The sequence below is a fragment of the Vreelandella neptunia genome (assembly GCF_034479615.1).
GTDB lineage: Bacteria > Pseudomonadota > Gammaproteobacteria > Pseudomonadales > Halomonadaceae > Vreelandella > Vreelandella neptunia.
Window position 1 is genome coordinate 4,013,972 of sequence record NZ_CP140255.1, and the last position, 57,671, is coordinate 4,071,642.

The window sequence follows — 57,671 nt, forward strand, 5'->3', positions numbered from 1 at the left end:
TTTCCCCGCCACCACCGGTCCGTGGTTGGCCAGCAGCACCGCGCTATGCTTGCCCGCTAACCCCCGCACTGTATCGCCCAGTTTGGGGTCGCCGGGAATGTGATACGGCACCAGCGGCAGCTTGCCGACCCTCATGACATAGTAGGCGGTAAGCGGTGGTATACAGTCACAGGGATTCACATCGGGTAGGCAAGAGACCGCCACCGAGTGAGTGGAGTGCAGATGCACAATCGCACCGGATTGCGGGCGCTCCTCGTACATCGCCATATGCAAAAAATGCTCTTTGGTAGGCTTATCGCCACTCAGCAGTTGGCCGTTGTTATCCAGATGAGAAATCCGCGCAGGATCCAGCCGCCCCAAGCAGGCGTTGGTGGGCGTCATCAGCCAGCCGCCATCATCTAGCCGCACGCTGATATTGCCGCTGGAGCCCATGGTCAGGCCGCGGTCAAACAGCGACTTGCCCAGGGTGCTGATCTGCTCCCGCAAACTGTTTTGGGGATAGCGATGCAAGTGAATGCTCATACCAGCACCTCAAACGCCCAGGTAAAGAAATCGACGCCGCCGAAGTTGCCGGACTTCAGCGCCAACGACAGCGGTGCTTCGCGACCCGCCATTGGGGTTTGCGTCCAGGGCACGCCGGGGTCGATCTGCTCACCAATGCGTAGAGTGGTAATGCCCAACGCCGAGACCACCGCGCCTGACGTTTCGCCCCCGGCGACCAGCAACCGGCCAACGCCTTCATCTACTAGGTTGACAGCCAACTGGCTCAGCGCCTCTTCCACTAACGCACCCGCATGCGCAACGCCAAGGGCTTTCTGGGCGGCGTTAACCTTTTCAGTATCCGCCGAGGCGTAGAGCAGTACCGGCGCCTCTTGAGATAAGCGCTTGCGGGCAAAGGCCAGCGCCTGCTCCTGCTGTTTTCCTCCTTCGGCCAACGCCAAGGGATCCAGGGCAAAGCCACCATCAGGGTACTTGGCTAGAAAGTCCGCTACTTGTGCCAGCGTGGCCCGGGAGCAACTGCCAGATAGCACCAGCGCACCGCCCGAGGCAGGCGATAAGCGCCCCGGCTCACTGATCGTGTCTAGCCAGCCTTGGGCACGGTACTGGGCGGGCAACGCCTGCCCCAGACCAGAACCGCCGGTAACCAAGGGCATCGCAACCGTAGCTTCGGCAAGTACATCTAGATCCTGCTCATCCAGGGAATCACAGATCACATGGCGGACGCCCTGCTCTGCCAACGCCGATAACTGAGCACGCGTTGCATCAGCGCCTTGCGCCAACACCGTGCGGTTGACTAAGCCCACCGGGTGCGGCGTTTGGCGTGCGAGTACTCGCATGAGATCCGCGTCCTGCATGGGGTTCAGTGGGTGGTGCTGCATACCGCTGTCGTTGAGCAGGCGGTCGCCCACAAACAGATGGCCCTGGTAGACCGTACGGCCGTTAATCGGGAAGGCGGGCACCATCACCGTTTGATGCGCTCCTAGCGCTTCCAGCAGTGCATCCGCCACCGGGCCGATATTGCCCTGGTCGGTGGAGTCAAAGGTGGAGCAGTACTTGAAGAACAGCTGCCGGGCGCCCTGCTGGCGAAGCCACTCAAGGGCAGCGAGTGAGTCCGCCACGGCTTCGTCTACCGGGCAGGAACGTGATTTCAGCGCTACAACCACTGCATCGATACCAGTGAGATCGACCTCTTGCTGGGGCACGCCAATCACCTGTAGGCAGCGCATACCGCCGCGCACCAGGTTATTGGCAAGGTCTGTCGCGCCAGTGAAATCATCGGCAATGGCGCCCAGCACGATGTTCGCTCCCATCCCCATTTTATTCGGCTCCCTGGGCGTCGTTAGCGGCTTCTGGCAACGCGATGCCCGATAGCCGCTGATAAACCTTGATCACCGCCGAATCATCTTCGCGACCAAAACCTGCACCGCTGGCAGCGGTAAACTGCTGCAGTGCACTTGAAGCAACGGGCGTTGCCAACGCCAGCTCGCGGCCGGTTTGATGCACAATGTTGAGATCTTTGACGAAGATATCCACCGCCGAAAGCGGCGTGTAGTCACCACTCAGGATATGCGGCACGCGGTTTTCGAACATCCAGGAGTTGCCCGCCGAGTGGGTAATGACGTCATATATCACTTCGGGGTCGAGCCCCATACGAATGCCCAGCGCCATGGCTTCAGCGGCGGTGGCAATATGCACACCTGCCAGCAGTTGATTGACCAGTTTCATACTTGAGCCAACGCCAGGGGCATCACCAAGTCGATAAACCTTGGCAGCCATGGCGTTTAGCACCGCTTCGGCGTAGATAAATGCCTCCGTTGCCCCGGATGCCATTACCGATAGTTCACCGCTTTTGGCTTTAGCAGCACCGCCGCTAATCGGCGCATCCAGCAGCATCAAGCCCTGTGCCACCACACGCTCACCAAGCTGTTTGGCCTGACTGGGCGCCACCGTGGCGCACTGTATGATCAGACTGCCTGGGGCCAAGTGGCTTACCACCCCCTGTTCACCGAACAGCACTTGCTCAACCTGCACCCCGTTAACGACAACCACCAACACGATATGGCAGTGAGCAAGCTCAGCAGGAGTGGCTACGCTTTGCCCCCCTGCTGCCACGAAGGCATCGCGTGCCCCAACGGAAATATCACACCCGGTCACGTTAAATCCCTGTTTGAGCAAAGCGGTGGCCGTACCCATACCCATGGCGCCCAGGCCAATAAGACCTACTTGAAGTGATTGCTTATCGTGTTGACTCACCAGCCGACACCTCGCGGTTGTTGTGCATTGCTGTTGTGTGTCTTGCTATCGTCGCGGTGCTTTTCTCTTGCTTTGCTTTTCCTTCGATCATCGCTACCAGGAAAATGGTAGCGCTATCATGATAGCGCTACCATTCGTTTTAGATTATTGTTGCCATTACGACAAGCTTAAAATCAGGGACGTGCGACCAATGTCTAAAGACTCTCCCAACGCTGCCTCTCCCAGCCCTACCAGGCAGCGCCGAAGCTCCGATCAGGTCACGCTCAGCCAAGTGGCGCAAGCAGCAGGGGTATCACCGATTACCGCATCGCGAGCACTGAACTCCCCTGATAAGGTCAGCGATAGCGCACGCCTGAGTGTTCTACAAGCCGTAGAGAAACTGGGCTACGTACCCAACTTGGTAGCCGGTAGTCTGGCCTCTTCCCGCTCGCGGCTGATTGCGGTGATTGTGCCATCACTGATCAATAGCGTGTTTGTGGAAGTCATCAAGGGGCTGCAGGAGACGCTGGAAGCCCAGGGCTATCAGATACTGCTGGGTAACACCGACTATGATCTAGACCGTGAGTATCAGTTGGTGCGCACTTTTCTGGGCTGGTCATGCTCTGCACTGGTCACCGCTGGGCTGCGCCATAACAAGGCGTGTCATACGCTGCTGGCGAACTGGGATCACCCCATTATGGAGGTGATGGAGCTGGGCAAAGGCATGGATCTTAACGTGGGGCTAGATCACGTAGCGGCAGGCCGCTGTATGGCCGGCCATCTAATCGACAAAGGGTACCGCCATATTGTTTATGTGGGTGCACGGCTGTCGCAGGATTATCGCGCCAGCATGCGTTTTGATGGACATAAAGCGGTGCTAAAGGAGAAAGGGATCGACGCCCCACTACTGGAACTAGACACCCTGGGCAGCCTGCAAGCGGGCGCTGAAGGGCTGGCCCAGGTGCTCTCGCAATACCCTCATACCCAAGCCATTCACTTTGCCAACGACGACCTTGCGGCAGGTGCCCTGCTGGCTGCTCAACGTCAAGGGCTAAACGTGCCAGGGGATATCGCCATTGCCGGGTTTAACGGCCTGCCACTTGGTCAACACGTAACCCCTCAGCTCACGACCATTCTTTCGCCCAGAGAAGAAATGGGCCGCCTAGCCGCCAAAGAACTTATTCGGCGGCTAAGCGGCAAAAACGTCTACCGCCGCCAGCACGATGTTGGCTTTACGCTTCAAGCCGGTGGGAGTACTTAGGCCGCCTCAGCGCTCATATCGATGGCGGTTGACCAAGAACCTCCAAGCCTGTGCCCAGTTCGTTTTCAATCGCCTGACCAATGGATAAAAGCTTCGCGTCCTGCCACGGTCCGGCGAGCACTTGCAGGCCAACCGGCATACCCACAGCGTCTTTGCCAACCGGGAGCGTTAAGGCACACAGGCCTAGGAAATTAGCGATCACCGTGTTGCGCAGGGCATGCATGTTGGCTTTGGGATAGGCGCCTTCTGGCTCGAGGCTTTCGATAGTGGGCGGGGTAATCGCTACCGTGGGAGTCAGGACTGCATCTACATCGTCCATGCGAGCGGCAGCAGAGGTGGCAAGCGAATCAAGCACTGTACGGCGACGTACGTACTCCCAAGCGGGCATATCATCAGCTGCTTTGACTCGGGCGGCAACGTTGGGATCGAGAGAATCAATCATCTCAGGTAGTTCGGTTTTGAGAAACGCTGCCAATTCCGGCGCAGCCACACCGCCCAGTTTGAAGAGTTCATATGCGTCGTTGATACCGGGCAGTTCCAACGTCACTATTCGCGCTCCGGCGGCTTCCAGCTGTTTAATGGCCGCTCGAACGGTTTCGGCAATGCCCGGGCTGCAGTCGTCCCAGAAAAACGTTTCTGGCACGCCGAAGGTCAGATCCGCAAGGGAGGGCGTCGCCGGGACTCGGTTATCTTTACCACCAATGCCGGGATCCAGCGCATCAAATGCGAAGGCAATATCATCCACCCGTCGCGCCAGTAACCCTGGGGTATCCAGCGTGCTTGAGAGCGGTACAATCTGCTCAGTCGACCAGCGCCCAACGGTGGTTTTCAATCCTGCTACGCCGGTCATCGAGGCAGGTATGCGCACTGAACCGGCAGTGTCGGTGCCCAACGCTAGGCTCGCCGTGCCACCCACTAACGAAACACCCGCGCCTGAGCTGGAGCCTCCAGGCGTGCGGTGCTGATGAACATCCCATGGATTGCGCGGCGCGCCCCAGTGGGCATTGGTGCCCAAGCCCCCAAAGGCAAACTCAACGGAGTGGGTTTTGCCCATCACGGAGGGCAGCTGTTTCAATAGCGCGCCCACCACTGGGCCGGGACGCTCCCAGCGCTTTTGCAGGCGTTGGGAAGAGCCCGCATAAGTCGGCAGACCGGTCACGGCGAAGATATCCTTGATAGATACCGCCATGCCCATTAGCGCCCCCGCATCACCACCCTGGGCAAGCACCGCATCGGCAGCGTTTGCCATTGACAGTGCCTGCTCACCGTTCCAGGTAAGGTAGGCGTGGTCGTGTTTGCCGCGTTGTTGGTACGCCGCTATGGATGCCTTTGCAAGTTCAGTTGCGGTGAGCGTACCTGCGCGCAGGCGTGCGCGCTGCTCACGTAGGGGTAGAAAAATGGGTGAATCCTGCATGCTTTATGTACCTCCAGAGGTGCTCTGTGCACCTCAAAACTGCTTCATTTCAAAGCGCTAGCTTACTTATTAACGGTTCCACCTTTAATAAATCAGCGAGGGCAACCAAGTACTTAGCCATGGGACGTAGGTGATGATGATCAGCGCTAACAGCATCAAGCCAATCAGCGGCAAACAGGCCTTGAACACTTCCTGCAGCGACATCTTGGAGATCGCCATGGCGACGAACAGATTTAACCCTACCGGCGGCGTAATCATCCCCACCGAGAAGTTAATCAGCGTGATCACCCCAAAATGCACCGGATCCACGCCTACCTGGGCTGCAATCGGCTGCAGCAACGGCGAGAGCACAATGATGGCGGAGGCGCTATCGAGGAAGAAGCCAGCAACGATCATCACGACATTAAACAGTGCCATGACCTGAAACGGATCGTCTGTCCACGACAGCACCTCGCCTGCCAACTGGCTAGGCGTACCGGTAATGGCGAGCAGCCAAGAGAAGGCAGAGGCACCCGCAGTAATCAGCAGCAGCGTCGCGGAAATCAACCCAGAGCTTCTTAACGTTCCTGCTAGCTCCTTAAGGTTGATAGTGCGATACACCACCATGCCGACAAACAAACCATATACACAGGCCACCGCTGCTGATTCAGTCGGGGTGAATACGCCACTGTAGATTCCCCCAAGCAGAATTACCGGCAGCCCAAGGCCCCAGGCAGCATCTTTAAAGGCCACTAAAATTTGCCGCAGCGAAGGAAAAGGGGCGCGTTCATAGCCTTTGATGCTGCTAAAGACAATGCAGTAGGCGATGAGAATAGAGGCAATCACAATGGCGGGCAGCAGACCCGCTGCGAATAGCCGCCCCACCGAAGTACCGGTCACTGAGCCGTAGATAATCAATGCAATGCTCGGCGGCACAATAGGCCCCAAAGTACCGGCGGTGGCAATCAACCCAATCGCAAAGCGTTTATCGTAGCCAGCCGCGACAAGTGCCGGGAACATGATTGAGCCAATCGCCACCACCGTGGCCGGGCTCGAACCGGAAATGGCCCCAAAGAAGAGACATGACAGCACCGTGGCCGCTGCCAAGCCCCCTGGCACCCACCCTACCAACGCCTTGGCAAGATTTATCAACCGGTCGGAAAGCCCGCCAATCCGCATCAGCTCCGCCGCCAGAATAAAGAACGGAATCGCCATCAGCGAGAAGTTGTTCATGCCGGTAAACATGCGCATTGGCACGATGACCGGATTGGTGGAGCCAAAGAATTCGATAGCCAGAAATACTGCCAAGGCCAAGGAAGCAAAGATGGGCAGCCCAAGCAGAAGCACGGCAAAAAAGATCGGTAATAAGGCAGTAATCATGGTCGCTCTCCAGGGTTAAATGAGCTTATCCGAACCGGCTACAAGCTCTTCGGAGAGTCCTACCGGCGGCTTTTTCCAGACTTCATTGATGACCCATAGATAGCGCAGAATCAGCAGCACTCCGGAAACGCCAATCGGCAGATAGAACCATGCCATCGGCAGGCGAAGTGCAGCGGTTAACTGCCCGCGACCCAGCGTGCTGAAATAGAGCACAAAGCCGTAATAGGTCATGAAACCAGCGAACACGATACCGATCAGTGCTGCGATCATGTGCAGCCAGCGGTTCACAGCAGGCGAGGCAATGGCATTCAGCACATCCACCGAAATATGCGTGCCATGGCGCACACCCATACTGGCGCCTACAAAACTCATACAGATAATGGAGTAAATAACGACTTCTTCAGCCCAAAATAGCGAACCGCTAAAGCCGTAGCGATACACGACTTGGATGGTAGTGAGGATGGTCGCAATCGACATGAAAACGACCATCGCCACACTTTCCAAGCGATCAAGACATTTGTTGAGCGCTTCGAACATGAGATATCCACACCCTGAAAGGGGTAAGAAGAGAGGAACCAGGCCTTAGTAGACCCGTTGGATCAATACTCGATACCCACAGCGTCATATACTTTATGCAGCAACTCCGTGGTGACGATATCTTCATACTCTTCGTGCACCGGCATGCTGGCTTCAATAAAGGCGTCGCGCTGCTCTGGGGTGAGTTCATTGATCGCAATGTCGTCTTTGATCTCTTCCATGATGGTCTCTTCGTCCTGCAGCGTTAGCGCACGGGACGTGTCTCGACCGTTGTCGAAGGCTTCCAGCATGACCGCTTGCAGATCTTCCGGCAGCGAGTCCCAGGAGTCCTGGTTCATTACCGCCGCATAGGCGTGGTAAGCGTGATTGGTCAGCGAGAGATAATCCTGCACCTCATGGAAACGCATGGTATAGATGTTGGCCAGTGGGTTTTCCTGCCCCGACACCACGCCTTGCTGCAAGCCATTGTAAACCTCGGTGAAGGCCATTGCAGTGGCGTTAGCGCCCAGGTTTTCATAGGTGGAGATGATGATAGGCGCCTGCATGGTGCGCATGCGGATACTATCCATATCCTCGGGGGTTTCGATCGGGCGATCATTGTTGGTGATATGGCGGAAACCCGCTCCCCAGAAGTTGACGCCGTACATGTTATGGCCATTCAGGGTATCGAGGATTTCGCGGCCCACTTCACCATCCAGGGTTTCCACCATGGTGTCGTAATCGGCAATCAAGAACGGCAGATCCAAAATCTGCATGCGCGGCTCAAAGTTGCCCAGGGTAGCCGTTGGTGGGATACCGATATCGACCAGGCCCATCTGAATCTGCTCAATGATTTCAACGTCGCCACCCACCTGAGCGGCGGGAAGTACGTTAATCTCGATACGACCGTCGGACTTCTCCTCTACCTCCTCTTTAAAGCGCAGCGCCGCCTGACCGTTCGGCGTCTCTTCAATCAACACGTGGGCGAAGCTGAAGGTATAGTCGGCCGCATGGAGTTGAGCCGTACTGAGAGAAGCAACGGCAATAGCAGCGGCGAGAGTGGCTTTTGTCAGCGTTAGTTTCATGTCCAGCACCTTATTTAGTTATGGTGATTTGCTTTTTAGTTTCCTGTTACTGCAGTTGAGCAAGGTTAAAAGGCCGCTCACGCCATCAAGCGTTCCATCGCATCCCCCAGCGCTTCGCGTGGGGTACTACTCAGCAGCAAGGCAAGTGCAAGCCTTGCCTTACGTGCGCTGATATCGTTGAGCGCGATCACCCCAGCCGACATTAAATCGGCCAGGCTGCCGCTAAACTCATAACTGGTGTTCACCGGCCCTTGAGCGCAACTACTCACGACCGCTACAGGGACACCTGCGCTAACCAATGCTCGTATTTCGTTCATCCAGCCAGGTGGCACGTGGCCCCGGCCTAAGCCATTGATCACCACCCCCTTCGCGCCACTCTCTACGCAGGCTTTCAACAGCGTGGGCGAAGCATCCAGATAGGCGGGCAGTAGGTCGACACGCGGCAGCGGGGTATCCCACCCTTCAATGGGGGGCGCTATCGCCGTTCCCGTGTGATAAAGCTTGAGCCGTTGCCCGTCGATATACCCCAGCGCACCAGCGCCGGGGGCGTCAAATCCATGCAACTGGAAACTGCTCACCTTGCGGGCATAGCGCGCAGCAAACAGCGACTCGTTGAACACCACGACACAGCCAAGCTGACTCAGTTGGGGGCTGGCCGCCGCCACGATGGCATCACAGATATTTTTAAAGGCGTCGGTACCTAACTGGTGAGGCGCCCGCTGGGAACCGGTGATCACACAAGGTTTATCCGCTGGCAGCGTGAGCGATAGAAAGTAAGCGGTCTCTTCCAAGGTATCGGTACCGTGGGTGATCACCAGACCGTCCACATCGGCTCGCGACAATGCTCTCCGCCCCTGGCAATGGAGTTCATCAAGATCGGCGAGAGTGACGGCATTACTGGGTTTCTGCAGGATCGACATCACCTCTAACGTGACGTCGACGCCCTGCGGCAGCGCCACCTTCTCCAGTAGCTGCTCGCCGCTTAATGCCCCTGACTGGCTGCGCCCTGAATCACTGGGCTTGCTGGCAATAGTGCCGCCCGTGGTCAATACCACGATGTGCTTTTTGGTCATTCAGGTTCTCATCTTTTATGCTTTTTGCCACATACAACAGACATCAGATGTCTGATTTCAGACTAGACTAAAGAACAAACTATTAGCAAGGCAGTCGCATAAAACAATGGAAGATAAGAATATGTCTTTTAAATATATGCAATCGGCTGCCTTAAGCCGCTAGGCTTAGAGCATTGATAAAATGCAGGAAACACCGATGAGCCACGCGAGGCCCTCATGAGTTTTAAACGCCAGCCCGAGATTAGCTCGACCCGTACAACCTCTTTTGGAGATTCGATGGATCGCAGTTCAGTTGCGCTGCAACTGCTAGAGCGTATTAAAAGCGCTCTTATACGAGGCGATCTCAAGCCAGGGGATTACCTGCCCTCGGAAACAGAGCTCACTCACACCCTGGGCATTGGTAAATCCAGCGTGCGTGAAGCCATCAAGATGCTGCAAGCGATAGGGATCGTTGAGGTCAAACGGGGTCAAGGCACCATGATCCGCCGCGAACCAGGCACGCCGCTCGTCGACCCGATGGCGTTCGGGATGATCCTGGCGCGAGGCATGACGCGGGATGTACTGGAGTTTCGCCGTATGTTCGAACCGGCTTACACGCTTCAAGCAATGAACGGGGCAACGGCAGAGGATCATCAACGTATTCAGCAGAGTATCGACGCCATGGAAGAAGCGATCCGCGCGGGTGCTCAAACCTCCAAGCACGATATTGCCTTCCATCGCGCCATTCTGCACAGCACCCATAACCCCATGACCATCCGCGTCGGCGAAACCTTGCTGCAACTGATCGAAGCCGCACTGGAAACCTCCATGCGCTCACTACCGGAAACCGCCTTGAAGGATCATAAAGCTATCTATGCTGCCTTCAAAGCAGGCGATACCGCCGGTATTCATGCAGCGATAGCCGTTAGCAGCGAAAGCTGGGAAACCAACCTAACATATGAAAGTGACAGTGAATTAAGTGCAGCACCCCGCTAGGACTCTCTTTGTAACCAAGCATCAAAAAAGACCATAAAGGCGCGCGCTTTAGCGGTTATGTGCCGTCCTGGCGGATAGACTGCATAGACGCCGCCTTCCGGCAGTGTCCACTCTTCAAGTACACGCACTAAGCGTCCAGCAGCGATCTCTGGAGCAGCGGTCATATCCGGCATTACTGAAAGACCGCCGCCAGCGACCATTAGCGCGACTAAACTCGCCGTTGAGTTGGCTGCCAACCCCGCGCTCATTTGCACCTCATGCCGCTCATCGCGCCGCTGGAAAGCCCAGGTTAACGGCGCCTTTAACGGCGTAAAAGCGATCCATGCATGATCTTCCAGCGCCTTGGGGTGTGTGGGCGTACCGTGACGTTCCAGGTAATCAGGAGCAGTCACCACGTGCTGTTGAAAAGTGCCTATACGACGGGCGCGTAGCATGGAGTCTTTTAGCCAGCCTAAACGAAATGCCAAGTCGATACCCTCCTGCACCATATCGCTTATCTGGTCGCCGCTGCGAAGCTCTATATGCAGCTCAGGGTGCAAGCGACTAAACGCCACCACCGCGTTGCTCAACACCCCGGCGGTGTAATCTTCGGGGGCCGTGATACGCAACTCGCCGTGCAGCTGTTGAGTGTTACTCACGGCACTGGCAAGCGCCCCCTGTAGATCTATCAACAGCGGCTGACACTGATGGTAGAGCGCTTCTCCGGCCTGGGTGAGCTGAACCCGCCGTGTGGTGCGGAAAAAAAGCGTAACGCCCAGGCGCGTTTCCAACTGGCGAATTTGCAGGCTTACGCGGGTTTTCGTACAGCCTAGCCGCTCCGCTGCCTTGGTAAAACTGCCAGCTTCCACCAGCGCGACAAAGATCGGCAAACCGTTTAAATCGAACTCGTTGGTGGTGGTCATTTATCGCCCCACTGTTATGAAATCAATAACAGTAAATTACGTTAATCGCTATTTTTCAAATCAATAAAGCGTCCGACAATGCAGCGACTACCCACTTAAGGAGTACTGCTATGAAGATTGCACTGATTGGCGCTAGCGGATTTATTGGTTCCACCCTATTAACTGAGGCGCTCTCCCGCGGCCATCACGTGACGGCGTTAGTGACTCGGCCCGAGCGGGTAGCGCCGCAGGAAAATGTCGTTAGCATTAAAAGCGATGTGTTAAACACCGATGCACTGGCCGAGCAGCTACGCGGTGCCGAGGCCGTTATCAGCGCCTTTAGTGGCCACGCCCAAGAGGATGTTTACGGCTATTACCTCAAAGGCTTTCACTCGATTTTGTCAGCCACTCAAAAAGCTTCGGTACCTAGGCTACTGATAGTGGGTGGCGCGGCAACACTCGAGGTAGCGCCGGGTAAGCTGCTGTTAGATGCACCTGGTTTTCCAGCAGAGTACCGGGCCACGGCGGAAGGGGCGCAAGCTGCCCTTGAAACACTGCGCACCCAAACGGCTCAAGCATGGACGTTTCTCTCCCCCGCTGCTGAGATTTTCTCCGGTGAACGCACGGGCAACTTCCGGCTGGGCGGCGATACGCTACTGACCGATAGCGAAGGCAGCAGCCGTATTTCCGTGCAGGATTACGCCATCGCCATGATCGATGAGTTGGAAAACCCACGACACAGCAATCAGCGTTTCTGCGTTGCGTATTGAGCAAGTTCCCAGAACCTCTCACCAGCGATAGGTGAGAGGTTACCTCCCTCTCCTGTTATAGCTTTGCTTGTCCTGCCTTACCTTGCCTCTACTTCTACCCAAAGTTAGGCATCTATATTGATTAAAACTAATCAAAGCAAAAAAATCGGCCAGAGTAGCAATCTCCAGCCCCTTTTCGGCATTACCTGTGCCACCGCTAGAGAACTGAACCAACCCTTCAGTGTATCGGCCGCTCTTGTGCATGAAGCCGCCATCGGCAGAGCAGCAGAGTCAAGAGCATGAATGGGCACAGTTTTTTTGATGCTGGACATCTTCTGAAAAACCGTATTGACTATTTTCGTGAAGCCCTGTGCTCGGGTGGTGATGTTATTAAAGACCCCGTTATCTGAGCATCAGGATTTCTTTAAAACTGTCCGAATCATTGAGATATATTTTTTGCAGCTCGGGGAAAGGTCGTCACCCAGCATGGCTTACATCACATTTTCCACCTCAAACTATCCTGAAGCAGAGCGCCTTGAGGCCTCCCAGGATATCTACGCGGCCATGGCCAACATCGAAGTCTCGTTGCCCCGTGGCAACGCTCCCGAGATCGAGACCCGCATTCGTCTGCTGCCCGGCATCTCCATTGCGCTGATCAAAACATCCCCCCTTAACGTCAAACGCCGCTCACGGCAGATTCAAGACGGCAACGATGACATCGCCCTACTGTTGAATCCAGCCGGGCGATCCCCCTGGCGCTCTGAGTTAGGGGGCGTTGGCGAGGTAGAGTGTCCTCCCGGCGCTGGCTGTTTTGGCTTCAATGACCGCCCTGGCACCATCGAGTTTCGAGGCAGCCAGACCTATATGCTAAATGTCTGCTTCTCGCGCTCGCTGCTCGGACCGCTGGTTGGCGATATCGAGCGCACCAGTCAATCACCCCGGCTTGCGCCGGAGACCTTCGCCCATTTGGCGCAGTGTGCGATCGAGCTGGTTCGGGCACCAGGGCCGGAAGATCACGACGTTCTTGCCGACACCAACCGACTGCTGGATCTCGCCGCGCTCTCGGTAGGAGCACCCCGCGACATCGCCATCACCGCCCGGCATCGCGGTCTCAAGCAGTCCAGGCTGCGTGCCATCAAGGCCGATCTACGTATCAGCGCCTGGCAGGGCGACACCTCCCTTGGCTGGCTGGCAAAACGGCACGGCGTATCGCCTGGCTATATTCGCGCCATGTTCGAGCAAGAGGGCCTCAGTTTTACCGACTATGTACTAGATCTTCGTCTAGAGCGGGTATTTCACTGTTTGCGAAGCCCCACCTACACCCACAAGAAGGTGGCCGATATCGTCTATGACGCTGGCTTCAATAACCTATCGTGGTTCTACCGCGCCTTTAAGCGCCGCTTTGATCTAACGCCCGGAGAAGTACGCGAACTCGCCTCCTCACCTATCGAAACCCCCGCCTAACCACTACGTGCGACTCGGTGTTGTGGCGCTGAGTGGAAGCCGCTGCCAAAACGCATTGCTAATCTCCCCCCTTTCTAATAATGCAAAGCGTCATTAGGGACGGGGAAACATCGTGAAAAAACTGACCGCCATATCCAGCCTGCAGGCCCTTGGCCTGATGTCCTGCTTTATAGCAATGCCGCTGCAGGCCGCCGAAACCGTAGGCGGCGCACTGCGCGACCTGGAAACTCGACCACTAAGCCTGCCACCCGAGCCGCCCACGGATACCCCAACGTTGACGTCTCCTGACGTAACGGAACAGGACACAGGCGGCCAAACCGTCGATATTCAGGGCTTTCGCTTCACCGGCAACTCAGCGTTCAGTGATGAGCAACTGGCTGCCGTACTGGAGAACCTTCATAGCCAGCCTCTCACCCTCGGCCAGCTTCAGCAGGCGGCCGACCGCATCACGGCCTGGTATCGGCAGCATGACTGGCTACTCGCCCGCGCCCTCCTGCCGCCGCAGGAAATCGATGACGGCTATTTGACGATTCAAATCGTCGAAGGCAGATACGACCGCGTTCAACTGAACAACCAAAGCCACCTGCCGGATCGCCTGCTACGGAATGCCACTCGCGGCCTGAACGCGGGAGACGGCGTGCGCGCAGGCGCACTGGAAAACGCGCTGATGAGCCTCGATGCGCTGCCCGCCAGCCAGGTCAACTCACGGCTTTCGCGTGGCAATGCGGTCGGTACCACGGCGCTGGATATCGATGTCGGCAACCAGCCCCCCCTCAGCGGTTATTTGGCGCTCGACAATTATGGCAATACCTACAACGGCGAATATCGCCTGAGCGGCGGTCTCGAGGTAGCCAACCCCCTAGGGCTAGGTGACCGCCTGCAACTGCAAGCGCTGGTCTCCGATGGCGACCAGCGCTTTTTGAACACCCAGTACGAGCTACCGGTCGGTCCGTGGAACACCCGAGTGGGTGCGAGCTTATCCTGGCTCGACTACGAGCTGGGCAAAGAGTTCGACACCCTCAATGCAGAGGGCAACGCTAAAAGCGGAAGCCTGTATGCCAGCCAAAACTGGTGGCAGCAACGCCGTTGGGGCGTGTCAAGCCGCATCGAATGGCGCTACCGCGATCTAGAAGACGAGCAGCTCGGCATAACCAGCGAGAAAACCTTGCGCAGCGTTACCCTTGATCTCGTCAACGGCTACTGGCGTGATGACCTGCTGGGCGGCAGTGCCAACAGCTATCGCTTGAGCTGGACCCACGGCGAGCTGTCGATGGACAGCCCCTACGCCGCCGCAGCCGACTTTTACGGCACCGAAGGCCATTACCACAAGATCAACCTGGCCTTGCTGCGTCAGCAACGCCTCAGCCAGCGCTTCACCCTGAACATGAACCTGCGCGGCCAGCTCGCCGACGACAACCTGGATTCGGTCGAGAAAATCAGCCTGGGCGGCGCCTACGGCATCCGCGCCTTCCCGCAGGGCGAAGCCTCGGGTGACGAGGGCTGGCTGGCCAGTGCCGAACTGCGCTACGCCGTGAACCCACGATGGCAGCTCGGCGCCTTCCTCGAAGCAGGCGGCATTACCTATAACAAAGACCCGCTAGCCACCGGTGACCGCCATCGTCATCTCCAAGGCGCCGGGGTATCCGCCTACTGGCAACCCCATCACCAATGGCAAATCAGTGCCACCGCCGCCACCTCGATAGATGGCGAAGAGGCCATCAGCGACGAGCCGGAAGACGTTTATCTATGGGGGCAAGTGCAATGGATGTTCTAAACCGAGACGACAAACGAACGAAAGGCCCTAGGCAGTCAGCCGCAAAGGTACGTCATATGTCCCCTTCAGCCCCCACCTTCACCCGCACCGCCCTGGCCATCGCCATCAGCCTGGCCTCTGCCCACCTGCAGGCCGCCGACCTGCCCACCGGCGGTAACATCGTCGGCGGTTCCGGCAGCATCCGCCAGGAGGGCAACAGCCTGGACGTTCAGCAGAACAGCGACAGGCTAATCACCCACTGGGACAGCTTTGATATTGGTGCGGGCAACACCGTCAATTTCCACCAGCCGGGCAGCGACTCGGTGGCGTTGAACCGGGTGATCGGTGAAGACGCCTCGGCGATCTACGGCAACCTCAATGCCAACGGCCAGGTGTTTCTGGTCAACCCCAACGGCGTTTTGTTTGGCGAGGGTGCAGCGGTCAATGTGGGGTCGCTGGTGGCCTCGACCCTGAGCCTCAGCGATGAAGACTTCAATAACGGCCATTACCAGTTCAGCGGTGACGGCAACAATGCTGCGGTTGTAAACCACGGCACCCTCAATGCCGACGGCGGCGCGGTCGCGCTGCTGGGCGGGCAAGTCAGTAACCACGGCATCATTCAGGCCAATCAGGGCACCGTAGCACTGGCCGCAGGTGACCAGATCACCCTGGACTTTGCCGGTGACGGCCTGCTCAACGTGACCGTGGATGAAGGCACCATCGACGCGCTGGTGGAGAACCACCAACTGGTTCGCGCCAACGGCGGTCAGGTGGTGATGACCGCCAACGCTACCGATGCCCTGCTGCAAACCGTGGTCAACAACACCGGCATCGTGGAAGCACAAACCCTGGACAACCAGAGCGGCACCATTGTGCTCAAGGGTGGCTTTAACGGCGGTACGGTCAACGTCGCCGGTACACTGGATGCCTCAGCGCCGGACAGCGGCGACGGCGGCTTTATCGACACCTCTGGTGCCCACGTCAAAATCGCTGGCGGCACCCAGGTCACTACCAACGCCAACAACGGCACCACCGGCGAATGGCTGATCGACCCGACCGATTTCACCATCAGCGCGGGCAGTGCGGTCGAAACCGACAGCGGCATTGGTGCCGATACGCTCTCTGGCAACTTGGCGAACAACAGCATCACCCTGCAAACAGTGGCCAGCGGTAGCGAAGCGGGCGACATCAACGTCCAAGCCGCTGTTACCTGGAACGCCGATACCACGCTGACGCTGGATGCCCATAACGACATCAACATCAACGCGGCCATCACCGCTCAAGGGGCAAATGGCAAAGTCGCCTTGCAATACGGCCAAGCCACTACCGATGGCGGCACGGCGGACTACCACATCAACGCCCCCATCAATCTGCAAAGCGGCAACAACTTCAGCACCCAAAAAGGCTCGACCGGCAGTGTGATCAGCTACACCGTGGTCAACGATGCTGCGGCGCTGCAAGCCATGAACAGCGACTTGACCGCCAACTATGCTGTGGGCAGCAACATTGACCTGGGCAGTATCAGCAATTGGCAGCCGGTGGGAGAGAGTGATCGATTCACTGGCACCTTCAACGGCCTGGGCCACACCCTCAGCAACCTCACCATCGACCGCAGTGGTACGGATTTTGTTGGCTTGTTTGGCGCTACCGCCAGCGGCAGCGTGGTCCGCGATATTGGGCTGGTAGGTGGCAGCGTCTCCGGCCGTAACCATGTCGGCGGGCTGGCCGGCGTCAGCTCAGGTATCATCAGCAACGCCTATGCCACCGGCAGCGTTGAGGGCCGTGAAAGAGTCGGCGGGCTGGTCGGATTTAACCAATCGGGAACCATCGACGACGCCTATACCACCGGTAGCGTTAAGGGCAGTATTAATCAAGTCGGCGGGCTGGTCGGATTTAACCAATCGGGAACCATTAACAACGCCTATGCCTCCGGCAGCGTTGAGAGCTTAAGCAGAGTCGGCGGGCTGGTCGGATTTAACCAATCGGGAACCATCAACAACGCCTATACCACCGGTAGCGTTAAGGGCAGTATTAATCAAGTCGGCGGGCTGGTCGGATTTAACCAATCGGGAACCATTAACAACGCCTATGCTACCGGCAGCGTTGAAGGCCTTGACTACGTCGGCGGCCTGGTGGGGTACAGCCTTGGAACCATCAGCAACGTCTATGCCGCCGGCAGCGTTGAAGGCCGTGACTACGTCGGCGGGCTGGCTGGAAACAACTACGATGACACCATCACCAACAGCTACTGGAACACCGAGACCAGCGGCCAGGCCAGCGCAGTGGGTGCAGGAAGCTCCGCCGGCACCACCGGCCTCACCACCGCGCAGATGTTCGACGCCGCCAACTTCACCGGCTTTGACTTTGCCGGCACCTGGGCCAATGCCGACGATCAAACCACCCCCTACCTGCGCGCGCTGGCCGGCAACCGGGTGTTCAACAAAAACGACCTGCCCACCGGCACCCTCGACGCCACCAACCGCCCGGCGCTCTATACCGTGATCCAGAACGTCGAGCAGCTACAGGCCATGCGCAATGACGTCACGGCCAACTACCTGCTTGGCAACCACATCGACGCCGCCGATACCGCCAGTTGGAACGGTGGAGCGGGGTTTGTGCCCGTTGGGGACGGGACTTACGGTTACAGAGGCGTCTTCGACGGCCTTGGCTATAGCATCAACGGTCTGACCATCAACCGGCCCAATACAAATAACGTTGGCCTGTTTGGAGTGACACTCGGCGGTAGCCAGGTTCACAATATCGGCTTGATCAACGCCGCCATCACCGGCGGTGGCAATGTAGGCGGGCTTGTCGGCGACCTTAACGGGTCTATCAGGCAGAGCTATGTAACCGGCCGGGTCAGCGGAAGACAGTTTGTCGGTGGCTTGGTCGGCCAATCAACTGGTTCCATCAAACAGAGCTACAGTTCGGCTGATGTAACCGGTAGTGGTTCAGATATCGGCGGTCTGGTCGGATACGCCAGCGAATACGGCGCAATTGAAGAAAGCTACGCCACAGGACAAGTCGGCGGCACCGCGCTCCGGATTGGCGGTCTAATAGGTCAATTGCACGGTGATATTGTCAATACCTACTGGAACACCGAAACCAGCGGCCAAACCAGCGCTGTTGGCTCTAGTAGCAGAGGCACCTCTGGTATGACCGGCCTGACCACCGCACAAATGCTGCAAGCCGACAGCTTCACAGGCTGGGATATTGATGCGCAAGGCGGCACGGGCAAGGTCTGGCGTATCTACGAAGGTTATACCGCCCCGTTGCTGCGGCACTTTTTGACCGCCCTTGAAGTCACCGGCGACGACACCAGCGTCACCTATAACGGCACGGAACAGGGCGGCAGTTGGAGCGCCGCTGGCGCGTACGATGCTGATCGCATTTTCGGTCAACCCGTCGGCGGCAAAAATGCCGGTGCCTACGCCCTCGGTATGAACGGCCTGTACTCGGATCAACAGGGCTACGACCTAATCACCACCAGTGGCGGCACCCTGACCATCGACAAAGCCCAGGCCACCGTCACCGCCAACAGTGGTACTACCACCTACAACGGCACAGAGCAGAGCGTTAGTGGCTTTACCGTCGACGGTTTGGTTAACGGCGAAGATGCCAGTGTGCTGACTGGCGTGACCACTAGCGGCGGTAAAGGCACCAATGCGGGTAGCTATGTGCTCACGGTTGGCGGCGGTACCGCCGATAACTACGAGCTGACCTTTGTCGATGGCAAACTGACCATCAACAAGGCCCAGGCCACTGTCACCGCCAATAGCGGCACCACCACCTACAACGGCACAGAGCAAAGCATCAGCGGCTTTACCATCGAGGGTCTGGTTAATGGTGAAGATCAAAGCGTACTGACTGACGTCACCGTCAATGGTGGCGGACGCAACGCCGGCAGCTATACGCTGACCGCCAATGGCAGCGACGGCAATTACGAGCTGACTTTTGTCGACGGCACCCTGACCATCAATAAGGCCCAGGCCACTGTCACCGCCAATAGCGGCACCACCACCTACAACGGCACCGAGCAGAGTGTTGATGGCTTTACTGTTGATGGCTTGGTTAATGGTGAGGATCAAAGCGTATTGACTGGCGTGACCACCAGCGGCGGTAAAGGCACCAATGTGGGTAGCTACACCCTGACTGCCAGTGGCACCGACGGCAATTACGAACTGGCCTTTGTAGACGGTACCCTGACCATCAATAAGGCCCAGGCCACCGTCACCGCCAACAGCGGCACCACCACCTACAACGGCACCGAGCAAAGCGTTAGCGGCTTTACCGTCGACGGCCTGGTGAACGGCGAGGATGCCAGTGTGCTCAATGGGATCACCACCAGCGGCGGCACGGGCACCAACGCGGGCACCTACGTATTGACCGCCAGCGGCAGCGGCAGCGACGGCAATTACGCGCTGACCTTTATCGACGGCGCCCTGACCATCGAGCGTAAGGCCATCGCCGCCGATATCCTGGCTCAAGACAAGCCGTTTGACGGTACGCTGACGGCGGTGTTGGAAGGTGTGCTTAACGGCACCATCAGTGGCGACGACGTAGAGCTTCAGCTCAGTGGCCTGTTCGCGGGCCTCACACCGGGCGAGAACCGTGTGCTGGTTGATGCTTCATTGACCGGCGCTGACGCAGGCAACTATCAGCTCATCATCCCCGACTCGGTGCCTGCCAACATGCAGGGCTTTGTTCAGACCGACGATTATCAGTCAGCTATCGTCAGCCAACCATCGGGAAAACCTAAGCTGAGCGCACCGACCAACGGCGACTACGTGCTTAACGTTGATGATGACGCCCTTATCCTGCCGAACTCAGAACAGTAACTTGCCAGGAGATCGGCCCAGGTACGGGCCGATACAACTGCCATTAAGGGTCAAATGCCATTCAGGCGTTAGAAGCCCGACAGAAAAAGTGTCAGGCTCACCCAGCCTGGAATAAAAAAGCTTCGAACCCGAGAGAGGTTCGAAGCTTTGACATAGCGGCGTCTTAATAGCGGCAGCGCTTTGCACTCAGCGCGTAATTTTAAACCCCAATTGGCCCGCCATCGCGCTTCTGAATAACAACGGTCGAGGCCCGCGGGCGTACTTGTCCGCTGGCCGCAACGGTGGCATCTTGCACAAGCTCGCTACCATCGGCTGGCCAGTTACCGGGGTGCTGAATGTTAATGAACAGCGCGGTTTTATCCGGCGTGGCAAAGATACCCGTCACTTCACAGCCGTTCGGCCCCACCGCAAAGCGCTTAAGCTGCTGCTGGTTGCTGCGGTTAATCACCGGGCCGGTTCCCTGGATGTCGTCTAGCCCATTAGGTACCACGGCAAGCAACTGATCGTTGGTGTACTCGGTCACCCCATCATAACCATTATCGGTCTGGATCCAGAGGATACCCTGACCGTCTTCTCGCTCGTCGAACCAGAGTCCGTCGGGGCTGGCGAACTGATTCATTTCTGTCAGGCCTGAGTGGTTATCTGCATCGTCAGCGGCAGCGCCGAACACAAACACCTCCCAAGTGAAGGCATTCGGGAGCCGGCTTTCGCGCCAGCGGATAATATGCCCCGCTTCGTTATTAGCGCGAGGGTTGGCGGCATTGGTAGGCGCTAAATCGTAACCAACACCTACCTGTTCCAGACGCTCACCGTCATTAGTATAAGTTGGGGATGTCTCTTCAGCGGTACGCTGCGTGTTATTGGTGAGGGTGAGATACACCTCACCGGATGCAGGATCGACGGAAGCCCACTCAGGGCGATCCATTGGCGTGGCACCCAGCAAATCCGCTGCATCGCAGGTGTTGATGATGATACCTGCCGCATCATCGTCGGCTAGCCCCAACGCCGCCGCCAGTGTGCGACCATCGCGCGTTTGGGTGCTAGGCGTTAGCGGCAGCCATTCGCCGCTGCCGTCAGCGTGGAAACGGGCCACATAGAGGGTGCCGTTATCCAAATATTTGTTGCCAATGGCAAGACGATCGTACTCTTCACCTGGGCGGTTGGCATCGGCGGGATCCCAGGCGGCATCAGAGACATATTTATATACGTACTCGTTGCGGGCATCGTGCCCTGAGTAGTAAACCACTGGCTGACCGGCTTCCAGCTTGCCTAACCAACACCCTTCATGACGGAAACGCCCGAGTGCCGTACGCTTAACCGCCAATGCATCACTATAGGGATCAACTTCCACCTGGTAGCCGAACGTGCGTGCTTCGTTGCGGTAATCATTTTCAGCACGCTCGCCGCGCGGGGTAATATCGAAGCGAGCAAATTCGTCATTCTGTTCAGAGGCATCACCTGCCGAAGTATCCCAACCATAGCGGCTTTTATCGGTGGGAATACCAATCCGGGCATCGTCCTGGAAGCGTTCACCGCGGTTCACAAAGATATCGGGCCAGTTCTCTTCACAGGCAATATAGGTGCCCCAGGGCGTTACCCCGTTACCACAGTTATTGTTGGTACCACGGGTTTGGGTACCCTCAGGCGAAAAGCGGGTTTTGACGTAGTCACTGCCCGCCACTGGCCCGGAAAGTTCCATCACCGTCGCGCTGGTGAGGCGACGGTTATAGCGCGACCCTGGCACGTGCGCCCATTGGCCGCTGGCGTTCTTTTCGACCTCAACAAGGGTAACACCGTGAGCGTTGATTTCGGTGCGCGACTCCTCTGCTGGCCGCTGACCCTCATCCGCATTAGTGGGGCCACCTTGAGGCGCCCATAGCGCTGCTTGGTCGATATATTCATTGTTGAGCGCCAGCACGAAACGACGCGAGGCGTTGTCGGTATCCAGGGCAAAACCGGCCATGCCGTCATGGTGCATGCCCACACTCTCCGCCTGACGCTCAGCGGTCATTGGCTGTTCGGGCTGCCAGGTAATATTTTGGTTCAGCGGCGTGCCCCACGGCACCAGGACCTGGGCCACGTAACCTTCCGGCACCACCACGGCATCGGTGCGTGACCCTTTAACCGCTTCAAACGCCAGTGTCAGGGGTGTTTTTTGGGCGCCGCTTGCGGCAAGCGCTTGAGCAGCACCGCCAAAGCTAAGCATCGAGGCAGCCGCCATGCTCAAACCACCGCGCATCACGTCGCGCCGTGACACATGGCGCGCCAATACTTCCGCAAAAGGTTGATTGCCGCTGTGGTTAAACAGGCGATGATCTTCGATCTCTTTACTCATTTTGGTCTCCCCCTGATCGTTTGTAAGTCAACGATTAAACGTTAGGAGACACTAAAGAAGCTTAATGACAGCAAGATGACGGCATGCCTGCATTTAGATGAAGAACAGTCGAATGCTAGCCACTTTTACTCCCCAAACCCTATTGAGGGATGTCTGCAACTCTGCTAAATTAACGCTAATAGTTATCATTAACACAGGAGTTACTCTCTCATGCAGTTACCCGCCAAGGGCACTGGCCAGGGAGATACGTCGGCCTCGACGCCCCACGAGGTGAATAGCAAAGAATTACTTGGTAACTCAGGCCAGTTGGTTATTCACCATGAACAGCGCCGCTATGTGTTGCGCCGTACTAAAAACGGCAAGTTAATCCTTAACGCCTAACGCCCTTAAACATCTAAATACCTAATTAACTTATTGATTCTAAAAAGCAAAGCCAGCCAGGTAGCCCATCGCACCCAGCCAGCGACCTCTTCCACTTATCCCTGTTGGAACTCTCTGGCTCATGAAACATACACGCACCTTTAGTGGCCTCTGTTTAACGCTGCTCCCACTACTCGCCGCCCAAGCAGACGACGCCGAGCTTAACCCTGTGACGGTCACCGGCACCCGGGCGCCTACGGATCTTTCACAGGCGCCGCTAATTATCGATATTATTGATCGCGATGATGCGGTGCTGGCCACCGCCAGCCGGGTCGAAGACGTACTTAGCCGCCAACCCGGCCTGCATGTGGCTGGACAAGGGCGTCGAAATGGCCAGACCTTAAGTATGCGCGGTTTTGGCAGTAAAGGTGTGCTGGTGCGATTAGACGGGGTACGCCAGGATATCTCCACCGGTCATATCGGTAACTTCTTCCTCGACCCTGGCTTGATTCAAGAAGTACAGATAGCGCGCGGTGCGCTCTCCAGCCTTTACGGCAGCAATGCCATGGGCGGAGTGGTCAGCTTCACCAGTGTGGATGCCAACGACCTGCTTGCTCCCGGCGAAGATAGCGGCGTACGCCTATCGGTAGGCGGCACCACTGCCAGCGATGAGCTGCGGGGCAGCCTGACGGCCTTTGGCCGCCGCGATACCGCCAATGGCCAGGTGGATGGTCTCTTTTCAATCGGTCGCAGTGAATCCGGTGATATTCGCCGCGCCGGGGGCGATGAAGCCGAAGAGGATGCAACGCTCAATAGCCTGCTGCTAAAAGGCGGTTGGGAGCCAAGCGACGATCAGCGGCTATTTATGAGCTGGCAGCACTACGACGAACGCGCCACCCAGCCCGCCAACCCACAGCAGCTTTCCACCGATGCCAGCAATCCGCTGCGCGATCGCGATGTGGAAAGCAACAACGTCCAGTTGGGCCACCGCTGGCAGCCCAGCGCTGCCACCGAAGTCACTTCGCAGCTGACCTTTAGCCAGCAGGATATCGATGAGCCCCAGGCCAACCGCACCTTAGAGCGGGTCGGTCTCCAGAGCGACGGTTTCCACACCATGGATCACGGCTGGCTCTCGCAAACGCTGGTGTTCGGCGCCGAGCTGGAGCAGGCACGCCAACGGCCAGATGGCGAAGCGAATGGCTTCCCTAAAGCCGATATCGACACCCAGGCAGCCTATCTCGACACCACCCTCACCGCAGGACGCTATCTAACCGATGGCGGCGCCGGGCAGTTTGACGTTGGCTTGGGAGCCCGCTATGACCGTTACGACGCCAGCGGCCAAAACGGCGCTGATAGCATCCACGACCAAGTGTCACCGCGCTTTCGCCTTGCTTGGCGACCCGACGATGCCCTGATGCTGTTCTCCGGGTACGCCGAAGCCTTCCGTGCCCCTAGCCTTTCCGAGCTTTACGCCAACGAGCGCCACTTTGCCGGTTTCTGCGCTGGTCCCTTCTTTTGTACACCGGATAACTACTGGATTCCCAATCCCAATCTCTCGCCTGAATCCAGCCACACCTGGGAAAGCGGCGTGGTCTGGCATCAGGGCGATTGGCAGGTTCGTGCCAGCTACTTCGACACCCGCGCCGACGATTTTATCGACACCCACGTCGACATCATGGCGGGCACCACCCAGGCAGTGAACGTTCAGCGCGCCCAGCTATGGGGCTATGACGCCCGGGTGACCTGGCAGCCTAGCGCTTTCCCGTTACTCACCAGCTTTATGGGCCTTTCGGAAGTCTCCGGCAAAGACCGTGATTCTGGCGAGCCCCTAGGCAGTCAAACACCCCTGGAAGCCACCCTGGGTAGCGAAGTGGCGCTGTACAGGAGCGATATCCGCCTGGGCTGGCAAGCACGCTTTGCCCAATCTTTCGATAAGCAGGGCGATGACGAGCGCCTTCCCGGTTACGGCCTACACGATGTGCATCTCGCCTGGCAACTCACCACGGCCGTGGATACTTCGCTGCGCCTTGCCAATGTTGGCGACAAGGTATGGTACCGCCCCGACGGTAGTCTGGGCGATGGGCGCAGTCTTTTCGCCACCCTTAACTGGCAGTGGTAAATCCATACAGTCAACCCGATAGAGGTGCGTCATGATTCCATCCCAACAGATCGCGATTATTGAAGCCTTTGACGCCGCGCGCGCCGCGCAGCCGCGGCTACCTGCGATTGAGATTGCCGAGCGCTTATCGATCAGTGAAGGCGAGCTACAGGCCGCCCGGTTAGGCCGCGACGTATGGACGCTGCCGCTCTCGCCCAGCGATATCGCCGCCTACCTGCCCCAACTGGGGCGGGTGAAGGCGTTGACTCGCTCCCGGCTGGCCGTGCTAGAGCAAACCGGCGACTACCCTGAACTAAGCGGCGGGGAGCATACTGGCCTGTTGCTCGACCCTGGCGGCCTGGATTTACGACTGCTCTACACGAACTGGCACTGGGCCTGCCTGATTCGTGATCCTATGCCGGCCACCAGCGCGGAAGAAGCGCAGTGGCGCTGGAGCCTGCAAATATTCAACCAGCATGGCTGCGCCGTTCACAAATGCTTTGCCCTGGAGAACCCACTACCGCGCCCCTGGGGTGCACTTGCGGCATTAGGCACTAGTAACTCGCCTGCCTTTACCCAGAGCCTGCCCCGCCTAAAGCGGCCGCTGCATGAAGCGCCTACCCTGGCCAGCGAGTGGGGGGCGATGCGCGACGTGCACCAGTTCTTTGCCCTCCTCCAGCGCCATCATCTGGAGCGCATTGAGGCCAACCAGTTGATGGAAGGCCGCTATACCCGAACGCTGCCTGTGAATGCCCTGGAAACGGTGCTTCAAAACGCCAGCCTACGCGCGCTGCCATTGATGCTGTTTGTCGCCAGTCCCGGCTGCGTGCAGATTCGCACCAGCACCCTGCCCACCCCGCAACGGGCCCGCGGCTGGCTGAATCTGTTCGGCGAGCAGTTCACTCTGCACCTTGATGACACGGCTATTGACCAAGTGTGGCAAGTCAGCAAGCCCAACCGCGACGGCGGCGTGACCAGCATTGAAGCCTTCGATGCCGAAGGTTCGCTAGTGCTGCAACTTTACGCGGAACGCCAGGAAGGCCACGCGGAGCGTCGCGAGTGGCGGCAATTGCTGGATGAACTCGGTAGCCAAGAGGCGGTGGCATGAACGCAAAACGCCTGATACGCCGCTCACTGGCAGTACTGCTGATGGGGTGGCTAACCGCCGGGGCCGCATTGGCTAGCGAACGCTGGGTGGTGCTGGGCGGCGATATTGCCGAAACCCTGGCCGCACTGGACGCCGATATTAATGTGATCGCTCGGGATGACACGGTCGTGCATCCACCCGCCATGGCGGAGCTACCCTCGGTGGGTTACCTGCGCCAGCTCTCCGCTGAAAGCGTCCTGTCGTTTAAACCTGACCGGGTGTTAGCCGCCGGTCACGCAGGCCCCAAGGAAGTGCTGGAGCAACTGGCGGCTGTCGATGTCAGCGTAGAGATTATCAACGCCCCACCCACCCTCAATGCCATTGCCGATAAAGTCCGCGCCGTTGGCCGATTAACTGACCGTCGCGACGCGGCAGAAGCCTTGGCAGTCGCCTTGAGCGACAAACTTGACTGGCTAGCCAGCATGCCCGTCCTACCGACGACCCGAGCCATGTTTATCATGCAGCATAGCGGCTTAACACCCCGTGCGGCGGGCAGCGATACGGCAGCGCATAGCGCGCTCGAAGCGGTGGGCTTGGCAAATGCCTTCGCAGAGATGCAGGGCTACCACAGCGTGGGTGCCGAAGCTCTGGCCCGGCAAGCGCCGGAGGTTGTGATTGTCTCCGAACGGGGCCTGGCGGCAATGGGCGGCGAAGCCGCGCTATGGCAGTTACCCGGTATGGCGTTAACTCCCGCTGGCCGAGAGCAACAGTTGATTGTCGTTGATGACCAAGCGCTGCTTGGCTTTGGCCCGCGCACGCCTGATCAGCTACTCACCCTGCGCCAGGACGTTGAAGCACTATTGGGAGCATCGACTAGCATTCATAACAGCACCGCCCAGCTAAGCCCATGATAGCCATTCTTCACACTGGCCGTTTCCGAGTGCAACTGCCGGTTAGTCGCACTACCCGCGTGCTCGTCGGATTAACCGTTACGCTGCTGCTGGCCTTAGGCTGGGCGGCCGCCTCTGGTGCGCTGGGCATCTCCCCGTGGGAAGTACTCCGCGGCCAAGCCGATCCGCTCAGCGTGCAGGTGTGGTGGCAACTGCGCCTGCCGCGCTTACTGCTGGGCGTGGCAGTGGGTGCAATGCTTGCCGGTAGCGGCGCCGCCATGCAAGGGCTGTTTCGTAACCCGCTGGCCGACCCTACTCTGCTTGGCCTTGCCAGCGGTGCCGGGCTTTTCGTAGCAGTGTGGATCGTGCTGTTTCAAGACAGCGGCGCAGGCAGCCTTTACGGTCAGTTTGCGGCAGGCTTTCTGGGCGCCTTATGCGTCTGTTTGATTGTCTTTGGCATCGCCAAGCGCCAAGGCGGCGGCAGTGCCGCTGTGATGACCCTGCTACTGGCTGGTTTGGCCATCAACACCCTAGCCGGGGCTGGCGGTGGGGTTTTAGCCTTTATCGCCAGCGATGAACAGCTACGCCAGCTTAGTTTATGGGGCATGGGTACGCTCACTAACGCCCTGTGGCGCACCACGGCGCTCGCCCTCGTCCTGATTGCCGTTGCCCTATGGCTATTGATGCGCAGCGCTCGTGAACTCGACCTGCTCCAGTTGGGTGAAGCTACCGCCCATGCGGCGGGACTGGATGCGGCGCGTTTAAAACGCCGCGTGGTGATCGCGACCTCACTGGGAGTAGGAATCTGTGTGGCGCTCACCGGCGTCATTGGCTTTTTAGGCCTGCTGGTGCCCCACTGCCTGCGGCTTTGGCTAGGGCCTGGCCACCGGCTGTTGCTACCCGCCTCAATGATCGGCGGCGCGCTACTGCTGGTTGTGGCTGACACCTTGGCCCGCACCGTCGCTGCCCCGGCGGAAATCCCCGTCGGGCTGCTGACTAGCCTACTCGGCGGCCCTTACTTCCTGTACCTACTAATGCGCAGGAACCGAGCATGCTAACGCTCCATCAGGCTGGTTTAACCACCACACCTACTATCGCCCCACTAGATGGCACGATTCGCCCCGGCGAGCTGCTAGCCATTGTCGGCCCCAACGGCGCGGGCAAGAGCACGCTGCTCAGCATGCTGTCGGGGTTTCGAGCTGCCGAGCAGGGAGAGCTACATCTGGATGGCAACCCCCTGCGCGAATGGCCCATCGCCGAACTTGCCAATCGCCGAGCGTTGGTCGCCCAGCAGGAGTTACCCGGCTTTGACTGGCAAACCGACGAGCTGTTGAGCCTAGGCAGTAACCCGTCCAAATCTCTGGTCGCGGCGCTACTTGACGACCTGGATCTCACCCACCTCGCCAAGCGCAGCGTGCTCTCGCTTTCCGGCGGCGAACGCCAGCGGGTGATGATCGCCCGAGGCGCCTGCCAGCTACTCTCAAGGTGTTCTCCCACCGCCAAGGATGGCGGTATTTTACTTCTGGATGAGCCTACCAGCGCCTTGGATATCGGCCAGCAGCAGCGCCTGATGCGCCAACTGCGCGGTTGGGCCACGCAGCACCGCATGGCCATTGTTTGCGTGCTCCACGACCTTAATCTCGCCAGCACCTACGCTGACCGGGTATGGTTGCTGCATCAAGGGCAGCGTATTGACCACGGCCTACCCAACCAGGTGCTCAACCCCGCAACCATCGCGAGGGTTTACGCAGCCGAGCTGCAGCACATTGAGGGCGGCCCCCATGGCAAGCCCCTGCTCGCCCTGGCGCCTTAAGACGGCTTTTAGCAGCCAACGAGTCAAGTGGCAAAGCCCTCATATAAGTCCATACTTATCCATACGTAACGGGCAATATAGGCATCACCGTGCCAATTGGGGAGCAAGAATGAGACTGATCAGCCTCATGTGGGTAATGCTGGCAGGGATGAGTTTTAGCATCGGTGTGTTAGGCATTTTTCTACCCCTGCTGCCGACCACCGTGTTTATGCTAATGGCTGTTTACTCTGCCTCCAAAGGCTCACCGCGCTTTGAGGCATGGATTCGCTCCCGCCAGTATGTCGGGCCACTGCTGGTTAACTGGGAGCAAGAGCGCGCCATACCCCGGCGCGCTAAGTTGGCGGCTGTTAGCATGATCGCATTGAGTGCACTGATCACGGCTTGGTCGCTCGGCCCCGGCTGGACACGCTGGGGCGTGATCGCTCTACTAATGCTGATTGCCGTTTGGCTGGCTACTCGGCCAGAGCCTTCGTCTTCTAATGAGTAAAGCTTGGCAGTGGTGGCTAACACGGCTTTAACGCTACAAAATTCTGCGCTGTTAACGCCTAACATTTCGCGGCAGCGGCCTGCTATCTAACATCTTCGTCTAATAGCGCATTCAGCGGCATGCCATCGAGGGTGGTGGAGTCTAGCCCCAGCAAGCGTGCGAACGTGGCCCCGGCATTGTCCATTCGCTGGATGCCGCGTTGGGTATCGAAGGGTATCCTGGAGCCGGGCAGTATTCCCTCACCGTGCAGGATCGCCAAACCATGATTGGAGGCGAATGCGGTGCTGGCGGACGGTACCTGAGGGCCGTGGTTAGCTCCGGCGCTTTCAACGGCAGCCACGGTATCACCACGTCTATTGACACCCCATACGAACCCGGAGGCATAGGCGAACATTACATCCCCGGCGTTTTCACCCCAGTACCCCAATACACTGGCATCCTGCTTCTTGAGAGCGAAAGCGACCACGTTACTCTCGCCTTGCGGGGTATCGATATACCACGTGCTCAACGCCTTGAGGATGCGTGTCTGCACCTCGGCCACATCAGCCTCGGAAACGATTCCCTCGTCCAGGATGTCTCGATTGACAAAGACCTCCAGGCCACCGCGCTCATCCTTAAGGAAGGCCTGGCTACGCTGACGTATTGGTCGGCCATTTTCATCGAGTGTACAGAGCCCGAACGCAGCCAGTCGCCGGTGGATATCACAAAGGTAATGGTTCGGCACGTCACCATGATCCGAAGCGAGCACGATCACGGTGTCCTCGCGGCGCCCGGCCAGCAGGCGGCCCACTGCATCGTCGAGCACTTGGTACGCAGTACGGATGGTGTTCAAGTAACGTTCCTGCCCATCGGAAGTGAAGAATGGGGATTCCGGGTCGCAATAGGCCAGACAGGTATGATGGGTTTCGTCATTGAGACGGAACACCGTGGCAAACAGGTGAAAGTCCTCCTCGTTCAGCAAGGTCAGGGCACTATCGACGAGCCAATCCAGTTGGTAGCGACCCTCTTCTAAGCTGGTCTCGAAATAGGGCGTGTCGGGATCCGCTGACACGGCCCACTTGGAGATGAATGGCCCGTGGCGTTGTGTCAGCTTCTCGGCCAGGGCCAGGTGGTTGCCCAGCCGTTCGGGCATGGTGATCTGTGATTGCAGCAGATCCACGTGCCTCCGCTCGGCATCGTAGGCCAGCAGCTTGAAGCGCACATGCCCCCGCTCGTCTCCGGCCTCGATGGGCAACCAGTCACTCCATTCGCCGACGCCCAGTGTCGCCGCACACTCGTTTAGCGTCAGTCGGAGCCGCGTGTCGGCCACTGGGCTCAAGGTCACTGCCAGACTAGCGCCGGCATTGAGCCGGATTAAGGCGTGATAGCCATCCTCCGAGCGCTCGATTGCGTGGCGGTTGTGCTTCTGGTGATGGGCTAGGCTACCGCTGGGTGGCCAGCCCAGCGCCTCGTTCTGGGCAACGTTGGGCCACTGGGAAAGATCCGTGCTATGCACGCCGGCCGGGGCCATCTCCATGGGGGCCGGGCCTTTACCGCTCCAGAACGGCGCCAGACAGAGATCGTTCTTGCCGGTGGGCTTGAGTGACTCGGGGAAGTGCACCAGCGCACAATTTTGTCCTGCTTCGGTCATCAACTCCAACAAGTGCCGCGTACCACTAGGAGAGATGCGCTGCCCGACCCAACTGTTCCCTGGTGCCTGCCCGGTCAAGAAGTTGACGAAGTTGGTGTCTCCCCAGGTCGAGATATAGGGCATAAGCCGGGTTGTTCCACCCTCGCGACGCAATCGATCAATATGGGGAAGTACACCTTCATGGCAAAACCTATCGACCAACTCGGGAATCAGACCGTCGACGCCCAGCACCAATACTTTTTTCGCGTTGTACATACATTGCTCCCTTGGCTAGAACATGCGTGCTTCAGAGTCGATAACGGTCGATGACATTTCGGTCGATCTCGATACCCAGCCCAGGTTTGTCGGGGATCTCAACATAACCCCGTGTGTTGAGCGCGAACTCACCACCAATCAGTTCCTGACGGAAGGGGTGCGCTGATTGGTCGTACTCGAGCATCGGTTCGTCCGGGTTCAGCGACAGCGGCTGTGGCGGCAGTGTGGCAATGAATTGCACGGCAGCGGCGAGGCCGATGCCGGTGCCCCACACGTGTGGAATTAGCGGCACGTGCCAGGCCTGGGCTAGCGCGGCGATCTTGCGGCACTCCGTGAATCCGCCGGCGGCTCCTAGGTCAGGCTGGATAATATCCAGCGCGCCCTCGCTGATCAGCTCGCGATAGCCAAACTTGGTATACTCGTTCTCACCAGCAGCCACATAAGTGCGCGACACGCCCTTGAGCTCGCGGTAACCATGACGATTCTCGGGGCTGAGCGGTTCCTCGAAGAAGTGCACCCGCGTATCTTCGAGTTCCATGAGGATGCGACGTGCCGCCGGCACGTTATAGGCGCAGTTGGCATCCATCATCAGTTGGACATCGTCACCGACCGCTTCCCTCACCGCGCGCATGTCACGAATGTCCGATTCGACACCAAAGCCGGTCTTGATCTTCATTGCCCGATAGCCGTTGGCTTGGTGGCGCAATGCCTCTTCCACAATATCCTCGGGGTAGCATCCGTCTTTGCGGCGATAGAAGCCGGTCGCATAGGGACAGATCTCTCGCCGAAACGCGCCGCCCATGAGCCGATGAATCGGCTGCCCCAACGCCTTGCCGAAAAGATCCCATAGGGCAATGTCTATCGCTGCTATGCCAAACAGCGCTGCCCCTTTCTGCCCATAGGGCCGAGTGTGGTTATACATCTCTTCCCAAAGCACCTCGTGATCGAACACCGAGCGACCCATCAGCAAAGGTTTTAAAGCATACTCCACGACGGCCTGGGCGACCTGCGGCGGCTGAAGGCCATGATTGATCGACTCACCCCAGCCGATCAGACCATCTTCTGTATGAACCTCAACCAGCATGGCAGTGCGCTGATGAACCCACCCTTGCGAGAAGGCGAAGGGTTGTTCGAGCGGGGCGGAAAGCACGTGTGTTTTGATGTCGGTAATGATCATGTGGCGTATCCAGTAACGAATTCGAAAAGGGCCTTACTTGGCTGAGTTGCTCTCGGCGTGCCGGGAGGCGGTCGATGCCTGGCGCTGCTGGGCGATGCTCGACCACACGGTCCAGACGATAAACAGCGCGAGCAACGAAAACAGTGTCATGGAAATCCCGCTATGGGTGAAAAATTCCAGGAAGTCGCCGCGTTTGATCAGCAGGCCGCGACGCAACGAACTTTCCAGCTCTGGGCCCAGCACCATACCTATTACAAGTGGTGCCATCGGATAATCAGCGCGGCGCAGGGCGTAAGCCAGGATGCCGGTCATAGCGGCTACCACTAGATCGAGCGGATTGCCGCGCACCGTCGCGGCACCGATGAAGCTGAAGATCACGATGGCGGCCATGATGTAGCCCTGATGCAGCCGGAACAGGTAGCGAAACAGGCCAATGGAGGGTTTGCTAAGGATCAGCATGGCGACGTTGACGATGATCAGCACGATGAACAGGGAGTAAACCGTCTGTGCTTGATCGACCATCAACCGCACACCTGGCGTTATGCCATGGATCACCATCGCGCCCATCATCATCGCCGTGACGACATCTCCGGGAATGCCTAGCGCCAGCGTGGGAATGAACGAGCTGCCGGTCACCGCGTTGTTGGACGACTCTGAAGCAATGATGCCATCCGGCTCACCTTTGCCCAGGCGATCGCGGCGTGGGGACAGCTTTTGCGCTGTGGCATAGCTGATAAACGCTGCAGCGGCCGCCCCGGTGCCCGGCAGTGCGCCGATAAAGCTGCCGATCAACGAACCACGTACCAACTCCACCAAGCGCTTGAACCACTCACTTAGCTTGGGAAAGCGCAAGGTGGCCTCAGGGATCTTCGCACTGGGGTCGTCTCGCGTGGCAAAGCGCATGAAGATTTCCGAGAGTGCGAACGCACCAACCACTACCGGAATCAGCGTCAGCCCCGAAGACAGGGCGTAGCTGCCAAAGGTGAAGCGGTCGGCTCCGGTGATGGGATCCGATCCCACCATGGAAAGAAAAAAGCCGACCATGCCACAAACCAGCCCCTTCATGACGCTACCCTTGGACACGCCCACGATGCACATCATCGCCAGGCAGATGAGCGCGAAGACTTCTATCGAACCGAAGTTGACGGCGAATTTAGCGAGTTGCGGCGCGCAGAAAATCAAAATTACGCAGGAGAATACACCGCCAAAGAAGGACGCGAACGTCGCCCAACCCAGTGCTTCGTCGACACGCCCTTGCTGTGTCATAGGGTAGCCGTCAAAGGTCGTCGCTGCCGACTGGGGCGTGCCAGGGGTGTTGATGAGAATAGCGGTAATCGACCCACCATAGACCGAGCCGCAGTAAACACCGATCAACAGCGCCATACTGGTAATGGTGTCCATGCCAAAGGTAAAAGGAAGGAAGATGGTCAGCCCCACCACTGATCCGAGGCCAGGCAGACCACCGATGATTATCCCCGCCCAGGTACCTATGACAATGGCGAGCAAAGCCTGCCAAGTGAAGGCATCACTCACCGCGGCAAGAATGATATCCATGTCACAGCGCTCCACTGTTTAAGAGTGTCGGCAATCGAATCAGCAACACATGGTGAAACAGGAACCACAGACCACCGGCGATCACCAGCGTACCCACCGCCAACGGCAGTGGGCGACGCAGGCGAAACATCCAGAGAGTCAAGGCGACGAGCGGCAGCGAGGGGATCAGAAACCCCAGGCTCGCCACGGCGATGGCAGCGATGAGTAAGGCCGCCATCAATACGGGGAGTGTCGACAGCGACCCGCTGCCCATCCCCGATACACGTGAAAGCTCTACGAGCGTGATCGCCAGGGCGATCACGCACCACAAGGTCAAGACAATGCGCGGAACCAGCATGGCATCGGCGGGACCGCTCCAGGCATGGAACGCTAGCACGACACCGATCAGGAACAGCCCCAGAGCCAGCAATACCCTGGGGTGGGCCAATCTCGCAACCATGATGCTTACCTCGCTAAATCGTTATGCCTTGGTCGTTTCAATCAAGCAGGCCTGCATCACGCAGCACCTGCTTGTTGGCCTCGAAGCGTTCCTTCACGAACGACTCGAAGTCGTCCGGCCCGAGGTAGGCAATGTTGACGTTGGCCCGTTCGGCAAAGCTCTTGAACTCATCGGACTCCATGGTGGCCTTGCATGCCTGAGTAAACTGATCGGCACGCTCCTGGCTGATGCCCTTAGGCGCCACGACACCCTGCCAAACGGAGAAGTCCATGTCCGGCACACCCTCGAGTTCGCCGATGGTCGGCACATCGTCGTAGCCTTCCAGGCGTTGCTCAGCGAATACCGCCAGAGGCCGGAGGTCGTAATTGGTGAGTACGGTCTCGGTGTCCGCGAAGATCTGGATTTCATTACCCGCCAGCGCGTTCATGGCCGGGCCGGAACCGCTATAGGGGATATGTGCAGCATCAAGATCGCTTTCGCTTACCAGGGCGGCGACCGCCAGTTGGGGCAAGGTGCCGGGGCCGGATGAGCCATAGAACAGCGGTTCCTCCTGGGAGGCGGCAACGAGCTGATCGAAGTTCTCGATATCAGAAGACTTCGACACCATCAGGAACATCGGGTTAGACGTGGTTCGGCAGATATAGGTGAAGCTTTCCGGCCCGTAGGAAAGGTCTTTCAACGATGGCTGAATGCTGAGCGCGCCGGCCGGTTCGTAGCCGATTATGTTGGGGTTGCCTTCACTCTTGGCGACCTCGCTGGTGCCAACCGTGGCGCTGGCGCCGGCAAGGTTGCGAACGACCGAGGTGACGCCAAGCTTCTCGGAGAAAATCGGTTCGAAACTACGTGCGACGATATCCGTAGCGCCGCCCGCCGCGAATGGGACAACGATTTCTAAGGTCTCTTGGGCTTGAACAGCATGTGAGGCCCCGATGAGAACCATCAGAGCCAGGGAGTGGCGTATAGGCTTCATTATTGTAATCTCCTTTTCGTATCGCTACGAAATTTTCCATAGCTGATGCTTTTATTTTGAATTTAACGTCAGTTTCTATCATTTGCGTACTTTCCACGCTTTAATCGTAGCGCTACGATATGAGAGGTCAATAATGAAATGATTGTCCATTGGTCGAATAGCTAGCTATCGGGTTATCACTCAAGGTCTGCGCTAATACCGCTACCAGCACGCGCTTTATCCAGCATGATCAATTATGAATTCAACGTTATGAGATAACTGTTCAGCCTAATCGAAAGCATGCAAGGATCTGTTTCGAAAAGAAAACGGGTAGAGAGGGAAAGTGAAAAAACGCAAACGAAGTTCACAACGAGCCACCATGAGCGAAGTCGCACAGCTCGCGGATGTTTCTCCAAGTACCGTATCGCTGTATTTGCGTCGTCCCGATGAGGTCTCTTCTCGTAGGGCCGAGCGGATCCAAATGGCGATTGATAAGCTGAGCTATCTACCTAACACGATGGCTGGTGGTTTAGCCTCATCACGCTCCAATATCATTGGTGTGATCGTTCCCACGATAACCTTCTCCTTCTTTTCGGAGACGCTAGAGACACTGGAAAGAAACCTTCGCGCAGCCGGCTACCAACTATTAATAGGCAACACCGAGTTCGATGCTTCGCGTGAGGAGGAACTGATCCGCTCAATCCTAAGCTGGAATCCTTCAGGACTCGTATTAACTGGTTTTTCGCATAGCAGAAAGTCAGTCTCACTGCTGAGTAATAGCGATATTCCAATCATTGAAATGTGGGATTACGGTCAGGAAGGATTGGACATGGTTGTGGGCTTTTCGCACCGCACCTGTGGGCGACTGGTGGCGGAACAACTCATGCGTAGCGGGTATCAGCACATGGCTTTTTTGAGCACCAACTTCCAGCGCGACATCCGTGCCAACGAACGCTATCAGGGCTTTCACGACGCGATCGCCGCCACTGGCGGCTCGGTGCTAGTTCGAGAACTTACCGGGCGAAGCAATACCGCAGAGGCTGGCCAATTGCTATGCACTCTTGTCAACGACCATCCTGAGATTCAAGCAGTGTTCTGCTCCAATGACATGGTCGCCCTAGGCGCAATGCTTGAATGCCAACGACAAGGCTGGGCGATACCCGAGCGTTTGGCTATTGTGGGATTCGGCAACCAAGACTTCACTGACAGCACAGTGCCGCCAATGACCACGGTGGAGCCTCCGCGACAAGCAATTGGCGAGCATATCGCGAGATTGCTACTTGATCGGCTCAAGGGAGGTAACCCAGAAAAGAGGATTGATTTAGGCATCAAGCTAATCGTAAGAGAAAGCACCTGAGGTTCTTTTACTTAGTTTGCCTCTGGCTGATTACAAAGAAAAGAAAACGTTGTGCGAGTACCTAAGGCAAAGCCTCCCCATTAGCATACTTAACCCACGTCTTGCCCAGATGATTGCGTAGCTCGTGCCCCACACGTTTACCATCCCGCGCTTCCAAAGCAGCAAGAATAGCTTCGTGCTCTTCCATCGCCGTTGCCCACTTTTCATTTTTTTGATTTGAAAGGTAGCGGACACGATATAGCTGACGGCTGAGGTTGGCGTGCATATCAATCAGCGTCGTATTTCCCGACAGTGCCACAATCCGGTTGTGGATATCTTGGTTTAGGCGGAAATAGTTCTGCCGGTCACGTCGTAAGAATGAAGCCTTCATCTCATAGTGAAGCGCCTGCAACTCCGCAATATCATCATCACTGGCGTTGGCGCACGTTAGCTCTGCTGCGGCCTGCTCAAGCACACTCAATACATACGCTTTCTCTTTCATATCGGCGGGACTTACATCCGCCACCACGGCCCCCCGGTTTGGCAATATCACCACCAACCCTTCCGCAGCAAGTATCTTCAGGGCCTCGCGTAACGGGGTACGCGATACTTGAAGTTCAACCGCCAATGTTCGCTCGGGTAAACGTTGGCCAGGCTGAAAATGGTCCATCACGATATGTTCACGTAAATAATTCGCGACTTTCTCCACAAGTCCGGGCTGATTTGGCTGGGCGACTTCTTCCATTGGCATGTTCACATAGTAAGCGAACACCAAGAATGGCATACCAAAAAAAACCTTTCAAACAAATTACGTTAAAACGATTATTTTTTAAATCCATATTTATCAATACTATAAATAAAAAAAAGAGCTACTCAATACCAAAGTATTAACATCAGCCAATTGACCTCTAAAATGGTATACCACTACATTTCATTCATAGAATTTCTGAAAGGCTCACCTCTTTAGCGCCATGACGATAGAAAATGTCATCGCAGCAGTTTTACCAGTAAAGGGAATACCAACACCTTATGAACTACTTACAACATTTTGAAAAAGGCAAGGTTGTTGAGGCCTGCATCGCGGGCGCTGGTGACTTTGGGCGTGGCGTTTTGCGACAAGCGCGCCAAATGGAAAAACTATCAGCACGTATTGCAATCGACATTAATCCTGAAAAAGCAGCTGATGCGCTGCGTCATGCTGGCATCCCTAACGATCAGATAATGGTATGCCATTCTCAAAATGATGCTGAAAAAGCTTGGCAAAAAGGATTATTTATCGCTACGACTGCCTTTGAAACTATCCAAGCCCTGCCTTTCGATATTTTAGTGGAATCTACTGGCATACCTGACGTAGGAGCGCGCTATGCAGAAGCCGCTCTGCTCGCAGGTAAACACGTTGGCATTGCCACCAAAGAGACGGAATCTGTGGTTGGCCCCTATTTGACTAGCCTTGCCTATCAACAGGGTCGCCTCTTCACTCCTTTGGATGGTGACCAGCCTAGCCTGCTTATTGGCCTACTTACTTGGGCCCGCACCCTTGGTTTTGAGATTATTGCAGCAGGTAAAAGCAGCGAATACGACTTTATCTGGGATGAGGCAAACGAGACCGTTACTTGCAACGGTACCGCATTTCCTGCCCCTGGCTTGAGCGGACTTTGGGAATTACCGGCAGGCCGCGAACGCGATGTGGTGGAAGCGCGTGGCAAGCTACTCGCTGCGATTCCTCAAATTTCAGTGCCTGATCTGTGCGAAATGGTCAACGTAGCCAACGCCACGGGGCTAAGTCCGGATCGCCCTGAGCTTCATGCCATGGTGCTGCGCACCACGGAAGTACCGACCCTGTTGGACATTCAAAATCAAGGTGGGGTACTGCAAGGGCTTGAGCGCTTGGAAGTGTTTAATTGCCTACGCCGACCAGATGAACTGAGCTTTGCAGGAGGCGTTTTTGTAGTGGTGCGCTGCGAAGATGCGCATGTTTGGTCCCTACTGAGGGATAAAGGCCATGTGCTTAGCCACAGCGGCAGTAGTGCGATGATTTATCTGCCTCGCCACTTGCTTGGCTTAGAAGCACCAATTTCACTTCTCGATGTAGTCATCAATGGTCAAACCTCCGGCGGTGGTCACGCCACGACACCCAGGTTTGACCTAACAGCGCGGGCAACCCAGCACATGAAAGCGGGCCAGCACCTCGAAATGCGCGGCCACCACAGGCACATCGAAGGGCTACGTCCAGAGCTGCATCCCGCCGCGGCGCTAGCACCAGAAGCAAAAGTGCCTTTTTATCTACTGCCAGGCGCTCAAGTGATCCGAGACATTGCCCCCAATCAGCCCATTACCTTAGCGGATGTGGCACTGCCTGAATCAACCTTAAAACAGCTTCGTGAAAAGCAGGATCAGTTGTTTCAACAAAATACCTTAGTTCCTAAAGCCGCTATCGACAGCGCGCTAAATTAAACTTCCCTAACGGGAATTAAAAGCAATAACAATCAGATAGGAGAAACACTATGCTCACTAAATCCACTCTCAAAATGGCAACGCTCGGCGTCGCGCTGGTTAGCGTCGCCACAGCTGTCAACGCTGATGATGCAGCGGATTATCCGACAAAGACTATCCAGTTTTTGGTAGCGGCAGGCGCTGGTGGCGGCACGGATAACTTCGCTCGTGTGGTTCGCCCGATGTTTGAAGAAGCCCTGGGCGGCGCAAATATTACAGTTATTAACCTGCCCTCCGCCTCTGGTGCATTAGCTCACCAGCGCACCGCTACTGGCGCAGCTGACGGCCATACCCTTGATTTCGCTTCCACCACCCTAGTGACGTCTTTAGCAGCGGGACAAAACCCAATCGGCTTAGATCAGCTCACGCCAGTGGCACGGATGCAGTCAGATGTAATGGCATTATTCGTCAATCCAGAGCGTTACCCGGATTTTGAATCGTTCTTGGAATACGCCAAGGAAAACCCAGGCGAAGTCACTGTGGGCGGCACCCACACCGCTAGCCCTGACCACGTTTCATTTCTGTCGTTGCGTGATGCATCAGGCCTGGATATGAATTTCATTCCTTACGACAGCACAGGCAATGCCACCGCTAATGTTCTGGGCAACAATATCGACGCGACCACCACGTCACTTAGCCCTTTGCTGAGCTATATGGAAGCGGGCCAAATGATGCCAATCCTGGTATTCAGCGATGAGCGTTTGGCCGATTATCCTGATGTTCCAACTACAGCTGAATACGAGTGGGATCTAACCGATGGCAACGACCGTGCCATTTTTGTCCATGCCGATACACCTGAACCGCTTCTGAAAAGCTTAGAAGATACTTTCAAAAAGGTTTACGACTCTGAGGAGTACCAGACATACGCCGAGCGAGTAAACCTTACTTATCGTGAAGGCTGGATGGGCAGCGACGAATATCGTCAGCGCCTAGAAAATAACTATGAACTCTATTCGCGCCTACTTAATAACGATCAATAAAAATCGAATTAAGTGCTAAGTGAAGGCAGGCAATAAATTTGCCTGCCTTTTAACTCACTGGCTGGGACTATTTTTCTCAGGTAGGCCCTGCCACGTTCCCTTCGGGGTTTATCATGCACGCCAGGATTTCTCTCTTCGCATTCGCGGTGGTGCTGCTTGCACTGGTCAGTTTAGTGCCCACACTGCAGTTTCCCAGTTCCGCTGAGGTTTCTACCTTTATCGGCCCTCGCGTATGGCCTCTGACGCTAGTAATTGTGCTTTTTGGGTTGGGTAGCGCACTACTACTGATCACTTGGCGTGATGTGCGGCGAGGCAAAATTTATGACGATGAACCGGAAGAAGCTTCTCGTCCTCAGAACGATCCCGTCACGGCTCAACGCTTTGCCCTAGTGTCCACGCGACACTGGTGGCTGATTGCCGCCACCGTTATCTACACCTGGTTAATCAGCATAGTGGGCTTTTTAATCGCCAGTATCGCTTTCACATTGGTAGGTACGCTGCTGCTTGGGGCTCGCTCCTGGCGCACGATTCTAATTACCGTGGTGGTTGCCACGCTGCTGATGCAGGGTGTCTTCGTCATGCTGCTTGGCATCCCGCTATGACACTTGTTGTTAAGAAGCTTGCCGATAACCGCTACTGCTACCTGTTTAGGAGTTGATGATGCTAGAGAATTTTCTAGGCGGGCTGGCTGTAGTGATGCAGCCACTCAACCTGCTACTACTTACTTCAGCCGTTTTTATCGGATTTATCGGTGGTGCGTTACCCGGCATCAGCGGCGTTATTCTGGTGGTTATCCTGCTACCCGTTACCTATGGCATGGACTCCACGACTGCCTTTATGTTGCTGACTGCCATCTACGGCGCGACTGTTTTTTCTGGTTTGATCACCGCTATTCTCTACCGTGCCCCCGGGACGCCAGAGGCGGTAATGACTGCCTTCGATGGCTACCCGATGACCCAGCAGGGCCAGGCAGGTAAAGCACTGGGCATTGGCGTACTAAGCTCCGCGATTGGCGGCTTAGTGGGTACCATTGCGCTGATTATCTTTACCCCCATGTTGGCCACAATGGCGCTAAGGTTCTCCTCCCCCGAGTATTTTGCCCTTGCCGTGCTTGGCTTAACCGTTGTTGCCTCTTTAGGAGGGCGCCTGATCTACGGACTGATTGGCGCCACTCTTGGCTTGTTTATCGCCACCGTTGGTATTGACCCACTCACAGGCACCAGCCGCTATACCTTCGATAACCTGAACCTTATGGAAGGGGTGGGACTGATACCTATGATTGTGGGGCTGTTCGCCGTTTCTGAAGTGATGAAACGCTCCCTAGATCAAGACAGCCATCAGCCGATTACGAAAGTAAAAGTTAAAATCTTTGATCTACCTATCTTGCGCCAAATCGGCACAACGCTTACGCGCTCTTCTATTATTGGCGTAATCATTGGCATCTTACCGGGCATTGGCGCTAGTACCGCTGCCATGGTGAGCTATAGCGAAACAGTGCGTTGGTCTAAGCATCCCGAGAAATTTGGTAAAGGGGCCCCGGAAGGTATTGCAGCGCCAGAGTCGGCGAACAATGCCGCTGCCATGGGCGCCTTAGTACCGTTGTTTGCCCTGGGCATTCCAGGTAGTGGCACCACAGCGGTCATTCTTGGGGCATTTATCATGCACGGCCTGCAGCCTGGCCCAATGTTTATGATGACCCACAGCAGCCTAATCTATGCCGTGTTCGCGGGTCTGTTTATCGTCAACTTTATGATTTTGTTGTTCTCCAAGCCATTTATCACCCTGTTCACCAAGCTATTGAATGTGCCCTACTCGGCGCTCGGCCCGATCATTCTTATGTGTTGCATCGTGGGTACCTACTCGGTGCGCAACTCTATGTTTGATGTGTGGTTGATGCTTGGCTTTGGCGTCATGGGCTACCTGCTGGAAAAACTAAAATTCCCGCTGGTTTCGATCATCCTAGGCCTAGTACTAGGCCCCATTGCAGAGAGCGAGCTGCGCCGTGCGTTGTCGATGTCCCAGGGAGATATATCGATCTTCTTTACCCGCCCCATCAGCGCCACCTTACTGGCCATTGCAGCACTACTGTTGGCAGTGACGATTATCTCGCCACTGATTAAACGCGCTCGCATGAAAGCCGCCACTCCCTGACCCCTGATAACGGATGCAACCTATGACAATTGTATTAGGCGCTATTGCCGACGACTTCACTGGGGCCACGGATCTTGCCAATAACTTGGTGCGCGGCGGTATGCGCTGCCTGCAGGTAATTGGCGTGCCCCAACAAGAGATCGACCTCACTGATATCGATGCGGTGGTCGTGGCGCTGAAATCGCGTTCCTGCCCGGTGGGCGAAGCCGTGGCGGACTCTCTGGCCGCCCTTGAGTGGCTTCGCCAGCAGGGGGCCCGGCAGTTGTTCTTCAAGTACTGCTCCACCTTTGACTCCACCGACCAGGGCAATATCGGCCCGGTTACGGATGCGCTGCTGGAAGCGCTAGGAGCGCATCAAACGGTGATGGTGCCCGCTTTCCCGATTAACGGCCGTACGGTTTACCAAGGCCATCTGTTTGTGGGCGACCGCTTGCTCAACGACAGCGGTATGCAGCACCACCCGCTCACGCCGATGAAGGATGCCGACCTAGTACGAGTGCTCTCTCGCCAAACACCACACCCAGTGGGTTTAGCCAATCGCGCCATACTAGCTAAAGGATCGGAGGCCACCAGTGCGCATTTATTATCACTGGCCGAGCACGGCATGCGCCATGTGATCTGTGACTCCTTGGATGAGCAGGATTTGGACGTGCTGGCCGACGCTACCGTCTTGATGCCGTTAGTCACAGGTGGGTCTGGTCTGGGGCAGGCGCTGCCAGCTCAATACCGTGCCCAGGGCTGGCTAGAAAGGATCACTGAGCCGGGCCGTTTATCTCCTGCTTCAGGCGGTGCGCTAGTGCTCTCCGGCAGTTGCTCCCGTGCGACGCTGGCCCAGGTGGCGGATTTTTTGGCCAAGTACCCCGACGGTGGCTTTGCCCTGGATCCGTTATCGCTAAGTGAAGGAGACAAGCAGTGGGAGCAAGCGCTGGCCTTTGCTCTGGAGCGTTTATCCAGCAACGCTCCGGTATTGATCTACGCCTCAGCGGATCCAGAGAGAGTGAAAGCCGCACAAGCCGAACTGGGCGTGGAACGTGCAGGTCATCTAGTCGAAGAGGCTTTGAGCCAACTGGCTGTCACGCTGGTCAACGAAGGCGTGGGCCGCTTGCTGGTCGCCGGGGGTGAAACTTCCGGCGCGGTGGTCTCAGCACTCGGCATTACTACCCTACGGATTGGTGAGCAGATTGATCCAGGCGTACCTTGGACTCAAGCCCCACTGGCGGTACGCGAGGCACCATTGTCGCTTGCGTTGAAGTCTGGCAATTTCGGCGGCGTCGACTTCTTTACCCGGGCGTTTGAGGTGTTGGCATGAGCATCCACTTGCATCGCCATTCTCAGAACAGCATGCGGGAGCAGATCAGCACGCTGGGGAAATCGCTATTTGACCGCGGCCTGACCATGGGTTCCAGCGGTAATATCAGCGTGCGCCTGGACGATGGCGGCTGGCTGATGACTCCCACCAACGCCTGCTTGGGGCGGCTGGATCCTGCACGAATATCCCACCTGGATAACAGCGGCCAACTGCTGAGTGGAGACAAGCCTACCAAAGAGCAGTTTTTGCACATGGCAATGTACGAGGAGCGACCGCAATCCGGAGCGATTGTGCATCTGCACTCCACTCACTCTGTAGCGGTCTCTTGCCTGCCCGAAGTGGATCCCTGCGACTGCATACCACCGCTCACCGCCTACTACGTGATGCGGGTGGGCAAGCTACCGCTGGTGCCGTATCACATTCCCGGTGACCCAAAGCTGGGCGATGCAGTACGGGGATTAGCGGGCAAGCATAGCGCGGTACTACTGGCCAACCACGGCCCAGTGGTGGCAGGGAAAAACCTCGAAGCTGCGGTGTATGCCACTGAAGAGCTGGAAGAGACCGCCAAGCTCTACCTGCTGCTACGGGGCGAGAACCCGCGCGGGCTAACGCCGGAACAGGTGGTCGAGCTGGAAGCACGCTTTCCAAGAGACTAAACCAGCACTTTATGGGTAGAGACCACCTGTCGCAGCCCCATAAACGAGCGGATCTGGCGCACGCCGGGTAGGTAGAGTAGTTGTTCAGCGTGCAGCCTGTTAAAGCTTTGGCTGTCCCGGGTGCGCACTAGCATAAAGTAATCAAACTCCCCGGTGACCACGTGGCACTCCATACAGCCAGAAACCTTCTGGGCCGCCTCTTCAAAGGCGGCGAAGGATTCCGGCGTCGAGCGATCCAGCACCACGCCAATCAACACCACCATACCTGCCTGAAGCTGCTCTGGGTCTAAATGCGCCACCACTCGGCTGATGACCCCATCCCGCTTGAGCCTTTCCACCCTGCGTAAACACGCCGCCGGGCTCAAGTTCACCTGCTCCGCCAGTGCCACATTGGAGAGCGTGGCATCTTCCTGAAGTAGTTTAAGGATACGCCGATCTGTTCGATCTAGTTCAGCGGCCTGATCATCAGGCTCAGGGCGTGAACGGGAGGTTTTTGCACACACTATTATTTACCTTATTCATCTATAGACACTATTCAAACCCATATAAAACATGTTTTAGAAACCTTTATTGCTTTAAACCAGCCAAATTTGCAACACAAAAATCATAGCTAACACTTACTATAAATAGCAGAGAGCACGCCAATTGTTCACAACAACCTTAGCCGCCCTATATCGCACCCAATGTTTTAAAGCTGGAGATTGCTATGAACCTCGAACGCTTCCCACGTTACCCACTCACCTTTGGCCCCTCTCCCATTACACCGCTCAAGCGGCTAAGCGAACATTTAGGCGGTGAAGTAGAGCTCTACGCCAAGCGTGAAGACTGCAACAGCGGTTTGGCCTTTGGGGGTAACAAGACCCGCAAGCTTGAGTATCTGATTCCTGAAGCGCTGGAACAGGGCTGCGATACGCTGGTATCTATTGGCGGTATTCAATCCAACCAGACCCGCCAAGTCGCCGCCGTTGCCGCTCATTTGGGCATGCAGTGTGTGCTGGTACAGGAGAACTGGGTCAACTACTCCGACGCGGTGTATGACCGTGTGGGCAATATCGAGATGTCGCGCATCATGGGTGCCGATGTACGCTTGGATGACGCCGGGTTCGATATCGGCATTCGCCCCAGCTGGGAGCAGGCCATGGAAGATGTTCGCCAGCGCGGTGGTAAGCCATTCCCGATTCCCGCTGGTTGCTCCGAGCACCCTTACGGCGGCTTAGGCTTTGTAGGCTTTGCTGAAGAGGTGCGCCAGCAGGAGAAAGAGCTGGGCTTCACGTTTGACTATATCGTGGTGTGCTCGGTTACCGGCAGCACCCAGGCGGGCATGGTGGTGGGGTTTGCCGCCGATGGCCGTGCCCAGCGAGTGATTGGCATTGATGCCTCTGCCAAGCCTGAGCAAACCCGTGAACAGATCCTGCGCATTGCGCGTAATACGGCCGAGCTGGTGGAATTGGAAGGCGGTGTTAGCGATGACGATGTCATTTTGGATACCCGCTACGGCGGCCCCGAGTACGGCCTGCCCAACGAAGGCACGCTGGAAGCCATTCGCCTCTGTGCTCGTCTGGAGGGTGTGCTTACCGACCCGGTTTACGAAGGTAAATCCATGCACGGCATGATCGACATGGTGCGCAACGGTGAATTTCCGCCAGGCTCCAAGGTGCTCTACGCCCACCTAGGCGGCGTACCTGCGTTAAATGCCTATAGTTTCCTGTTTAGAAATGGATAAGGAATAAAATACCTGCCTCGAACCGTCTGATACAGCGCCTCAATGACGCCGATCAGGCGGTTACTGCTGTACAAATAATGCACACCCTTTAGTCTTGGCGTATAAGATGCTCACTCATGAGGATACGCCATGTCTTCAACGCTTCCCGCACATCTCACCCTTGAAGAACTAGCGCAATGTTCCGCACCGCTGCCCGATGTAGAAGTACACGGACTCGATATGGGCTGGTACATCGTGCGCCTGCATCAGGATAACGCCATCAGCGTGCTTACCGACCAGAATGGTGAGGCGCAACGCTTTACCGGTACGCAGTGGATTGGTCGCGCGCTGGCGCCGCTGGGTTTCACCCACGGTACGCTGACCTGGGCCGACGCCGATGATGAGATGATTGGCACCGACGTACCGCCCGTTTCTGCCCAGCAGCGCATGGTCTATGGTGTTCGCGTGGCGTTCAACCATACCTGTCTATAACATTCATAAAGCGAGCCGCCAGGAGTTTGCACTTCTTTAACACTTAGCTTCCAACAAGGACGGACTCTATGCGCGATGATGAAAAATACACCAATTCCGAAGAGCAGCTACTCTACCTTCAAAACCTGCTAGATGACCAAGACACAGCGGCATTACAAGCGTATTTCTCTGAACTCGATATTTTAGACATCGCGCGAACGCTGGAGTCCTTCCCGGCCAAAACGCGAGATTTTCTTTGGGAGTATGTCCCCGACGATTTAATCGGCGAGGTTCTTGCTGAAGTTGACGAAGACATCCGCGCTGACTACATCGAAGACTTATCGGCCAGCGATGTAGAGCAAATTGTTAAAGGCTTGGATGCTCAAGAAGTTGCTGAAGTTTTAGATGTTGCCGATGAAGCCATAAAAACCAGCGTTTACGCTAGCTTAGAGCAAGAAATCCGCGCCCAGGTTGAGAATCTTCACGCCTATGAAGATGACGTTGTTGGCCGTTACATGGATCCCGAGACGGTCAATGTAAAACAGGGCGTGTCGTTAGAGGCCGTACAGCGCTATATCCGCATCCACCATCTGCTCGACGATGAGTCGCAACAGATCATGATTACGGATAAAGACAAACGCTTACTCGGCACTTTGACCCTGATTGATTTAATCAAGCAACCACAAGATGCGATGGTTGATGATTACATGGATGACTTTTTTACCCTAAATGATCAAATGAAAGTCAGTGATGCAGCGGCGTTATTGCGCTCTAAAGAGCTACACTTTGTGCCCGTGTGCGATAGCGATGGGTTACTAGTAGGTCAGCTAAACGCCGCCGACGTACTTGAAATCACCCAAGACGACGCTGACATGACGTTAAAGCATATGTCCGGCGTCAGTAACGAAGAGGAAGTCTTCACGCCCGTTTTACGCAGTGCGAAAAGTCGCGGCATTTGGCTGGGTATTAATCTGTTAACGGCTTTTTTAGCCGCCTTCGTTATCGGGCAATTTGAAGCGGCCTTAGATCAAATCGTGGCGCTGGCCATTTTGATGCCGGTGGTGGCGAGCATGGGGGGTATTGCGGGTAGCCAAACCCTCACCGTGGTTATACGCGGCTTGGCGCTGGGCCAACTTGCGGGCAACAACGTCCGCTGGCTGTATAACAAAGAGATGTGGGTGGGTATGAGTAACGGTTTGGTGTGGGCATTAGTGGTCGGCTTGATTTCCCATATTTGGTTTAGCGACACCATGATTACGCTGGTGATCACCCTGGCCATCTTTATCAATATGAGCCTCGCCAACTTATCCGGCGTACTCATCCCCATGGTGTTGAAAAAACTCCAGATCGACCCCGCGTTATCCGGCGCGGTTATTTTGACGACCGTTACCGATGTGGTCGGCTTTTTATCCTTCTTAGGACTCGCGACGCTGATTATTCTGTAACTTTTTCCTCCCGGCAGGCGCCTGGGCGTTGATTTAAAAGCCCAGGCGCTCAAGGCAGAAGCAACTACGGTACCGTCACCCACTGCCCCGTCTGATCTGACGTTTCGATGGCATCTATTAATCGATTCACCCGCGCGGCTTCGCGGAAGTCTGGATAGAGGGGGCGGTCGTTGATGATGCCTTCGACCAGGTCGCGCACCTCGATAACCTTCTGATCGTTATAGCCCAGGCCGTGACCCGGCGCGGGACTGAACGCCGCATAGTCAGGGTGTTCGGGGCCCGCCAACAGGGTGGTGAAGCCGCGCCTGCCGTGGGCATCCCCATGGCGATATAGCTGCAGCTCGCTCATGCGTTCCTGGTCAAACACAATGGCGCCTTTGGTGCCCGTTAGCGTGTAGGCCAGGCCCATTTTGCGGCCAGCCGCCACCCGGGAGGTTTCGATATTACCGATTAATCCCTGGTCAAAGCGCAGCATGGCTTGGGCTTGGTCATCGTTCTCTACCGCCGCCATACCGCTACCGTCGGCCTTGGGCCGAGTGGGGATAACGGTTTGTAGCTGACCGCATACCTTGGCAATGCGCTGCCCGGTTAAAAACTCGGCCATATTGAGAATATGCGAGCCCACATCGCCCAGCGCACCGGCACCTGCCGTTGCCCGCTGTGTATGCCAGTCGTGGGGCTTTTCCGGGTCGAGCAGGTAATCCTCGTTGTGCCGCCCACGAAAGTGAATCAGCTCACCAATTTCACCGCTGGCAACAACCTGGCGGGCCAGCTGGGTGGCGGAATTGCGAATATAGTTAAAGCCCACCAGGGTTTTGACGCCCGCCTTTTCAGCCGCAACGACCATCTCGTCGGCGTCTACCGTGCTCAGCGCCAGCGGCTTTTCGGCGTAAACATGTTTACCGGCGGCAATGGCGGCCAGCGCCATCTCTTTATGCAGGAAATTGGGCGCGCAGATATCCACCACGTCCACGTCACTGTCGGCCACCAGGGCGCGCCAATCGCCGGTGGCGCGGGCAAATCCCCAGGCCCGCGCTCGGCTCTCTGCCGTGGCGAGGTCGACATCCGCCAGCAGTTCGCAAACGGGCTTGGCGGGCAGTTCAAAAACGCTGGACGCCGCATGAAAGGCAATGGCGTGGGCTTTGCCCATAAAGCCGGTGCCGATTAGGCCAATTTTGAGGGTTTTCATTGTGGTTATCCCTGCTAACAATTTCACTGCCAGTAAAATAAAGACTCCATAAAGGTGGTGTGAGGGCAGGTTGAAGCGAGGGTCTTTCGCCATGGATGGCGAAAGTAGCGCCCATGGACGGGTTCACAGCGCCCTCGCGGAAATCTGCCCTCATCACCAGATATACTGGCCTGTTTTAGTGGCCCACTTTCAGGTTGTTTACATGGTCGGCATGGTGAAGTGGTTGGTCTCTTCACGAATGCCGCTGGGCCAGCGCTGGGTAATGGTCTTCATGCGGGTGTAGAAACGTACACCGTCGGGGCCGTGCATATGCAGCGGGCCAAACAGCGAGCGCTTCCAGCCACCGAAGCTGTGGAACGCCATAGGTACCGGGATTGGTACGTTAACGCCGACCATGCCGACCTGGATCTGCTCGCAGTACTGACGCGCCGCATCGCCATCCCGGGTAAAGATCGCCGTACCATTGCCGTATTCGTGGGCATTGATCATGCTGACCGCCTCGTCGAAGCTGGCCACGCGAGCAATCGCCAACACCGGGCCGAAGATCTCTTCGGAGTGAATACGCATGCTGGGCGTGACATGGTCAAACAGACTGCCGCCGATAAAGTAGCCATCCCCTGCGCCGTCAATCGTGGTCTGGCGACAGTCGACCACTAACTCTGCGCCTTCATCCACGCCGGTTTGGATATAACCCGCCACTTTTTCGCGGTGCTCGCGGGTGATCAGCGGCCCCATATCGTTATCCGGGCCATCGACCAGGCCAGGCCCAACTGTCAGCTTATCAAGTTCGGCCACCAGTTTTTCGCGCAGACGGTTGGCGGTCTCTTCGCCAACGGGTACGGCCACCGAAATCGCCATGCAGCGCTCGCCTGCCGAGCCATAGGCCGCCCCCATCAGGGCACCCACGGCCTGATCGAGATCCGCATCGGGCATGATCACCATATGGTTTTTGGCACCGCCCAGGGCCTGAACACGCTTGCCATGGGCTGATGCGGTAGCGTAGATGTACTCGGCAATTGGGGTAGAGCCCACAAAGCTAACCGCTTGAACACGCTCATCAGTAAGCAGTACATCCACCGCTTCTTTATCACCATTGACGACATTAAAGACACCATCCGGCAGACCCGCTTCTTTAAGCAGCTCGGCTAAGCGCAGCGGCGTAGAGGGATCTTTTTCCGAAGGTTTCATGACGAAGGTGTTGCCGCAGGCCAGCGCAATGGGGAACATCCACATGGGCACCATGGCGGGAAAGTTGAACGGCGAGATACCTACACACACGCCCAGCGGCTGCATCATCGAGTAGCTATCCACGCCGGTGCCGACGTTCATGGAGTGCTCGCCCTTCTGCAGGTGGGGAATGCCACAGGCAAACTCGACTACTTCCAGGCCGCGGGTCACTTCGCCTTTGGCGTCAGAAAACACCTTGCCGTGTTCGCTGGAAATCAGGCGCGCCAGCTCATCGGTATGCTCCTCAACCAGCGCCTTGAACTTAAACAGGATACGCGAGCGCTTCAGCGGCGAGGTTTTTGACCAGGCGACAAAGGCCTCATCGGCGATACGCACCGCTTCGCGGGTTTCGTCAACGGTGGCCAGCGCCACCTGGGCGCTCTGCTCACCGGTGGCTGGATTATAAACCGGCGAAGTGCGCTGGCTCTGACCGGTGGAGAGCTGACCATTAAGATAGTGGGATAACGTTTGCATATAGGCTCCTGATTAAAAGGCGCCGCTGGCGCTGTTTAGCTGGCAACGTCGAAGCCTGCCTGCTCGGCAAGTTGACGCAAGTTGCGGTAACCCAGACGGGCGTAAGTCAGCGGATGGGCAACTTCCGGGTCTTGTTCGGCTTCAACCACTAACCAGCCCTGGTAGCCCTGTTCGCACAGGTGGGTTAAGGCGGGCAGAAAATCCACATTGCCATCCCCCGGCACCGTAAACAGGCCGTCTAACACGCCGTTTAAAAAGCTTTTATCGCGATTGCGTACCGCGTCCAGCACTGGGAAGCGCAGATCTTTGCAGTGCACATGATGGATACGCTGGCTGTAGCGTTTGGCGACGGCGAGAGGGTCACCGCCAGCACCGCGCAGATGACCAAAATCAAGCAGCAGCCCCACGCCTTCGCCAGTGTTGTCCATTAAGCGTTCAACGTCGGCCTGGCTTTCGATCACCGTGCCCAGGTGGTGGTGATACACCAGTTGAATACCCTGGGATTTCAGGTAGTCGCCCACTACCTCCAGGCCATGCAGCAGTCGCTGCCACTCTTGCTCGGAAAGGTGCGGACGCTGGGAGAGCGGGCGCTCCTGATCGCCGTGCACACAGTGGGTGACTTCACACAGCACCATTACCTTCGCACCGCATTCCTTGAGCAGGTTCATATGACCCTGAATGACTTCTATCTCTTCTTCAGGAGTGCGCTCCAGCAACTGCGCGGAATACCAGCCCGATACAAGCGCCAAGTCGTGGGCACTAAGCACCTGATTTAAGGCGTCAGGCGTTCGGGGAAACTTGTTACCTAATTCAAAGCCGCTAAAACCCGCTTCGCGCCCCTCTTGAAGGCAGGTTTCCAGCGGTGTTGCGCCGCCCAGGCTGGGCAAGTCGTCGTTCGTCCAGGTGAGCGGGTTGATGCCTAAAGTAACCGTTGGCATAGCGTATTCCTTGTGATTATGTTTGTTGAGGTCGAGAACTAACGGGCTTGGCGCTGCTTGGCTTCGCGGTACCCTTGATAGGCTTTATTGACCGCTTCACGCTCGGAGACCTCGGGCACGGCCACCTCCCACCAGGCGCCGCCTTCTTGGGTGCTGGGTAACGGGTCGGTGTCCAGGGCAATCACATAGGTCGAGGTGGCGCTACGAGCACGCACCAGCGCCTGCTCCAGTTCTGCAATACCGGTGACCGATTCAGACTCACAGCCCAACGCTTTGGCATGGGCGGCAAAATCGGTTTTCGGAGCGCCCGCCTCCACAGTGCGGCAATCTTGCAGTAGGTTGTTGAAACCCGCCCCGCCTGTGGCCTGCTGCAGGCGGTTGATACAGCCATAGCCGCGGTTATCCAACACCACTACCGTCAACTTGTGGCCCAGCATCACCGAGGTCGCCAGCTCCGAGTTGTGCATCAGGTAGCTGCCGTCGCCGACCATCACCACTACTTCGCGCTCTGGCTTGGCCATCTTGACGCCCAGCCCGCCCGCAATTTCATAGCCCATGCAGGAGAAACCGTACTCCACGTGGTAGCTGCCGGGGCCGGAGCATTGCCAGAGCTTATGCAGCTCGCCGGGCAAGCCACCGGCGGCGCATACCACGGTGGTATCGTTGCCAGCCTGGCGATTGACGGCACCGATCACCTGGGCATCGGTGGGCAACGCCAGCCCTTGATCAGCGGTCACGTTGTACACGATTTCGGCCCACTCGCGCTTGAGCGTTCCGGTCAGCTCGCGCCATTCATCACCGCCACGCCATTCTCCCAGCGCCGCGTCGAGTTGGCCCAGCCCGACCAAGGCATCGCAGCTTAGCGGCAGCGCTTGATGTTTGAGGCTGTCGAAACGGCCAACGTTAAGGGCGATCAGCGTTTTTTCGCTACCTTCAAACAGCGCCCGGGAGCCGGTGGTAAAGTCCTGCAACCGCGTACCCACCGCCAGAATGACATCCGCCTGCTCTGCCAACTGGTTGGCGGCTGCGCTGCCGGTCACCCCAATAGCACCTACCGCACAAGGGTGGCTATCGGCCAGTGCGCCTTTTCCGGCCTGGGTTTCAGCTACCGGGATGCCCCGCGCTTTGGCAAACTCGGCCAGGGCGTCGCAGGCGGCGGCGTAATGCACGCCACCACCGGCAATGATCAGCGGGCGCTTGGCCTGTTGTAGCGCGGCGATGGCTTGAAGAAGCTCGTAAGCATCCGGTGGTGAGCGGCGAATGCGATGCACCCTGGGGGCAAAAAAGGCTTCCGGGTAATCGTAGGCAAAGGTTTGCACATCCTGGGGCAGCGCCAGGGTCGCCGGGCCACAGTGCTCAGGGTCAAGCAGGGTAGCAATCGCCTGGGGCAGGCTGGTCAGCAGCTGCTCGGGGCGGTTAATGCGATCGAAGTAGCGCGATACCGGGCGAAAACAGTCGTTAACGCTAATGGTAGGGTCGCCGAAATGCTCCACCTGCTGGAGCACCGGATCCGGTTCGCGGGTGGCAAAGGTATCCCCAGGCAGCAGCAGGATCGGCAACCGGTTGGCGTGGGCGAGCGCCGCAGCGGTGACCATATTGGTCGCCCCCGGGCCAATCGAGCTGGTCGCGGCCATTAAGCGCTGGCGGCCATTGGCTTTGGCGAAGGCAATCGCCGCGTGTGCCATGGCCTGTTCGTTGTGAGCGCGAAAGGTCGGAAGCGTGTCTTGCACGTGGTAGAGTGCTTCCCCCATTCCGGCCACATTGCCATGACCAAAAATCGCAAACACGCCTTCAAACAGCGCCACCTCTTGGCCATCAACCTCAATACGCTGGGCGGCAAGGTACTTGACCAGCGCCTGGGCCATGGTGAGTCGAATGGTGCTCATTTTACGCCTCCTCCGTGTGAGCCAGCGACTGTGGCTGCCTTAATTGCCGCCACGCCTTTATCAGTTCGGCATAGTTCTGGGCGACCCGCTCTACCAAGCTGGCGTCGTCGATACGCCCGGCCAACCAGTCACGACTCGCGCTGGCAAATAGCGTGCGCCCAACGGTGAACCCCTTACAGCAGGCATGATTGGCCGCTGCTTCAAAGCCGCGTTTCATGTCGTCCATAGGGGCGTCGAGCCCAAGCAGTACGACCCCACGGCAGTAGACATCTTCGCGCTCAATCGTCTCGCCCACCGCCTGCCAGGCAACATCCGTCATTGAGGGTAGCTTCCACCAATCAGGGCGAATACCCAGGTTGTAGAGTCGCTGAAGGCTGCGCGGCAAGGTGGTGTCGTCATTGGGCATGTCGGCGGGCGGAATGACTTCAATCAGCAGCTCCAGCCCATAAGCACAGGCCGCCTGGTAGAGCTGGCGTAGCCGCTCCTCCTGCTCCAGGCGCAGCGAGAGTTCATCGTCGGGGTGGTAGAACACCAGGCATTTAATGATCTGCTCTCTAGGCCAGTTGCGCAGGCAGGCACCTAAATCATCGCCATGCTGGAAGCGCAGCGGGCGTGAGCCTGGAAGCTCTACCGGGCGACCAATCCACCAGCCTTTTCCACTGGCTTGATTGAGCGCGTCCTGACCCAGCACGTCGTCTACCAGGATCGCGGGCGTGGAAATACCGCCCAGTTTGGCACCCTCTTCGGCGGCGGTGACCAGCAGTTTTTTGAGTGCTGGCAGCCGCGCGCTGTCGGCATACTCTTCGCGGGCCATATCGGTGAGCTGGCGGCGGTGGTCAAATGCCAACCCGAGCACTTCAGGCCACTGAGCAGGCACTCGGGTAGTGACCCGGTGTAAATGGTTTAGCCGCTGATCGATATCCGGACGAGGTACCTCATCACGGCGCGCCAGGTAATCAAATAACTCGTCTTCGGTGGGCATGGCCGGCGCACAGCCGTGGCGGGAGACCACCAGCGCGCCGCAGGCGTTGGCGTAACCGGCGCTGGTTTGCCAGGGTTCATTGCGCAGCCAGCCGCGTAGCAAGCCACTCATAAAGGCATCCCCGGCGCCCAGCACATTGAGCACCTCGACCTGTACACCCTTGACCAGAATGCCGTCTTCAATACGGTCAGGAATGGCGCCTTCAAACACCACACAGCCCATGGGCCCCAGCTTGCATACCAAGGTAGCTTCGCTAACCTCACGCACTGCGCGCAGAGCCGCTAAGGTGTCTGTGCTGCCGCCGGCAATATGAAACTCCTCTTCGGTGCCCACAATCAGATCAAAATCCGTCAGCCAGCGCTGCAGGTCGGTGGTCACTTTATCATCGGCGATAAAGCGGATTTCACCATCGCCGGGATTGGTCAGCCCCCACAGCACGGGGCGATAGTCGATATCCAGCACCCGCTTCACACCATAATGGGCGGCGGCGTCCAGCGCTTTGCGGCATGCCCGCCGGGTGGTATCGGTAGAAAGGTGGGTGCCGGTAATTGCCAGGGCCTTGGCCCGGGCGATAAATTCAGGGTCAATGGCGTCGGCGTCGATGGCCATATCGGCACAGTCGCGGCGGTAAAACAGCAGTGGGAAGCTCTCGCGGTCTTTTAACGCTAGCAGTACCAAACCGGTATGACGTTCGGGGTCGGTTTGTAACGCTGAGGTATCTACCCCCACCCGTTCCAGCTCTTCGCGTACAAAGCTGCCCATCTGTTCGTCGCCGACTCGCGAAAGCATGGCGGACTTCAGCCCAAGCCGCGCAGTGCCGTAGGCCATATTGCCCGAGCTACCACCCAGGTACTTGGCAAAGCTGGCTACGTCTTCTAAACGGCTGCCAATCTGTTCGGCGTAGAGGTCTACCGCCACGCGTCCAAGACAAATCAGGTCAAGCGATCGGTGTTGACTATTGTTATTCAGCATAAACGTCTCCCCACGTCACAAATTCGTGGTATCGGGCAAAAGATGGCACTGGGCATACAAGCGTCTTGGGCGGCAATCGATAAGGCTTATCAACCGTGGCTTAAAGTGAGAAGGCAGCACGGAATCGATCAAGAGCGAGGTCATCGTCGCCAGAGGCCCAGCCTTCCAGCCCGACGGTGCCGCGATAGCCCATGTCGTTCAGCGCGTTGGCGATGGCCGGATAGTTAATTTCGCCTGTTCCTGGCTCGCAACGCCCCGGCACATCAGCTACCTGCACTTCTCCGATGTAAGGCCCACAGCGGCGAATCAATTCGATCAAATTACCTTCGCCAATTTGGGCGTGATAAACGTCCAACATAATGCGCAAGCTAGGCCGATCAACACTCTCCACCAGAGCAAGCACATCTTCCAGGCGCGCAAACGGCACACCGGGGTGGTCAACGTCGGTATTGAGGTTTTCAAGCACAAAGGTGATGCCGTGCTGCTCGCCGAGATCCGCCAGCCGATTGAGCGTGTCCCGGGCTTTGAGCCACATAGCGCCGGTCATCTGTTGGCACGGCTGAACGGGCAGCCCATTACCATCCAACCCCGTACCATGTAGGTTAAGACGCGGAATGCCCAGCCGCTTGGCCACTTCAACCGACTCTGCGGCGGTGCGTAGCAGCTCATCGGCTCCGGCGGCATCCGCTAAGGTGCCGGTGACATAACCAGTCATGGATGAGAACGTCGCCCCGCTGTTCGCCAGTGCGTCAATGTCGTGCTTGGTCCAGTCCCAGATTTCGACTTGAAAGCCCAGTTCAGAAATGCGCTTAATTCGTTCCAACACCGGTAAATCGCGGAAAATCATTTCAGCGCAAACGGCCAGCGTGAACGGAGATGATGGTGTTGGTGTATTCATCATGGCTCCTTAATAGCCGCTCGCCGTTCGCGGTGAAGGGGGTTCAGTGCTGCTTGTTTCATCCGCAGGCTGGGTGTCTTGTTCGGCTAAGCTGGCCTTCTTGGCTTTATCGTCCCGCTGGAATTCCGCAAGCTCCGCATCCAGGCTTTCAAGCTCAGCGCCACCCGCCATCATGTTGAGCACTTCTTCGCGGCTGACTTCTTCTTTGCGGAAAGAGCCCAAACTACCGCCTCGAGACAATAGGGTGAACGCATCGGCCACTGGGTAAGCATGGTGGACGTTGTGGGTAATAAAGATGACCGCAAGGCCATCGGCGCGAGCTTTGGCGATGTAGCGCAGTACGACGGAGGCCTGCTTGACCCCAAGTGCTGACGTAGGCTCATCAAGAATCAGCACCTTGGCACCAAAATAGACGGCACGGGCAATCGCTACACACTGGCGCTCCCCGCCAGAAAGCGTGCCCACCGGCTGACTAGGGTCGCGAACATCGATACCGATTTTAGCCATTTCCTCTTTGGCAACCCGGTCGGCATACTTCCAATCAATCCGCTTTAAAGGGCCCCAGCCCACCGTCGGCTCGCGTCCCATAAAAAAGTTACGGGTAATCGACATCAACGGCACCATGGCCAGATCCTGGAACACAGTGGCGATACCGGCGTCGAGTGCGTAGGCCGGGGACTTGAAACGAGCGGGCTTGCCATCCAGTAGCATCTCGCCATGGGTGGGCTGGTGAACACCGGAAAGGGTTTTAATCAACGTTGACTTGCCAGCACCATTATCCCCCAGCAGGCACATCACCTCACTGGAATAGACCTGCATCGAGATATCGCTTAAGGCGATCACACTGCCGAAGTGTTTGCTGACACTGCGCATTTCAATCATTGGAGTGCGTGTAGTCATGTTATTTAGCCTCCATCGCCTTCTTGCGCATGTAATTGTTGAATAGCACCGCCACCAGCAACATCACACCCAGGAAAACCTGGAACCAATCCGTGTTAACGCCGGTGTAAAAAATGCCCATTTGCACCATGCCGAAAATCAGCGCACCAAGAGCTGCCCCTATAGCGGATCCATAGCCACCGGTCAGCAAAGCGCCGCCAATAACCACCGCAATAATGGCCTCCAGCTCTTTTAATAAGCCGCGAATGGTGTCTGCCGAACCGGTATCCATGACCTGGATGCAGGCAAAGATGGTGGCGGAGAAAGCGGTGAACATGAAAAGCGAAATCTTGACGCGTTGAACGGGGACGCCCGAATTGCGCGCCGCATTGGCATCGCCACCGCTGGCGAAGATCCAGTTGCCGTAAGGCGTACACAGCAACACCCAAGTCGCTACAGCGGTTAAGCCCAGCCACCAGACGATCGAGACGGGAATACCGGTGACCGT

General features: G+C 57.1%; 47 protein-coding genes and 1 pseudogene (2 of these 48 running past the window's edge). 23 read left to right on the top strand and 25 right to left on the bottom strand.

From position 1 onward, the window contains the following. The 3 genes in view from otnC (SR894_RS18620) to ltnD are tightly spaced (at most 1 nt apart) and all read right to left on the bottom strand, a layout consistent with a single transcriptional unit that may run on beyond the window. Window positions 1-522 carry the 5' portion of a 3-oxo-tetronate 4-phosphate decarboxylase gene (gene otnC, locus SR894_RS18620; protein ID WP_223288471.1) on the bottom strand. 138 nt of this gene lie to the left of the window's left edge, so 522 of the gene's 660 nt are visible here — the first part of the coding sequence; the start codon lies at window positions 520-522; its stop codon lies beyond the left edge, outside the window. Next, the gene (gene otnK, locus SR894_RS18625) at window positions 519-1,817 is read right to left on the bottom strand and encodes a 3-oxo-tetronate kinase (RefSeq protein ID WP_223288472.1); all 1,299 of its coding nucleotides are present in this window, start codon (window positions 1,815-1,817) and stop codon (window positions 519-521) included. Before otnK (SR894_RS18625) ends, otnC (SR894_RS18620) begins: the two co-directional genes overlap by 4 nt. 1 nt (window position 1,818) lies before the next feature. Further along, a complete protein-coding gene (ltnD, locus tag SR894_RS18630) occupies window positions 1,819-2,754 on the bottom strand; it encodes an L-threonate dehydrogenase (RefSeq protein ID WP_223288473.1) in 936 nt (311 codons plus the stop codon). Between the two features lie 190 nt (window positions 2,755-2,944). Between ltnD and SR894_RS18635 the strand changes: the two genes are divergently transcribed. Next, window positions 2,945-3,994: a LacI family DNA-binding transcriptional regulator gene (locus SR894_RS18635; protein WP_223288474.1), complete on the top strand. Its 1,050-nt coding sequence runs from the start codon at window positions 2,945-2,947 to the stop codon at window positions 3,992-3,994. A gap of 13 nt (window positions 3,995-4,007) precedes the next feature. On the opposite strand, the gene SR894_RS18640 is transcribed toward SR894_RS18635, so the two are convergent. The 5 genes from SR894_RS18640 to SR894_RS18660 all read right to left on the bottom strand — a co-directional run bounded on the left by SR894_RS18640 (window position 4,008) and on the right by SR894_RS18660 (window position 9,441). Continuing rightward, window positions 4,008-5,408, bottom strand: coding sequence for an amidase (locus tag SR894_RS18640; RefSeq protein WP_223288475.1), 1,401 nt, complete (start codon window positions 5,406-5,408; stop codon window positions 4,008-4,010). A gap of 84 nt (window positions 5,409-5,492) precedes the next feature. Continuing rightward, a complete protein-coding gene (locus tag SR894_RS18645; RefSeq protein WP_223288476.1) occupies window positions 5,493-6,767 on the bottom strand; it encodes a TRAP transporter large permease in 1,275 nt (424 codons plus the stop codon). Between the two features lie 15 nt (window positions 6,768-6,782). After that, entirely contained in the window at window positions 6,783-7,304 is a 522-nt protein-coding gene (locus SR894_RS18650) for a TRAP transporter small permease (RefSeq protein ID WP_223288477.1), read from the bottom strand. A 62-nt stretch (window positions 7,305-7,366) separates the two neighbouring features. After that, window positions 7,367-8,368, bottom strand: coding sequence for a TRAP transporter substrate-binding protein (locus SR894_RS18655; RefSeq protein ID WP_223288478.1), 1,002 nt, complete (start codon window positions 8,366-8,368; stop codon window positions 7,367-7,369). A 77-nt stretch (window positions 8,369-8,445) separates the two neighbouring features. After that, window positions 8,446-9,441, bottom strand: a complete 996-nt coding sequence (locus tag SR894_RS18660; RefSeq protein WP_223288479.1) for an asparaginase — start codon at window positions 9,439-9,441, stop codon at window positions 8,446-8,448. A gap of 276 nt (window positions 9,442-9,717) precedes the next feature. Here SR894_RS18660 and SR894_RS18665 point away from each other — a divergent pair, with 276 nt between their 5' ends. After that, window positions 9,718-10,416: a FadR/GntR family transcriptional regulator gene (locus tag SR894_RS18665; protein ID WP_227405966.1), complete on the top strand. Its 699-nt coding sequence runs from the start codon at window positions 9,718-9,720 to the stop codon at window positions 10,414-10,416. On the opposite strand, the gene SR894_RS18670 is transcribed toward SR894_RS18665, so the two are convergent. Continuing rightward, a complete protein-coding gene (locus tag SR894_RS18670) occupies window positions 10,413-11,318 on the bottom strand; it encodes a LysR family transcriptional regulator (protein ID WP_223288480.1) in 906 nt (301 codons plus the stop codon). The genes SR894_RS18665 and SR894_RS18670 overlap by 4 nt on opposite strands. 110 nt (window positions 11,319-11,428) lie before the next feature. Here SR894_RS18670 and SR894_RS18675 point away from each other — a divergent pair, with 110 nt between their 5' ends. The 4 genes from SR894_RS18675 to SR894_RS18690 all read left to right on the top strand — a co-directional run bounded on the left by SR894_RS18675 (window position 11,429) and on the right by SR894_RS18690 (window position 20,101). Then, window positions 11,429-12,067, top strand: coding sequence for an NAD(P)-dependent oxidoreductase (locus tag SR894_RS18675; protein WP_223288481.1), 639 nt, complete (start codon window positions 11,429-11,431; stop codon window positions 12,065-12,067). Between the two features lie 465 nt (window positions 12,068-12,532). Continuing rightward, on the top strand, window positions 12,533-13,510 hold the full coding sequence (locus SR894_RS18680) for a helix-turn-helix transcriptional regulator (protein WP_223288482.1): 978 nt from the start codon (window positions 12,533-12,535) through the stop codon (window positions 13,508-13,510). A gap of 112 nt (window positions 13,511-13,622) precedes the next feature. Continuing rightward, on the top strand, window positions 13,623-15,284 hold the full coding sequence (locus SR894_RS18685; RefSeq protein WP_223288483.1) for a ShlB/FhaC/HecB family hemolysin secretion/activation protein: 1,662 nt from the start codon (window positions 13,623-13,625) through the stop codon (window positions 15,282-15,284). Window positions 15,285-15,340: 56 nt separating this feature from the next. Further along, window positions 15,341-20,101, top strand: coding sequence for a two-partner secretion domain-containing protein (locus SR894_RS18690; RefSeq protein WP_223288484.1), 4,761 nt, complete (start codon window positions 15,341-15,343; stop codon window positions 20,099-20,101). Window positions 20,102-20,300: 199 nt separating this feature from the next. Here SR894_RS18690 and SR894_RS18695 read toward each other — a convergent pair whose 3' ends face one another. Beyond that, on the bottom strand, window positions 20,301-22,436 hold the full coding sequence (locus SR894_RS18695) for a PhoX family protein (protein ID WP_223288485.1): 2,136 nt from the start codon (window positions 22,434-22,436) through the stop codon (window positions 20,301-20,303). A gap of 210 nt (window positions 22,437-22,646) precedes the next feature. Between SR894_RS18695 and hemP the strand changes: the two genes are divergently transcribed. The 7 genes and pseudogenes from hemP to SR894_RS18730 all read left to right on the top strand — a co-directional run bounded on the left by hemP (window position 22,647) and on the right by SR894_RS18730 (window position 29,171). After that, the gene (hemP, locus tag SR894_RS18700) at window positions 22,647-22,817 is read left to right on the top strand and encodes a hemin uptake protein HemP (protein ID WP_133731487.1); all 171 of its coding nucleotides are present in this window, start codon (window positions 22,647-22,649) and stop codon (window positions 22,815-22,817) included. Between the two features lie 121 nt (window positions 22,818-22,938). Further along, the gene (locus tag SR894_RS18705; protein ID WP_223288486.1) at window positions 22,939-24,915 is read left to right on the top strand and encodes a TonB-dependent receptor domain-containing protein; all 1,977 of its coding nucleotides are present in this window, start codon (window positions 22,939-22,941) and stop codon (window positions 24,913-24,915) included. Window positions 24,916-24,946: 31 nt separating this feature from the next. After that, window positions 24,947-26,002 (top strand): ChuX/HutX family heme-like substrate-binding protein, encoded by a 1,056-nt coding sequence (locus SR894_RS18710; RefSeq protein WP_223288487.1) that lies wholly within the window; start codon window positions 24,947-24,949, stop codon window positions 26,000-26,002. Beyond that, entirely contained in the window at window positions 25,999-26,892 is an 894-nt protein-coding gene (locus SR894_RS18715; protein ID WP_223288488.1) for a heme/hemin ABC transporter substrate-binding protein, read from the top strand. Before SR894_RS18710 ends, SR894_RS18715 begins: the two co-directional genes overlap by 4 nt. Continuing rightward, window positions 26,889-27,929, top strand: coding sequence for a FecCD family ABC transporter permease (locus SR894_RS18720; RefSeq protein WP_223288489.1), 1,041 nt, complete (start codon window positions 26,889-26,891; stop codon window positions 27,927-27,929). The genes SR894_RS18715 and SR894_RS18720 overlap by 4 nt, the downstream gene beginning before the upstream one ends. Before the next feature lie 53 nt (window positions 27,930-27,982). Further along, window positions 27,983-28,684, top strand: a pseudogene (locus SR894_RS18725) (ATP-binding cassette domain-containing protein); the annotation flags it as partial. A gap of 109 nt (window positions 28,685-28,793) precedes the next feature. Next, entirely contained in the window at window positions 28,794-29,171 is a 378-nt protein-coding gene (locus SR894_RS18730; protein WP_246638173.1) for a YbaN family protein, read from the top strand. An 82-nt stretch (window positions 29,172-29,253) separates the two neighbouring features. Here the strand turns inward: SR894_RS18730 and SR894_RS18735 are convergent, their stop codons facing one another. From SR894_RS18735 to SR894_RS18755, 5 genes are read right to left on the bottom strand one after another with little or no spacing between them, the layout of a single operon-like run. Continuing rightward, window positions 29,254-31,056 carry an alkaline phosphatase family protein gene (locus tag SR894_RS18735; RefSeq protein WP_223288491.1) on the bottom strand — a complete coding sequence of 601 codons (1,803 nt, stop codon included), beginning with the start codon at window positions 31,054-31,056 and terminating at the stop codon, window positions 29,254-29,256. A 31-nt stretch (window positions 31,057-31,087) separates the two neighbouring features. Further along, window positions 31,088-32,233: a mandelate racemase/muconate lactonizing enzyme family protein gene (locus SR894_RS18740; RefSeq protein WP_223288492.1), complete on the bottom strand. Its 1,146-nt coding sequence runs from the start codon at window positions 32,231-32,233 to the stop codon at window positions 31,088-31,090. A gap of 33 nt (window positions 32,234-32,266) precedes the next feature. Further along, window positions 32,267-33,787 (bottom strand): tripartite tricarboxylate transporter permease, encoded by a 1,521-nt coding sequence (locus SR894_RS18745; protein WP_223288493.1) that lies wholly within the window; start codon window positions 33,785-33,787, stop codon window positions 32,267-32,269. Between the two features lies 1 nt (window position 33,788). Beyond that, on the bottom strand, window positions 33,789-34,226 hold the full coding sequence (locus SR894_RS18750) for a tripartite tricarboxylate transporter TctB family protein (RefSeq protein WP_211594069.1): 438 nt from the start codon (window positions 34,224-34,226) through the stop codon (window positions 33,789-33,791). A 37-nt stretch (window positions 34,227-34,263) separates the two neighbouring features. Continuing rightward, complete coding sequence (locus SR894_RS18755; RefSeq protein WP_223288494.1) at window positions 34,264-35,196, bottom strand: Bug family tripartite tricarboxylate transporter substrate binding protein; 933 nt, start codon at window positions 35,194-35,196, stop codon at window positions 34,264-34,266. Window positions 35,197-35,554: 358 nt separating this feature from the next. Here SR894_RS18755 and SR894_RS18760 point away from each other — a divergent pair, with 358 nt between their 5' ends. Continuing rightward, a complete protein-coding gene (locus SR894_RS18760; RefSeq protein WP_223288495.1) occupies window positions 35,555-36,532 on the top strand; it encodes a LacI family DNA-binding transcriptional regulator in 978 nt (325 codons plus the stop codon). Between the two features lie 61 nt (window positions 36,533-36,593). Here SR894_RS18760 and SR894_RS18765 read toward each other — a convergent pair whose 3' ends face one another. After that, window positions 36,594-37,295, bottom strand: coding sequence for a GntR family transcriptional regulator (locus tag SR894_RS18765; protein WP_227405981.1), 702 nt, complete (start codon window positions 37,293-37,295; stop codon window positions 36,594-36,596). A 245-nt stretch (window positions 37,296-37,540) separates the two neighbouring features. Here SR894_RS18765 and SR894_RS18770 point away from each other — a divergent pair, with 245 nt between their 5' ends. The 6 genes from SR894_RS18770 to otnC (SR894_RS18795) all read left to right on the top strand — a co-directional run bounded on the left by SR894_RS18770 (window position 37,541) and on the right by otnC (SR894_RS18795) (window position 44,100). After that, window positions 37,541-38,965, top strand: coding sequence for a flagellar biosynthesis protein FlgA (locus SR894_RS18770; RefSeq protein ID WP_223288496.1), 1,425 nt, complete (start codon window positions 37,541-37,543; stop codon window positions 38,963-38,965). Window positions 38,966-39,015: 50 nt separating this feature from the next. Further along, a complete protein-coding gene (locus tag SR894_RS18775) occupies window positions 39,016-39,984 on the top strand; it encodes a Bug family tripartite tricarboxylate transporter substrate binding protein (RefSeq protein WP_223288497.1) in 969 nt (322 codons plus the stop codon). Between the two features lie 113 nt (window positions 39,985-40,097). Next, window positions 40,098-40,586: a tripartite tricarboxylate transporter TctB family protein gene (locus SR894_RS18780; protein WP_223288498.1), complete on the top strand. Its 489-nt coding sequence runs from the start codon at window positions 40,098-40,100 to the stop codon at window positions 40,584-40,586. 58 nt (window positions 40,587-40,644) lie between these two features. Then, window positions 40,645-42,135: a tripartite tricarboxylate transporter permease gene (locus SR894_RS18785; RefSeq protein WP_211594075.1), complete on the top strand. Its 1,491-nt coding sequence runs from the start codon at window positions 40,645-40,647 to the stop codon at window positions 42,133-42,135. A 22-nt stretch (window positions 42,136-42,157) separates the two neighbouring features. Further along, the gene (gene otnK / locus SR894_RS18790) at window positions 42,158-43,444 is read left to right on the top strand and encodes a 3-oxo-tetronate kinase (protein WP_223288499.1); all 1,287 of its coding nucleotides are present in this window, start codon (window positions 42,158-42,160) and stop codon (window positions 43,442-43,444) included. After that, window positions 43,441-44,100: a 3-oxo-tetronate 4-phosphate decarboxylase gene (gene otnC / locus SR894_RS18795; protein ID WP_223288500.1), complete on the top strand. Its 660-nt coding sequence runs from the start codon at window positions 43,441-43,443 to the stop codon at window positions 44,098-44,100. Before otnK (SR894_RS18790) ends, otnC (SR894_RS18795) begins: the two co-directional genes overlap by 4 nt. On the opposite strand, the gene SR894_RS18800 is transcribed toward otnC (SR894_RS18795), so the two are convergent. After that, the gene (locus SR894_RS18800) at window positions 44,097-44,603 is read right to left on the bottom strand and encodes an Lrp/AsnC family transcriptional regulator (protein ID WP_223288501.1); all 507 of its coding nucleotides are present in this window, start codon (window positions 44,601-44,603) and stop codon (window positions 44,097-44,099) included. The genes otnC (SR894_RS18795) and SR894_RS18800 overlap by 4 nt on opposite strands. 203 nt (window positions 44,604-44,806) lie before the next feature. On the opposite strand from SR894_RS18800, the gene SR894_RS18805 reads away from it, so the two are divergent. The 3 genes from SR894_RS18805 (at window position 44,807) to mgtE (ending at window position 47,718) form a co-directional block, all read left to right on the top strand. Further along, on the top strand, window positions 44,807-45,823 hold the full coding sequence (locus tag SR894_RS18805; protein WP_223288502.1) for a 1-aminocyclopropane-1-carboxylate deaminase: 1,017 nt from the start codon (window positions 44,807-44,809) through the stop codon (window positions 45,821-45,823). 129 nt (window positions 45,824-45,952) lie between these two features. Continuing rightward, window positions 45,953-46,294 carry a DUF6482 family protein gene (locus SR894_RS18810; protein WP_133731495.1) on the top strand — a complete coding sequence of 114 codons (342 nt, stop codon included), beginning with the start codon at window positions 45,953-45,955 and terminating at the stop codon, window positions 46,292-46,294. Window positions 46,295-46,362: 68 nt separating this feature from the next. Then, window positions 46,363-47,718, top strand: coding sequence for a magnesium transporter (gene mgtE / locus SR894_RS18815; protein WP_223288503.1), 1,356 nt, complete (start codon window positions 46,363-46,365; stop codon window positions 47,716-47,718). Window positions 47,719-47,782: 64 nt separating this feature from the next. Here mgtE and SR894_RS18820 read toward each other — a convergent pair whose 3' ends face one another. The 8 genes from SR894_RS18820 to SR894_RS18855 form a co-directional block, all read right to left on the bottom strand. Beyond that, a complete protein-coding gene (locus tag SR894_RS18820; protein WP_223288504.1) occupies window positions 47,783-48,907 on the bottom strand; it encodes a Gfo/Idh/MocA family protein in 1,125 nt (374 codons plus the stop codon). Between the two features lie 198 nt (window positions 48,908-49,105). Further along, window positions 49,106-50,608, bottom strand: a complete 1,503-nt coding sequence (locus SR894_RS18825) for a CoA-acylating methylmalonate-semialdehyde dehydrogenase (protein ID WP_223288505.1) — start codon at window positions 50,606-50,608, stop codon at window positions 49,106-49,108. A gap of 35 nt (window positions 50,609-50,643) precedes the next feature. After that, window positions 50,644-51,546: a myo-inosose-2 dehydratase gene (iolE, locus tag SR894_RS18830; RefSeq protein ID WP_223288506.1), complete on the bottom strand. Its 903-nt coding sequence runs from the start codon at window positions 51,544-51,546 to the stop codon at window positions 50,644-50,646. 38 nt (window positions 51,547-51,584) lie between these two features. Continuing rightward, window positions 51,585-53,432 carry a 3D-(3,5/4)-trihydroxycyclohexane-1,2-dione acylhydrolase (decyclizing) gene (iolD, locus tag SR894_RS18835; RefSeq protein ID WP_223288507.1) on the bottom strand — a complete coding sequence of 616 codons (1,848 nt, stop codon included), beginning with the start codon at window positions 53,430-53,432 and terminating at the stop codon, window positions 51,585-51,587. 1 nt (window position 53,433) lies between these two features. After that, window positions 53,434-55,386 (bottom strand): bifunctional 5-dehydro-2-deoxygluconokinase/5-dehydro-2-deoxyphosphogluconate aldolase, encoded by a 1,953-nt coding sequence (locus tag SR894_RS18840; RefSeq protein ID WP_223288508.1) that lies wholly within the window; start codon window positions 55,384-55,386, stop codon window positions 53,434-53,436. Between the two features lie 100 nt (window positions 55,387-55,486). Then, a complete protein-coding gene (locus SR894_RS18845) occupies window positions 55,487-56,284 on the bottom strand; it encodes a TIM barrel protein (protein WP_223288509.1) in 798 nt (265 codons plus the stop codon). A gap of 9 nt (window positions 56,285-56,293) precedes the next feature. Next, the gene (locus SR894_RS18850) at window positions 56,294-57,184 is read right to left on the bottom strand and encodes an ATP-binding cassette domain-containing protein (RefSeq protein WP_223288510.1); all 891 of its coding nucleotides are present in this window, start codon (window positions 57,182-57,184) and stop codon (window positions 56,294-56,296) included. 1 nt (window position 57,185) lies between these two features. Further along, window positions 57,186-57,671: the end of an ABC transporter permease gene (locus tag SR894_RS18855; protein WP_133731503.1), read on the bottom strand. It continues 645 nt past the right edge of the window; the window shows 486 of its 1,131 coding nt (coding positions 646-1,131); its start codon lies off the right edge, out of view; the stop codon is at window positions 57,186-57,188.

Coding starts and splice junctions, on each gene's coding strand:
- SR894_RS18635 (WP_223288474.1), top strand. CDS start 2,945: ATGTCTAAAGACTCTCCCAACGCTGCCTCTCCCAGCCCTACCAGGCAG.
- SR894_RS18825 (WP_223288505.1), bottom strand. CDS start 50,608: ATGCAAACGTTATCCCACTATCTTAATGGTCAGCTCTCCACCGGTCAG.
- otnK (WP_223288472.1), bottom strand. CDS start 1,817: ATGGGGATGGGAGCGAACATCGTGCTGGGCGCCATTGCCGATGATTTC.
- SR894_RS18735 (WP_223288491.1), bottom strand. CDS start 31,056: ATGTACAACGCGAAAAAAGTATTGGTGCTGGGCGTCGACGGTCTGATT.
- SR894_RS18660 (WP_223288479.1), bottom strand. CDS start 9,441: ATGACCAAAAAGCACATCGTGGTATTGACCACGGGCGGCACTATTGCC.
- otnK (WP_223288499.1), top strand. CDS start 42,158: ATGACAATTGTATTAGGCGCTATTGCCGACGACTTCACTGGGGCCACG.
- SR894_RS18850 (WP_223288510.1), bottom strand. CDS start 57,184: ATGACTACACGCACTCCAATGATTGAAATGCGCAGTGTCAGCAAACAC.
- SR894_RS18765 (WP_227405981.1), bottom strand. CDS start 37,295: ATGCCATTCTTGGTGTTCGCTTACTATGTGAACATGCCAATGGAAGAA.
- SR894_RS18645 (WP_223288476.1), bottom strand. CDS start 6,767: ATGATTACTGCCTTATTACCGATCTTTTTTGCCGTGCTTCTGCTTGGG.
- SR894_RS18730 (WP_246638173.1), top strand. CDS start 28,794: ATGAGACTGATCAGCCTCATGTGGGTAATGCTGGCAGGGATGAGTTTT.
- SR894_RS18675 (WP_223288481.1), top strand. CDS start 11,429: ATGAAGATTGCACTGATTGGCGCTAGCGGATTTATTGGTTCCACCCTA.
- SR894_RS18650 (WP_223288477.1), bottom strand. CDS start 7,304: ATGTTCGAAGCGCTCAACAAATGTCTTGATCGCTTGGAAAGTGTGGCG.
- SR894_RS18750 (WP_211594069.1), bottom strand. CDS start 34,226: ATGGTTGCGAGATTGGCCCACCCCAGGGTATTGCTGGCTCTGGGGCTG.
- SR894_RS18810 (WP_133731495.1), top strand. CDS start 45,953: ATGTCTTCAACGCTTCCCGCACATCTCACCCTTGAAGAACTAGCGCAA.
- mgtE (WP_223288503.1), top strand. CDS start 46,363: ATGCGCGATGATGAAAAATACACCAATTCCGAAGAGCAGCTACTCTAC.
- otnC (WP_223288500.1), top strand. CDS start 43,441: ATGAGCATCCACTTGCATCGCCATTCTCAGAACAGCATGCGGGAGCAG.
- SR894_RS18740 (WP_223288492.1), bottom strand. CDS start 32,233: ATGATCATTACCGACATCAAAACACACGTGCTTTCCGCCCCGCTCGAA.
- SR894_RS18715 (WP_223288488.1), top strand. CDS start 25,999: ATGAACGCAAAACGCCTGATACGCCGCTCACTGGCAGTACTGCTGATG.
- SR894_RS18680 (WP_223288482.1), top strand. CDS start 12,533: ATGGCTTACATCACATTTTCCACCTCAAACTATCCTGAAGCAGAGCGC.
- hemP (WP_133731487.1), top strand. CDS start 22,647: ATGCAGTTACCCGCCAAGGGCACTGGCCAGGGAGATACGTCGGCCTCG.
- SR894_RS18670 (WP_223288480.1), bottom strand. CDS start 11,318: ATGACCACCACCAACGAGTTCGATTTAAACGGTTTGCCGATCTTTGTC.
- iolD (WP_223288507.1), bottom strand. CDS start 53,432: ATGAGCACCATTCGACTCACCATGGCCCAGGCGCTGGTCAAGTACCTT.
- SR894_RS18840 (WP_223288508.1), bottom strand. CDS start 55,386: ATGCTGAATAACAATAGTCAACACCGATCGCTTGACCTGATTTGTCTT.
- SR894_RS18690 (WP_223288484.1), top strand. CDS start 15,341: ATGTCCCCTTCAGCCCCCACCTTCACCCGCACCGCCCTGGCCATCGCC.
- SR894_RS18640 (WP_223288475.1), bottom strand. CDS start 5,408: ATGCAGGATTCACCCATTTTTCTACCCCTACGTGAGCAGCGCGCACGC.
- SR894_RS18780 (WP_223288498.1), top strand. CDS start 40,098: ATGCACGCCAGGATTTCTCTCTTCGCATTCGCGGTGGTGCTGCTTGCA.
- SR894_RS18705 (WP_223288486.1), top strand. CDS start 22,939: ATGAAACATACACGCACCTTTAGTGGCCTCTGTTTAACGCTGCTCCCA.
- SR894_RS18760 (WP_223288495.1), top strand. CDS start 35,555: ATGAGCGAAGTCGCACAGCTCGCGGATGTTTCTCCAAGTACCGTATCG.
- SR894_RS18745 (WP_223288493.1), bottom strand. CDS start 33,787: ATGGATATCATTCTTGCCGCGGTGAGTGATGCCTTCACTTGGCAGGCT.
- SR894_RS18770 (WP_223288496.1), top strand. CDS start 37,541: ATGAACTACTTACAACATTTTGAAAAAGGCAAGGTTGTTGAGGCCTGC.
- SR894_RS18845 (WP_223288509.1), bottom strand. CDS start 56,284: ATGAATACACCAACACCATCATCTCCGTTCACGCTGGCCGTTTGCGCT.
- SR894_RS18755 (WP_223288494.1), bottom strand. CDS start 35,196: ATGAAGCCTATACGCCACTCCCTGGCTCTGATGGTTCTCATCGGGGCC.
- SR894_RS18720 (WP_223288489.1), top strand. CDS start 26,889: ATGATAGCCATTCTTCACACTGGCCGTTTCCGAGTGCAACTGCCGGTT.
- SR894_RS18710 (WP_223288487.1), top strand. CDS start 24,947: ATGATTCCATCCCAACAGATCGCGATTATTGAAGCCTTTGACGCCGCG.
- SR894_RS18695 (WP_223288485.1), bottom strand. CDS start 22,436: ATGAGTAAAGAGATCGAAGATCATCGCCTGTTTAACCACAGCGGCAAT.
- SR894_RS18775 (WP_223288497.1), top strand. CDS start 39,016: ATGCTCACTAAATCCACTCTCAAAATGGCAACGCTCGGCGTCGCGCTG.
- iolE (WP_223288506.1), bottom strand. CDS start 51,546: ATGCCAACGGTTACTTTAGGCATCAACCCGCTCACCTGGACGAACGAC.
- SR894_RS18785 (WP_211594075.1), top strand. CDS start 40,645: ATGCTAGAGAATTTTCTAGGCGGGCTGGCTGTAGTGATGCAGCCACTC.
- SR894_RS18665 (WP_227405966.1), top strand. CDS start 9,718: ATGGATCGCAGTTCAGTTGCGCTGCAACTGCTAGAGCGTATTAAAAGC.
- SR894_RS18820 (WP_223288504.1), bottom strand. CDS start 48,907: ATGAAAACCCTCAAAATTGGCCTAATCGGCACCGGCTTTATGGGCAAA.
- SR894_RS18805 (WP_223288502.1), top strand. CDS start 44,807: ATGAACCTCGAACGCTTCCCACGTTACCCACTCACCTTTGGCCCCTCT.
- SR894_RS18655 (WP_223288478.1), bottom strand. CDS start 8,368: ATGAAACTAACGCTGACAAAAGCCACTCTCGCCGCTGCTATTGCCGTT.